This window comes from Burkholderia sp. Bp9142 (assembly GCF_003853415.1).
Classification (GTDB): domain Bacteria; phylum Pseudomonadota; class Gammaproteobacteria; order Burkholderiales; family Burkholderiaceae; genus Burkholderia.
The window spans coordinates 1-57671 of the sequence record NZ_QTPP01000005.1 but is presented as its reverse complement, the minus strand read 5'-3'; the positions used below and the strand labels follow the sequence as shown (position 1 = coordinate 57671).

The 57671-nt window shown below is 65.8% G+C and carries 51 protein-coding genes, 1 tRNA gene and 1 rRNA gene (1 of these 53 running past the window's edge); 15 read left to right on the top strand and 38 right to left on the bottom strand.

The genetic code is table 11. From position 1 onward, the window contains the following. From DIE22_RS07530 to DIE22_RS07495, 7 genes are all read right to left on the bottom strand, one after another. Positions 1-73, bottom strand: partial view of a histone H1-like DNA-binding protein gene (locus DIE22_RS07530; protein WP_124604815.1) — the 5' end (the start) only. Its footprint begins 560 nt before the window's first position; 73 of the gene's 633 nt are visible here — the first part of the coding sequence; the start codon lies at positions 71-73; the stop codon falls past the left edge of the window. 28 nt (positions 74-101) lie between these two features. Continuing rightward, on the bottom strand, positions 102-428 hold the full coding sequence (locus DIE22_RS07525) for a hypothetical protein (protein ID WP_081472821.1): 327 nt from the start codon (positions 426-428) through the stop codon (positions 102-104). A gap of 82 nt (positions 429-510) precedes the next feature. Then, positions 511-1722 (bottom strand): ribonucleotide-diphosphate reductase subunit beta, encoded by a 1212-nt coding sequence (locus tag DIE22_RS07520; protein WP_124500230.1) that lies wholly within the window; start codon positions 1720-1722, stop codon positions 511-513. 363 nt (positions 1723-2085) lie between these two features. Then, positions 2086-5091: a ribonucleoside-diphosphate reductase subunit alpha gene (locus tag DIE22_RS07510; RefSeq protein ID WP_124604814.1), complete on the bottom strand. Its 3006-nt coding sequence runs from the start codon at positions 5089-5091 to the stop codon at positions 2086-2088. 451 nt (positions 5092-5542) lie between these two features. After that, entirely contained in the window at positions 5543-6133 is a 591-nt protein-coding gene (gene ampD, locus DIE22_RS07505) for a 1,6-anhydro-N-acetylmuramyl-L-alanine amidase AmpD (RefSeq protein WP_124500227.1), read from the bottom strand. Next, positions 6130-6447 carry a PP0621 family protein gene (locus tag DIE22_RS07500; RefSeq protein ID WP_124500226.1) on the bottom strand — a complete coding sequence of 106 codons (318 nt, stop codon included), beginning with the start codon at positions 6445-6447 and terminating at the stop codon, positions 6130-6132. Before DIE22_RS07500 ends, ampD begins: the two co-directional genes overlap by 4 nt. A 13-nt stretch (positions 6448-6460) precedes the next feature. After that, positions 6461-7354, bottom strand: coding sequence for an inner membrane protein YpjD (locus DIE22_RS07495; protein ID WP_124500225.1), 894 nt, complete (start codon positions 7352-7354; stop codon positions 6461-6463). 89 nt (positions 7355-7443) lie between these two features. Here DIE22_RS07495 and ffh point away from each other — a divergent pair, with 89 nt between their 5' ends. Together ffh and DIE22_RS07485 are read left to right on the top strand one after the other, a co-directional pair. Then, positions 7444-8811 (top strand): signal recognition particle protein, encoded by a 1368-nt coding sequence (ffh, locus tag DIE22_RS07490; protein WP_039317379.1) that lies wholly within the window; start codon positions 7444-7446, stop codon positions 8809-8811. A 94-nt stretch (positions 8812-8905) separates the two neighbouring features. Continuing rightward, positions 8906-9457 (top strand): hypoxanthine-guanine phosphoribosyltransferase, encoded by a 552-nt coding sequence (locus tag DIE22_RS07485; RefSeq protein WP_059465332.1) that lies wholly within the window; start codon positions 8906-8908, stop codon positions 9455-9457. 79 nt (positions 9458-9536) lie between these two features. Here the strand turns inward: DIE22_RS07485 and DIE22_RS07480 are convergent, their stop codons facing one another. Both DIE22_RS07480 and DIE22_RS07475 read right to left on the bottom strand, forming a co-directional pair. Next, positions 9537-10139: a MarC family protein gene (locus tag DIE22_RS07480; protein ID WP_012363042.1), complete on the bottom strand. Its 603-nt coding sequence runs from the start codon at positions 10137-10139 to the stop codon at positions 9537-9539. 23 nt (positions 10140-10162) lie between these two features. After that, positions 10163-11899, bottom strand: coding sequence for a proline--tRNA ligase (locus tag DIE22_RS07475; RefSeq protein WP_124604813.1), 1737 nt, complete (start codon positions 11897-11899; stop codon positions 10163-10165). Between the two features lie 217 nt (positions 11900-12116). On the opposite strand from DIE22_RS07475, the gene DIE22_RS07465 reads away from it, so the two are divergent. Together DIE22_RS07465 and DIE22_RS07460 are read left to right on the top strand one after the other, a co-directional pair. Further along, on the top strand, positions 12117-12767 hold the full coding sequence (locus tag DIE22_RS07465; RefSeq protein WP_124500222.1) for an RNA pyrophosphohydrolase: 651 nt from the start codon (positions 12117-12119) through the stop codon (positions 12765-12767). A gap of 13 nt (positions 12768-12780) precedes the next feature. Then, on the top strand, positions 12781-13389 hold the full coding sequence (locus DIE22_RS07460; RefSeq protein ID WP_124604811.1) for a CNP1-like family protein: 609 nt from the start codon (positions 12781-12783) through the stop codon (positions 13387-13389). Between the two features lie 90 nt (positions 13390-13479). Here the strand turns inward: DIE22_RS07460 and proB are convergent, their stop codons facing one another. The 4 genes from proB to rplU all read right to left on the bottom strand — a co-directional run bounded on the left by proB (position 13480) and on the right by rplU (position 16588). After that, positions 13480-14598, bottom strand: a complete 1119-nt coding sequence (proB, locus tag DIE22_RS07455; RefSeq protein ID WP_124500220.1) for a glutamate 5-kinase — start codon at positions 14596-14598, stop codon at positions 13480-13482. Between the two features lie 90 nt (positions 14599-14688). Beyond that, a complete protein-coding gene (gene cgtA, locus DIE22_RS07450) occupies positions 14689-15801 on the bottom strand; it encodes an Obg family GTPase CgtA (RefSeq protein ID WP_124500219.1) in 1113 nt (370 codons plus the stop codon). Between the two features lie 187 nt (positions 15802-15988). After that, the gene (gene rpmA, locus DIE22_RS07445; RefSeq protein WP_006476999.1) at positions 15989-16252 is read right to left on the bottom strand and encodes a 50S ribosomal protein L27; all 264 of its coding nucleotides are present in this window, start codon (positions 16250-16252) and stop codon (positions 15989-15991) included. Positions 16253-16276: 24 nt separating this feature from the next. Beyond that, entirely contained in the window at positions 16277-16588 is a 312-nt protein-coding gene (rplU, locus tag DIE22_RS07440; protein ID WP_006025184.1) for a 50S ribosomal protein L21, read from the bottom strand. A 210-nt stretch (positions 16589-16798) separates the two neighbouring features. On the opposite strand from rplU, the gene DIE22_RS07435 reads away from it, so the two are divergent. The 9 genes from DIE22_RS07435 (at position 16799) to DIE22_RS07395 (ending at position 24769) form a co-directional block, all read left to right on the top strand. Further along, positions 16799-17794, top strand: coding sequence for a polyprenyl synthetase family protein (locus tag DIE22_RS07435; protein WP_124500218.1), 996 nt, complete (start codon positions 16799-16801; stop codon positions 17792-17794). A gap of 146 nt (positions 17795-17940) precedes the next feature. After that, positions 17941-18017: transfer RNA gene (locus DIE22_RS07430), tRNA-Pro, on the top strand. A gap of 147 nt (positions 18018-18164) precedes the next feature. Further along, on the top strand, positions 18165-19454 hold the full coding sequence (locus tag DIE22_RS07425) for an HlyC/CorC family transporter (RefSeq protein ID WP_124604810.1): 1290 nt from the start codon (positions 18165-18167) through the stop codon (positions 19452-19454). A gap of 82 nt (positions 19455-19536) precedes the next feature. Beyond that, entirely contained in the window at positions 19537-20814 is a 1278-nt protein-coding gene (locus tag DIE22_RS07420; protein ID WP_124500216.1) for a GspE/PulE family protein, read from the top strand. A gap of 5 nt (positions 20815-20819) precedes the next feature. Next, positions 20820-22025: a type II secretion system F family protein gene (locus DIE22_RS07415; protein ID WP_124500215.1), complete on the top strand. Its 1206-nt coding sequence runs from the start codon at positions 20820-20822 to the stop codon at positions 22023-22025. A gap of 45 nt (positions 22026-22070) precedes the next feature. Beyond that, positions 22071-22982, top strand: coding sequence for an A24 family peptidase (locus DIE22_RS07410; protein WP_124500214.1), 912 nt, complete (start codon positions 22071-22073; stop codon positions 22980-22982). An 84-nt stretch (positions 22983-23066) separates the two neighbouring features. Beyond that, entirely contained in the window at positions 23067-23675 is a 609-nt protein-coding gene (coaE, locus tag DIE22_RS07405) for a dephospho-CoA kinase (protein WP_124604809.1), read from the top strand. 109 nt (positions 23676-23784) lie between these two features. After that, positions 23785-24540, top strand: a complete 756-nt coding sequence (zapD, locus tag DIE22_RS07400) for a cell division protein ZapD (protein ID WP_006754990.1) — start codon at positions 23785-23787, stop codon at positions 24538-24540. Positions 24541-24568: 28 nt separating this feature from the next. Further along, positions 24569-24769 (top strand): DNA gyrase inhibitor YacG, encoded by a 201-nt coding sequence (locus DIE22_RS07395; RefSeq protein ID WP_124500212.1) that lies wholly within the window; start codon positions 24569-24571, stop codon positions 24767-24769. 61 nt (positions 24770-24830) lie between these two features. On the opposite strand, the gene DIE22_RS07390 is transcribed toward DIE22_RS07395, so the two are convergent. The 4 genes from DIE22_RS07390 to secA all read right to left on the bottom strand — a co-directional run bounded on the left by DIE22_RS07390 (position 24831) and on the right by secA (position 30358). Then, positions 24831-25289 carry an NUDIX domain-containing protein gene (locus DIE22_RS07390; protein WP_124604808.1) on the bottom strand — a complete coding sequence of 153 codons (459 nt, stop codon included), beginning with the start codon at positions 25287-25289 and terminating at the stop codon, positions 24831-24833. Then, positions 25286-26155, bottom strand: coding sequence for an ATP-binding protein (locus DIE22_RS07385; protein WP_124500210.1), 870 nt, complete (start codon positions 26153-26155; stop codon positions 25286-25288). The genes DIE22_RS07390 and DIE22_RS07385 overlap by 4 nt, the downstream gene beginning before the upstream one ends. A gap of 19 nt (positions 26156-26174) precedes the next feature. Continuing rightward, positions 26175-27416: a bifunctional glutamate N-acetyltransferase/amino-acid acetyltransferase ArgJ gene (gene argJ, locus DIE22_RS07380; RefSeq protein WP_124500209.1), complete on the bottom strand. Its 1242-nt coding sequence runs from the start codon at positions 27414-27416 to the stop codon at positions 26175-26177. 143 nt (positions 27417-27559) lie between these two features. After that, the gene (gene secA, locus DIE22_RS07375) at positions 27560-30358 is read right to left on the bottom strand and encodes a preprotein translocase subunit SecA (RefSeq protein ID WP_124500208.1); all 2799 of its coding nucleotides are present in this window, start codon (positions 30356-30358) and stop codon (positions 27560-27562) included. Positions 30359-30625: 267 nt separating this feature from the next. Here secA and DIE22_RS07370 point away from each other — a divergent pair, with 267 nt between their 5' ends. Continuing rightward, positions 30626-31105 (top strand): DUF721 domain-containing protein, encoded by a 480-nt coding sequence (locus tag DIE22_RS07370; RefSeq protein WP_124500207.1) that lies wholly within the window; start codon positions 30626-30628, stop codon positions 31103-31105. Between the two features lie 75 nt (positions 31106-31180). Here DIE22_RS07370 and lpxC read toward each other — a convergent pair whose 3' ends face one another. The 18 genes from lpxC to coq7 all read right to left on the bottom strand — a co-directional run bounded on the left by lpxC (position 31181) and on the right by coq7 (position 51477). After that, positions 31181-32098, bottom strand: coding sequence for a UDP-3-O-acyl-N-acetylglucosamine deacetylase (lpxC, locus tag DIE22_RS07365; protein WP_124502021.1), 918 nt, complete (start codon positions 32096-32098; stop codon positions 31181-31183). Between the two features lie 240 nt (positions 32099-32338). Beyond that, positions 32339-32845, bottom strand: coding sequence for a peroxiredoxin (locus tag DIE22_RS07360; RefSeq protein ID WP_059535173.1), 507 nt, complete (start codon positions 32843-32845; stop codon positions 32339-32341). A gap of 200 nt (positions 32846-33045) precedes the next feature. After that, positions 33046-34242, bottom strand: coding sequence for a cell division protein FtsZ (gene ftsZ / locus DIE22_RS07355; protein WP_057926854.1), 1197 nt, complete (start codon positions 34240-34242; stop codon positions 33046-33048). Positions 34243-34353: 111 nt separating this feature from the next. Further along, the gene (gene ftsA, locus DIE22_RS07345; protein ID WP_044844232.1) at positions 34354-35586 is read right to left on the bottom strand and encodes a cell division protein FtsA; all 1233 of its coding nucleotides are present in this window, start codon (positions 35584-35586) and stop codon (positions 34354-34356) included. A gap of 26 nt (positions 35587-35612) precedes the next feature. Beyond that, on the bottom strand, positions 35613-36365 hold the full coding sequence (locus DIE22_RS07340) for a cell division protein FtsQ/DivIB (RefSeq protein WP_124502020.1): 753 nt from the start codon (positions 36363-36365) through the stop codon (positions 35613-35615). Between the two features lie 19 nt (positions 36366-36384). Continuing rightward, positions 36385-37326 carry a D-alanine--D-alanine ligase gene (locus tag DIE22_RS07335; protein ID WP_124502019.1) on the bottom strand — a complete coding sequence of 314 codons (942 nt, stop codon included), beginning with the start codon at positions 37324-37326 and terminating at the stop codon, positions 36385-36387. Position 37327: 1 nt separating this feature from the next. Further along, on the bottom strand, positions 37328-38725 hold the full coding sequence (gene murC / locus DIE22_RS07330; protein WP_124502018.1) for a UDP-N-acetylmuramate--L-alanine ligase: 1398 nt from the start codon (positions 38723-38725) through the stop codon (positions 37328-37330). Beyond that, the gene (gene murG, locus DIE22_RS07325) at positions 38722-39825 is read right to left on the bottom strand and encodes an undecaprenyldiphospho-muramoylpentapeptide beta-N-acetylglucosaminyltransferase (RefSeq protein ID WP_124502017.1); all 1104 of its coding nucleotides are present in this window, start codon (positions 39823-39825) and stop codon (positions 38722-38724) included. Before murG ends, murC begins: the two co-directional genes overlap by 4 nt. A 121-nt stretch (positions 39826-39946) precedes the next feature. After that, positions 39947-41230: a putative lipid II flippase FtsW gene (gene ftsW, locus DIE22_RS07320; protein ID WP_124502016.1), complete on the bottom strand. Its 1284-nt coding sequence runs from the start codon at positions 41228-41230 to the stop codon at positions 39947-39949. Beyond that, a complete protein-coding gene (gene murD, locus DIE22_RS07315; protein ID WP_124502015.1) occupies positions 41227-42735 on the bottom strand; it encodes a UDP-N-acetylmuramoyl-L-alanine--D-glutamate ligase in 1509 nt (502 codons plus the stop codon). The genes ftsW and murD overlap by 4 nt, the downstream gene beginning before the upstream one ends. A 28-nt stretch (positions 42736-42763) precedes the next feature. After that, entirely contained in the window at positions 42764-43933 is a 1170-nt protein-coding gene (gene mraY / locus DIE22_RS07310; RefSeq protein WP_006752439.1) for a phospho-N-acetylmuramoyl-pentapeptide-transferase, read from the bottom strand. Positions 43934-43949: 16 nt separating this feature from the next. After that, positions 43950-45356: a UDP-N-acetylmuramoyl-tripeptide--D-alanyl-D-alanine ligase gene (murF, locus tag DIE22_RS07305; protein WP_124502014.1), complete on the bottom strand. Its 1407-nt coding sequence runs from the start codon at positions 45354-45356 to the stop codon at positions 43950-43952. Then, entirely contained in the window at positions 45353-46891 is a 1539-nt protein-coding gene (locus DIE22_RS07300; RefSeq protein ID WP_124604807.1) for a UDP-N-acetylmuramoyl-L-alanyl-D-glutamate--2,6-diaminopimelate ligase, read from the bottom strand. The genes murF and DIE22_RS07300 overlap by 4 nt, the downstream gene beginning before the upstream one ends. After that, positions 46888-48735 (bottom strand): peptidoglycan D,D-transpeptidase FtsI family protein, encoded by a 1848-nt coding sequence (locus DIE22_RS07295; RefSeq protein WP_124604806.1) that lies wholly within the window; start codon positions 48733-48735, stop codon positions 46888-46890. Before DIE22_RS07295 ends, DIE22_RS07300 begins: the two co-directional genes overlap by 4 nt. Continuing rightward, the gene (gene ftsL / locus DIE22_RS07290; RefSeq protein WP_124604805.1) at positions 48732-49073 is read right to left on the bottom strand and encodes a cell division protein FtsL; all 342 of its coding nucleotides are present in this window, start codon (positions 49071-49073) and stop codon (positions 48732-48734) included. The genes DIE22_RS07295 and ftsL overlap by 4 nt, the downstream gene beginning before the upstream one ends. Beyond that, a complete protein-coding gene (gene rsmH, locus DIE22_RS07285) occupies positions 49070-50011 on the bottom strand; it encodes a 16S rRNA (cytosine(1402)-N(4))-methyltransferase RsmH (protein ID WP_124604804.1) in 942 nt (313 codons plus the stop codon). The genes ftsL and rsmH overlap by 4 nt, the downstream gene beginning before the upstream one ends. A 23-nt stretch (positions 50012-50034) precedes the next feature. Then, positions 50035-50463: a division/cell wall cluster transcriptional repressor MraZ gene (gene mraZ / locus DIE22_RS07280; protein ID WP_006400450.1), complete on the bottom strand. Its 429-nt coding sequence runs from the start codon at positions 50461-50463 to the stop codon at positions 50035-50037. Positions 50464-50850: 387 nt separating this feature from the next. Next, the gene (gene coq7 / locus DIE22_RS07275) at positions 50851-51477 is read right to left on the bottom strand and encodes a 2-polyprenyl-3-methyl-6-methoxy-1,4-benzoquinone monooxygenase (protein ID WP_124604803.1); all 627 of its coding nucleotides are present in this window, start codon (positions 51475-51477) and stop codon (positions 50851-50853) included. A gap of 277 nt (positions 51478-51754) precedes the next feature. Between coq7 and DIE22_RS07270 the strand changes: the two genes are divergently transcribed. Beyond that, positions 51755-52912, top strand: coding sequence for a porin (locus DIE22_RS07270; RefSeq protein WP_124604802.1), 1158 nt, complete (start codon positions 51755-51757; stop codon positions 52910-52912). Between the two features lie 493 nt (positions 52913-53405). On the opposite strand, the gene DIE22_RS07260 is transcribed toward DIE22_RS07270, so the two are convergent. The 3 genes from DIE22_RS07260 to rrf all read right to left on the bottom strand — a co-directional run bounded on the left by DIE22_RS07260 (position 53406) and on the right by rrf (position 57657). Further along, the gene (locus tag DIE22_RS07260; protein ID WP_124502008.1) at positions 53406-55079 is read right to left on the bottom strand and encodes a long-chain fatty acid--CoA ligase; all 1674 of its coding nucleotides are present in this window, start codon (positions 55077-55079) and stop codon (positions 53406-53408) included. Positions 55080-55215: 136 nt separating this feature from the next. Continuing rightward, positions 55216-57291, bottom strand: coding sequence for a molybdopterin-dependent oxidoreductase (locus tag DIE22_RS07255; RefSeq protein WP_124604801.1), 2076 nt, complete (start codon positions 57289-57291; stop codon positions 55216-55218). A 253-nt stretch (positions 57292-57544) separates the two neighbouring features. Next, positions 57545-57657 (bottom strand): 5S ribosomal RNA (gene rrf, locus DIE22_RS07250). Positions 57658-57671 lie beyond the last annotated feature (14 nt).

Here is a 57671-nt window from a genome sequence, read left to right as displayed (position 1 = left end):
CCGCAGCCTTCTTCGCAACGGTCTTCTTGGCAGCAACCTTCTTAGCAGCCGGTTTCTTCTTGGCAGTAGCCATGTTGTTCTCCTTCAGGTTCAGATGAGAGTCAGTTCAAACTACACCCTTCGTCAAAACCCGCTTCCCGCGGACGCTGTTCAGGACGTGCGCTTCGAAGCGGGCTATTCATCGGCGTACGCGGATACCGCGCGCTTACGCTAATGAATACGGTATGGCGCGCGTGACCCCATGGCCTCGCGCGCCAAATCAAGTCGGTAGCCGGCGCACCTCGCGCCGCCACCCCTAATCGCTTGATCAAGCGGACCGCCACACGGCCGTCCGCTTTTTCCGGAGGGAAGTTTGCCCATCCCACTGAAGGGTTCGCAAAGTGCCGATCATGTCGTTGGGCCGTTAAGGCACCGGGCATGCTTTGCATCAGGCGTTCTTGCTCCTAAACCTTGGGCCGGGGCCGAGAGGCCACCGGCTGCTCCATCATGTGACGGGTTCGCTGCTGCGGGTTATTCCCAGGACAGCGCGCCGCCCGTCTGATACTCGATCACTCGCGTCTCGAAGAAGTTGCGTTCCTTCTTCAGGTCGATCATCTCGCTCATCCACGGGAACGGGTTTTCCTCGTTCGGGTACAGCGGGTCGAGGCCGATCTGCTGGCAACGGCGGTTGCTGATGAAGCGCAGATAGCTCTTGAACATCGACGCATTCAGACCCAGCACGCCGCGCGGCATCGTGTCCTCGGCGTAGCGGTATTCGAGTTCGACAGCCTGCTTGAACAGCTCGCGGATCTCGGCGCGGAATTCCGCGGTCCAGAGATGCGGGTTCTCGAGCTTGATCTGGTTGATCAGGTCGATGCCGAAATTGCAGTGCATCGACTCGTCGCGCAGGATGTACTGATATTGCTCTGCAGCACCCGTCATCTTGTTCTGGCGGCCGAGCGCGAGAATCTGCGTGAAGCCGACATAGAAGAACAGGCCTTCCATGATGCAGGCGAACACGATCAGCGACTTCAGCAGCTTCTGATCCGCTTCGAGCGTGCCGGTCTTGAAGGCCGGGTCCGTCAGCGTATGGATGAACGGGATCAGGAATTCGTCCTTCGCGCGGATCGACGTGACCTCGTGGTACGCGTTGAAGATCTCGCCTTCGTCGAGACCGAGCGATTCGACAATGTATTGGTACGCGTGCGTGTGGATCGCCTCTTCGAACGCCTGGCGCAGCAGGAACTGCCGGCACTCGGGCGCCGTGATGTGGCGGTACGTGCCGAGCACGATGTTGTTCGCCGCGAGCGAATCGGCCGTCACGAAGAAGCCGAGGTTGCGCTTGACGATGCGGCGCTCGTCCTCGGTCAGACCGTTCGGGTCCTTCCACAGTGCGATGTCGCGGGACATGTTGATTTCCTGCGGCATCCAGTGGTTCGCGCAGCCCGCCAGATACTTTTCCCACGCCCACTTGTACTTGAACGGCACCAGCTGATTGACGTCAGTCTGGCCGTTGATGATGCGCTTGTCGGCGACATTGACCCGCGCTTCCGAACCGCCGGCGGGAACAGCCGATGCTCGCGGGGGCACCGCAAGATCGCCTTCGAAAATGTCACGGACCTGATGGGCGGCAGACGCTGCAGCCTGCATTCCGACAGCCATCCCTGCGGAGGTGCGCAACGCGTTTTGCTGCGCTCCGCTCGCGGGGGTTACGGCAGTCTTCTCGTCATCCCAGTTGAGCATAAATTCTCACCATCAATTTAGAACGGTTTGTACCATCTTTTCCTGAGCGATAAAAGGGTTCGCTCACGAAAAATCCTTTTTTCGATTCGCGTTGCGACCTCGATACAACACTTTGAGCAACGCATCGTCGTTCATGCAGAGCGCGACGCGTGACGCGCATGGTTCGCGAGGTGCGCTCGACGCATCGAACGCTGATCGAAACGCGACGTCGTCGGGGATGTTTCGATCGCTTGTCACTGCCTGCAACGCAAGTGCCGCGTTACAGATTCCTTATCATTTTTTTAGTTGAGAGCGGCGCACACTTCAACCTCGATCGGTTGTCGTGCGCGCCGCCCGAACCTTCTTCAGGTCATGCGCGCCGCGTTACTGGCAGGCTTCGCACTCGTCGAAGCCCGGATCGCCCGGACGCATCGTGCACACCGGACCGTCTGCCTCGACCGGCGCCAGCGCCGGTGCCGCATTGACCGCGCCCGACGATGCATCGCCGCCTGCCGCACCGAAGCCGCCTGCAGCGCCTTGCGCGCCGCCGCTGCTCGAGCCGCCGCTGCCCGCACCGCTCGTCGGCACTGCGTTCAGCGCACCGTGTGCGACCGTCGACTTCTCGACGTGCGTCGCCGCCATCGTGCGGAGGTAGTAGGTCGTCTTCAGACCGCGCAGCCATGCGAGCTTGTAGACCTCGTCGAGCTTCTTGCCCGACGCGCCGCCCATGTAGATGTTCAGCGACTGCGCCTGGTCGATCCACTTCTGGCGACGCGATGCCGCTTCGACCAGCCACGTCGGGTCGACTTCGAACGCGGTCGCGTAGATCGCGCGCAGATCGGCCGGGATGCGGTCGATGCGCGACAGCATGCCGTCGAAGTACTTCAGGTCGGCGACCATCACTTCGTCCCACAGGCCGCGTTCCTTCAGGTCGCGAACGAGGTACTCGTTGACCACCGTGAATTCGCCCGACAGGTTCGACTTCACGTACAGGTTCTGGAAGGTCGGCTCGATGCACGCCGACACGCCGATGATGTTCGAGATCGTCGCCGTCGGGGCGATCGCGACGCAGTTCGAGTTGCGCATGCCATGCGCGGCGATCCGCGAACGCAGCGTCGTCCAGTCGAGCGACTCCGACGTGTCGACCTCGACGTAGCCGCCGCGCGCTTCCGTCAGCAGCTTCAGCGTGTCCTGCGGGAGGATGCCGCGATCCCACAGCGAGCCGCGGTAGCTCGAGTAGCGGCCGCGTTCCTCGGCCAGCTCGGTCGACGCGTAGTACGCGTAGTAGCAGACCGCTTCCATCGAACGGTCGGCGAACTCGACCGCCGCGTCCGACGCGTACGGCGTGCGCAGCAGGTGCAGGCAGTCCTGGAAGCCCATGATGCCCATGCCGACCGGGCGGTGCTTCAGGTTCGAGTTACGCGCCTTCGGCACCGCGTAGTAGTTGATGTCGATCACGTTGTCGAGCATGCGCATCGCGACGCTGACCGTGCGCTTCAGCTTGTCGTGGTCGAGCGCGTAGCTGCCGTCGGCCTGCTTCACCAGGTGGGCGACGAGGTTCACCGAGCCCAGGTTGCACACCGCGATTTCGGTGTCGCTCGTGTTCAGCGTGATTTCCGTGCACAGGTTCGACGAGTGGACGACACCGACGTGCTGCTGCGGCGAGCGCACGTTGCACGGATCCTTGAACGTGATCCACGGGTGGCCCGTCTCGAACAGCATGCCGAGCATCTTGCGCCAGAGCTGCTGCGCCGGGATCTTCTTGAACAGCTTGATCTCGCCGCGCGCGACCTTGTCTTCGTAAGCCGTGTAAGCCGCCTCGAACTCGGCGCCGAACTTGTCGTGCAGGTCCGGGCAGGTCGACGGCGAGAACAGCGTCCAGTCGGTGCCTTCCATCACGCGCTTCATGAACAGGTCGGGAATCCAGTTCGCCGTGTTCATGTCGTGCGTACGGCGGCGATCGTCACCGGTGTTCTTGCGCAGCTCGAGGAACTCCTCGATGTCGAGGTGCCACGATTCGAGGTATGCGCACACCGCGCCCTTGCGCTTGCCGCCCTGGTTGACCGCGACGGCCGTGTCGTTGACGACCTTCAGGAACGGGACCACGCCTTGCGACTTGCCGTTCGTGCCCTTGATATGCGAGCCGAGCGCACGCACGCGGGTCCAGTCGTTGCCGAGACCGCCGGCGAACTTCGACAGCAGTGCGTTTTCCTTCAGCGCTTCATAGATGCCGTCGAGGTCGTCCGCGACCGTCGTCAGATAGCACGACGACAGCTGCGAGCGGTGGGTGCCCGAGTTGAACAGCGTCGGCGTCGAGCTCATGAAGTCGAAGCTCGACAGCACGTTGTAGAACTCAATCGCACGCGTTTCGCGGTCGATCTCGTTCAGCGACAGGCCCATCGCGACGCGCATGAAGAATGCCTGCGGCATTTCGATGCGCGAACCTTCGACGTGCAGGAAGTAGCGGTCGTACAGCGTCTGCAGGCCGAGGTAGCCGAACTGCAGGTCGCGGTTCGCGTCGAGCGCTTCGCCCAGACGCTTCAGGTCGAACTGCAGCAGCTTGTCGTCGAGCAGGCCGGCGTCGACGCCGCGCTTCAGGAACTGCGGGAAGTATTCCGCGTAGCGGGTCGACATCTCGGCCTGGACCACTTCCTCGCCGAGGATCTCGCGGCGGATCGTGTGCAGCAGGATGCGGGCCGTGACCTGGCTGTACGCCGGATCCTTTTCGATCATCGTGCGCGCAGCGAGGATCGCCGAGTCGTAGACCTGGCTCATCGGCACGCCGTCGTACAGGTTCTTCACCGTTTCCGCGACGATCGGGTCAGGGTTAACCGCAGCGCCGAGGCCGTCGCATGCCGACACGATCAGCGCACGCAGCGCGTTCAGGTCGAGCGGGCGCGCGACGCCGTTGTCGACGACGTTGATGCCGGTGCTCGACTCGCCGCCTGCTGCCGCTGCTTCCTCGCCCGCATGCTGGCGCTCGAGGTGACGCTTCTCGCGATACAGCACGTACGCACGCGCGACGTTGTGCTCGCCGCCGCGCATCAGCGCGAGTTCGACCTGGTCCTGGATGTCTTCGATATGGAACGTACCGCCGTTCGGACGGCTGCGCACGAGCGCGCGCACGACGTTGTGCGTCAGCTGCTCGACGAGTTCACGTACGCGCGCCGATGCCGCGCCCTGCCCGCCGTTGACGGCCAGGAAAGCCTTGGTCACCGCAATCGCGATCTTCGAAGGCTCGAACGACACCACGCTGCCGTTGCGGCGGATCACCTTGTAGTCGGCGAACGTGGCCTGCGGCGCGAGCGCCTGCGCGCCCTGTTCGGTCCCGCCGAGCGGACGGCTCGAGGCGCTCTCGTACTGGGACGTCGCGTTGTCGGTGGTTTGCATGTGCAAAGCTCCTGGTGTTGGATGGTGCGGAGAGAACCGCGGATTAAAACGAACGCTGCGCATTGGGGTGCGCGAGCGGTAAGAGGCGAGCGATGCGTCGGGGAAGCCGGTTCGGTCGATGCGCGACAACCGGTCCGGTCGTGTGCTTCGTCATGAATACCTGCCCCGTCGAAGTTCGCTGCGCTTGATCGCGACGCCCGGACCGCCCGGCCTGGCGCGCCGCCCTGAGAACCCTGTCCGCCGGCGTTGCCCGCCGGCCGGTGCCGCTCGGGTTTCCCCTGCGACACACACTATATCTAGTACAGAACCGCTCAACTGGCACCAAGTATAGTGGACATTCGGACGAGGTCAAAACGGATAATTTGCGATGGAGGTCTTGACATCGCTCGCGTGCAGACACGACAAGGCATTGGTCGGAGAAAAAACTTTCCCCGGTCAAAAAACCCTGCGCTCAGTGCTGACGGAAAGGAAAGTATTCGGCGGAAAAGCCGGCATCGCCTGCGAAGCGTTGCCAATCGAAGCGCGGCCCCGGGTCGGTCTTGCGGCCCGGCGCGACGTCGGAATGCCCGGCCACCGCGTCGATCGGGTAGCGCGCGGCGAGCGTGCGTGCGAGCACGCCAAGCGTCGCGTACTGCGCTGCGTCGAACGGCACGTCGTCCGCGCCTTCGAGCTCGATGCCGATCGAGAAGTCGTTGCAGCTCGGCCGGCCGAAGAACTCGGACGCGCCCGCATGCCATGCGCGCTCGTCGCACGACACGAACTGCACGAGTTCGCCGTCGCGACGGATCAGGAAGTGCGCGGACACGCGCACGCCGCGCAGGTGGCTCTGGTAATAGGGGTGCGCATCGCAATCGAGGCGATTCAGGAACAGCGACTCGATCGCGTCGCCGCCGAACTCGCCGGGCGGCAGGCTGATGTTGTGGACGACGACGAGCGTCGGCACCGCGCCCGCGGGCCGCGCCTCGACATTCGGCGAAGGCGCGTGGCGCGCTTCGCGCACCCAGCCGTGCGCGTCGACCGACAGCAGCGCTGCGTCGCTCATCGCGCGTCGTGGCCGCTCGCGCGTGCGCCGTGGCGCTGCGCGTGCTCGGTGCTGCAGAAGTATTCGCCGCCTGCGGCGACGGCGTCGCCCTTCGGCGCATGCACGCCGCATTCGGCGCAGCGCACCATCGGCTCGGGCAGCGAGCGCGCATCGCCGTTCGGGCGTGCCGAACCGGCGCCGCCGTGACCGGGCGCGCCGTCGTGGCCGCCATCGCGGCCGGTGCGTGCCTGCGCGTGCTCCTGGGCCTGGCGCAGCTTGCGCGTGAGCCACGAACCCGCGAAGAAAAGGAGAATCAGGAGAAGAATCTGTCGCATCGGAAACCTGCGTTCAAACCACGGAGCGGTGCAGCAGCACCTCTAAAACAAACCGGCTGCCGACATACGCGAGCAGCAGCGCGGCAAACGACACGAGCACCCAGCGCGCGGCGCCGCGCCCGCGCCAGCCCGATGTCTTGTGGGCAACCAGCAGGCCGCCGAACATCAGCCACGACAGCACCGCGAACACGGTCTTGTGGTCGAGCCGCAGCGCGCGCGCATCGACCTGCTCGCTGAACAGGATCCCCGACGCGAGCGTCAGCGTGAGCAGCACGAAGCCGGCGCCGATCAGGCGGAACAGCAGCTTCTCGAGCGTGAGCAGCGGCGGTAGCGTTTCGAGCCAGCTCGCGATCCAGCCGGTCGAACCGTCGCGCCCGCCGCTTCGCAGCGACTGCAGGCGCCGTTCGACCATCAGCATCAGGACCGCGTGCAGCGCGGCGATCGCAAAGAGGCCGTACGCGATGTTCGCGATCAGGAAGTGCATCTTGAACAGCGGTGCCGCGGCATAAGGCAGCACCCGCACGCCGCCGAACACGAGCGGCAGCAGCGACGCGCCGCACGCGAGCGGCAGCACCAGCAGGCGCAGGCTGTCGAGCGGGAAGAAGAAGCTCTCGATCCAGTAGATGCCGGCGCCGAGCCAGAACATCGCGGACAGCGCGAACGCAAAGCCGAAGATCATCGCGTCGTGCGGGAAGATCGTCATGTGCAGCAGCACGCCGTGCGCGACGAGCGCCGCGAACAGCAGCGCGCGGCCGGCCCCGCTCATCCCCGACGCGGCGGACGCCGGAACCGGCACGGCCGGCACGCTCGCGACGAGCGGCGCCCCGCCTTGACGGTGCGTGCGCCAGCCTGCGACGGCGAGGCCGCCGTACAGGAATGCGGTGAGGGCATACAGTACAATATCCATGTTCGAAGTTTACACTAGGCCCCCTTCCCGCGACGGCTCCCTTTGTTCGGTTCCGTTGCGCCTTCGGGCCCCACTGTCCATCGCTCCCCATGCTCGACAATCTCACTCAACGGATGGCGCGCGTCGTCAAGACGCTGCGCGGCGAGGCCCGGCTTACCGAGGCGAACACCCAGGAGATGCTCCGCGAGGTGCGTCTCGCGCTGCTGGAGGCCGACGTTGCGCTGCCCGTCGTCCGCGAATTCATCGCCAAGGTCAAGGAAAAGGCGCTCGGCGAGGAAGTGATCAGCAGCCTGTCGCCGGGTCAGGCGCTCGTCGGCGTGGTCCAGAAGGAACTGACCGCCGTGATCGGCGGCGACTACGAAGGCAAGGCCGCCGAGCTGAACCTCGCGGTCACGCCGCCCGCCGTGATCCTGATGGCCGGCCTGCAGGGCGCCGGCAAGACCACGACCGCCGGCAAGCTCGCGAAGCTGCTGCGCGAGAAGTACAAGAAGAAGGTGCTGACGGTGTCGTGCGACGTGTATCGCCCGGCCGCCATCATGCAGCTGAAAACGGTGAGCGAACAGGTCGGCGCCGACTTCTTCCCGTCGACGCCGGACCAGAAGCCCGTCGACATCGCGCTCGCGGCCGTCGACTGGGCGAAGCGCCACTACCATGACGTGCTGATCGTCGACACGGCCGGCCGCCTCGGTATCGACGAGGCGATGATGCAGGAAATCGCCGCGCTGCACGGCACGCTGAAGCCGGCCGAAACGCTGTTCGTCGTCGACGCGATGCTCGGCCAGGACGCGGTCAACACCGCGAAGGCGTTCAACGACACGCTGCCGCTCACCGGTGTCGTGCTGACCAAGCTCGACGGCGATTCGCGCGGCGGTGCCGCGCTGTCGGTGCGCCACATCACGGGCAAGCCGATCAAGTTCGTCGGCGTCGCCGAAAAGCTCGACGGCCTCGAGGTGTTCCACCCGGACCGGATGGCGAACCGGATCCTCGGCATGGGCGACATCCTGGCACTCGTCGAGGAGGCGCAGCGCGGCGTCGACGTGCAGGCCGCGCAGAAGCTCGCCGACAAGGTGAAGAAAGGCGGCGACTTCGACCTGAACGATTTCCGCGCGCAGATCTCGCAGATGAAGAACATGGGCGGCCTGTCGTCGCTGATGGACAAGCTGCCCGCGCAGTTCCAGCAGGCCGCGGCCGGCGCCGACATGGGCCAGGCCGAGAAGTCGATCCGCCGGATGGAAGGGATCATCAGCTCGATGACGCCCGCCGAGCGCGCGAAACCCGAAATCATCAAGGCGACGCGCAAGCGCCGCATTGCAGCCGGCGCGGGCGTGCCGGTGCAGGAAGTCAACCGGATGCTGAACCAGTACGATCAGATGCGTACGATGATGAAGAAGCTGAAGGGCGGCAACATGCAGAAAATGATGCGCGGCCTGAAGGGCATGATGCCCGGCATGCGCTGATTCCGCCCATCGGCCGGCGCGCGGGTTTTTGCCGTAGCGCGCGCCGGCCGTTCTGCTTCATTCTTATTTGTATACCGACTGCCCGCCAGAACCCATGAACCGCGAAGAAGCCCTCCACATTTTCGACCACTCCGAAGAGATCGTCTCGGCCGATGCCGTCAACGCATCGATCGCCCGGATGGCCGACGCGATCCGCGCCGACATCGGCGACGCGTTCCCGCTCGTCCTCTCGGTGATGGGCGGCGCCGCGGTGTTTACCGGGATGCTGCTGCCGCATCTCGATTTCCCGCTGGAATTCGACTACATCCACCTGACCCGCTACCGCAACACGACGCAGGGCAGCCCGGAGATGCACTGGCGCGTCGCACCGCGCGAATCGGTGAAGGACCGGATCGTGCTCGTGCTCGACGACATCCTCGACGAAGGCGAGACGATGGCCGCGATCCGCGACCGCATCCTCGACATGGGCGCGAAGCGCTTCATGTCCGCCGTGCTGTGCGAGAAGACGCTCGCGAAGGCGAAGCCGCTGCACCCCGACTTCTGCGGGTTCTCGGTGCCGGACCGCTACGTGTTCGGCTGCGGGATGGACGCAAAGGGCTACTGGCGCAACCTGCCGACGATCCGTGCGCTGACCGCGAACGTCTGATCGCCCTGCCCACCCTATAGAAAAGCGGCGCGCCGGTTTCCCGGAGCGCCGCTTTTTTTCGTCGGCCACGCCGCCCGTGCTACAGCTGGTGCACGAACGCCCGGATGCCGGCCAGCAGCATCTCGACCGAGATCGCGACGAGCACGAGGCCCATCAGCCGCTCGAACGCCGCGACGGTCCGCTCGCCGAGCCACTGCTGGATCCGTTCGGCCAGCACCAGCGTGATCGCGCAGACGATCATCGTGACCGTCAGCGCGCCGACCCACTCGAACATCTTGCCCGGCGCCTGCGACGTCAGCAGCATCACCGTCGCGAGCGCGGACGGCCCGGCGAGCGCCGGAATCGCGAGCGGCACGATGAACGGTTCGCCGCCCGCGCGCGGATCGCTGCCGAGCGCGCCGTCCGGATGCGGGAAGATCATCCGCAGCGCGATCAGGAACAGCACGATCCCGCCGCCGAGCCGCAGCGACAGGTCGGTGAGGCTCATCATCCGCAGGAAGCGGTCGCCGACCACCATGAAGAACAGCAGGATCACGAACGCGATCCCCACTTCACGCAGGATCAGCTTCACGCGCCGCTCGCGCGGCACGTCCCGCATCGCCGTAATGAACAGCGGGATGTTGCCGAGCGGATCCGTGATCAGCACGAGGAGCACGGTGGCCGACAGGAAGGTGTATTCCACCGTGTCCCCCGGGGTCGCGGCGCTTAGTGCGCGAGGGCGGCGCGGATCTTCTCCGTCACCGCCGCCGCAGCCGCGTCAGCCGGCAGCAGCGTCGCCTCGGCGTCGCGGCGGCCCTGGTACTCGATCTTGCCTTCCTTCAGGCCGCGTTCGCCGATCACCAGCCGATGCGGCACGCCGATCAGTTCCCAGTCGGCGAACATCACGCCCGGGCGCTCGCCGCGATCGTCGAGGATCACGTCGATGCCGGCCGCGGCCAGTTCCGCGTACAGCTTGTCGGCGGCCTCGCGGACCATGTCGCTGCGGTCATAGCCCATCGGGCACAGCACGACCTCGAACGGTGCGATCGACTCGGGCCAGATGATGCCCTTGTCGTCGAAGTTCTGTTCGATCGCCGCGCCGAGAATGCGCGTGACGCCGACGCCGTAGCAGCCCATCAGCATCGGCTGCGGCTTGCCCGACTCGTCGAGGAACGTCGCACCCATCGCTTCCGAATACTTGGTGCCGAGCTGGAACACGTGGCCGACTTCGATGCCGCGGCAGATGTCGATCTCACCCTTGCCGTCCGGCGACGGATCACCCTTCTTCACGTTGCGCACGTCGGCGACTTCCGGCTCCGGCAGGTCGCGGCCCCAGTTCACGCCCGCGATGTGATAGTCGACCTCGTTCGCGCCGACGACGAAGTCGCTCATGTTCGCGACCGTGCGATCGGCGATCACCTTCACCGGCTTCTTCGTGCCGACCGGGCCGAGATAGCCCGGCGGCGTGCCGAACCATTCGACGATTTCCTGCTCGGTCGCGAAGCGGTGGTTCTTCAGCCCCGGCAGCTTCGATACCTTGATCTCGTTCAGGTCATGGTCGCCGCGCAGCATCACGAGCCAGATGGTCGGCTCGGCGCCTTCGTTCTCGGTGGCGAGCACGATCGACTTGATCGTGCGCTGGAGCGGGATCGCCAGCAGCTCGGCGACGGCTTCGCACTTCGCCTTGCCGGGCGTCGCGACCTTCTCCATCGCTTCGGCCGGCGCCGCGCGCGCGGGCGTCAGCGGCAGCGCTTCCGCCGCTTCGATGTTCGCCGCGAAGTCGGACGTCGGGCAGTAGGCGATCGCGTCCTCGCCGGTATCGGCGATCACGTGGAATTCATGCGAGAAGTTGCCGCCGATCGAACCGCTGTCGGCCGCGACCGCCCGGAACTCGAGGCCGAGGCGCGTGAAGATGCGCACGTACGCGTCATACATCTTGCGGTACGACTCGTTCAGGCCGGCTGCGTCCTTGTCGAACGAATAGGCGTCCTTCATGAGGAATTCGCGGCCGCGCATCACGCCGAAGCGCGGACGGATCTCGTCGCGGAACTTCGTCTGGATCTGGTAGAAGTTCACCGGCATCTGCCGGTAGCTCTTGATCTGGTTGCGCGCGATGTCGGTGACGACTTCCTCGTGCGTCGGCCCGATCACGAAGTCGTTGTCCTTGCGGTCCTTGAAGCGCAGCAGCTCCGGGCCGTACTGTTCCCAGCGGCCCGACTCCTGCCACAGCTCGGCCGGCTGCACGGCCGGCATCAGCAGCTCGATGGCGCCTGCCCGGTTCATTTCCTCGCGCACGATCGCCTCGACCTTGCGAATCGAACGCAGGCCGACCGGCAGGTAGTTATAGATGCCGCCGGCGACACGACGGATCATGCCGGCGCGCACCATCAGCTTGTGGCTGACGATCTCTGCGTCGGCCGGTGCCTCTTTGAGGGTGCCGATAAAGAAACGGGAAGCTTTCATGCGGACGGTTCCAAATACGGCGCCCCAGGCGGGGCGCCCGAAAAAGTTTCAAGGTGAAAAAGCTGCGCGCGACGAACGACGATGGCGCAGATGACTTAGCAGACAAATCAGGGACAATTCAGCCGGTGCACCCCGCGCGGATTCGCTCCGTCACGGTGCGCAGCGCCCGTTATCTGTTTATAATCAAAGCAATTTTAAAGGATTCGAAGGTGGTTGTATGCTGGATCGTGAAGGCTTTCGCCCGAACGTCGGCATCATCCTCTTGAACGCGCGCAACGAGGTGTTTTGGGGCAAGCGGCTCCGCGAGCACTCCTGGCAGTTTCCTCAAGGTGGGATCAAGTACGGCGAGACCCCCATGCAGGCGATGTACCGGGAACTGCACGAGGAAACGGGCCTGCACCCGGAACACGTCAAGATAATCGGCCGCACCCGCGACTGGTTGCGTTACGAGGTGCCTGACAAGTTCATCAAACGCGAAGTACGCGGCCATTACCGCGGCCAGAAGCAGATCTGGTTCCTTCTGCGGATGGTCGGACGCGATTGCGACATTTGTTTGCGCGCGACCGATCACCCGGAGTTCGATGCATGGCGCTGGAACGAGTACTGGGTGCCGCTCGATGCGGTGATCGAGTTCAAGCGGGATGTCTATCAGTTGGCGCTGACGGAACTGTCGCGCTTCCTGCGCCGCCCGGCGGCGCAGCGAGCCGAAAAGCCGCGTGGGCCGCGTCCGTCGCGCTATCCGCGCGTCATCGGTGCGCAGGCCCAGCAGACGCTGACGATTGTCGACACATCGGTAGTCTGTTCGGAGATCGAAGTGGAGGCGAGCACGCTCGACGAGATGTCGCCCCGCGTGATCGTCGGCAAATGACGAGTCGGACTGCATGACCGGGCGCGACCTTGGTGTCGCGCCCTTTTTTTACGAGGAATGCATATTGAAAGCGATTGCTCTCGCGCTCGCATCGATCGCCGCGGCGGCGGCCCTGGCCGGCTGCGCGAATTCGAAAGCGCCCTCCAACAAGGATGACAGCGAGTTCGTCTATCTGCTCGACCGCCAGGGCAACTGGAAGGAAAACCCGGTCGACACGCTGCCGCCGCTGCCGCAAGCGGGCGACCTGCTGCCGTTCAACGTGTCGCAGAACACGCCGCTCAAGTTCTCCGTCGATGCGAAGTCGCTCGCGGTCGGCACCGACGGCGTCGTGCGCTATGCGGTCGTCATCACGAGCCCGGCCGGCGCGCGTAACGTGAACTACGAAGGCATCCGCTGCGACACCTACGAATGGCGTCAGTATGCAGGCCTCAATTCGGATCACGACGGCTGGGACCGCACGGTCGAGAACGACTGGCGTCGTATCGAGAACGGCGAGCTGAACGCGTACCACTCGGCGCTGTACCAGGATTACTTCTGCTCGAACAAGATGCCGCAGGGCACGAGCCAGCAGATTCTCGAGAACATCAAGTTCCATCGCACCGCGATGAGCCAGCTGCGCTGACCGTGCGACACGGGCCACCTGCCCGTTGCCATGAAAAAGCCCGCCTCCGATGCGGGCTTTTTCATGGCCGGCCGACGTCTCGCCGGACGGTCACACGAGCACGAGGTTGTCGCGGTGAATCAGCTCCGGCTCCAACATGTAGCCGAGTACCGTCTCGATCTCGCCGCTCGGCTTGCGGTGAATCAGCTTCGTTTCCGCGCTGCTGTAGTTCGTGAGGCCGCGCGCCACTTCACGTCCGTCGGGACCGACGCACGCGATCACCTCGCCGCGCGCGAACGCGCCCTGCACGCCGATCACGCCGATCGGCAGCAGGCTCTTGCCGCCGGCCGTCAGCTTCTCGACCGCGCCCGCATCGATCACCACGTGCCCGCGCACCTGCAGGTGATCGGCCATCCATTGCTTGCGTGCCGCCATCCGTGCGGTGCGCGCGATCAGCTGCGTGCCGATCGCCTCGCCCGCCGCCAGCCGCACCAGCACGCCGGCTTCGCGGCCGCTCGCGATCACGGTGTTCGCGCCGCTGTGCGCCGCGCGCTTCGCGGCCAGGATCTTCGTCAGCATCCCGCCACGGCCGAGGCTCGAGCCGGCTCCGCCCGCCATCGCCTCGAGCTCCGGTGCGCCCGCGCTGGCTTCCGCGACCAGTGTCGCGTTCGGATCCTTGCGCGGATCGGCGGTGAACAGCCCCGACTGGTCGGTCAGGATGATCAGCGCATCGCCTTCGATCAGGTTCGCGACGAGCGCGCCGAGCGTGTCGTTGTCGCCGAACTTGATTTCGTCGGTGACGACCGTGTCGTTCTCGTTGATGATCGGCACGACGCCGAGCCGCAGCAGCGTGAGCAGCGTCGAGCGCGCATTCAGGTAGCGTTCGCGATCCGCGAGGTCGGCGTGCGTGAGCAGGATCTGCGCGGTACGGATGTCATGCTCGGTAAAGCGGCTTTCATAGACTTGCGCGAGCCCCATCTGGCCGACCGCGGCGGCGGCCTGCAACTCGTCGATCTCGCGCGGACGCTTGCTCCAGCCGAGCCGCTGCATCCCTTCGGCGATCGCACCCGAACTGACGAGCACCACTTCCTTGCCCTGCACGCGCAGCGCGGCAATCTGGGCCGCCCAGCGGCCGATTGCAGCATGATCGAGCCCCTTGCCGTCGTTGGTCACGAGGCTCGAGCCCACCTTCACCACCAATCGCTTTGAGTCCGCGATGATCGAACGCATCGTGCGCTGTCTCCTGTATCTGCTGCCTGCCCGGCCGGGCGCGATTGAATTCCGGCACCGGGCCCGACGCCCGGTGCGTTTCGGGCCCGCTCAGACGTCGTCGCCGGACGCCGCGCCGCCATCGGCGGGCGGCGCATCGCGGAATCGCACGTCTGCGGCCAGATCTTCCTCTTCCGCCGCGCGATGTGCGTCCGAATGCTCGGCGAGATAATCGTAGATCGCGTAGCACAGTGCTTCGCAGCCCTGGCCCGTGAGCGCCGAAATCTCGAACACCGGGCCGTCCCAGCCGAAACGGTCGAGGAAATCGGCAACGCGCGCCTCGCGCTCGTGTTCCGGCACCATGTCGAGCTTGTTGAGGACGAGCCAGCGCGGCTTCTCGTAGAGCGCCTCGTCGTACTTGCGCAGTTCGCCGACGATCGCCTTCGCTTCCGCGACCGGATCGACGCTTTCGTCGAACGGGGCCAAATCGACCAGATGCAGCAGCACGCCGGTGCGCTGCAGGTGTCGCAGGAACTGGTGGCCGAGGCCCGCGCCTTCGGCGGCGCCTTCGATCAGCCCCGGGATGTCGGCGATCACGAAACTCTTGCTCGGGCCGACCCGCACGACGCCGAGGTTCGGCGCGAGCGTCGTGAATGGATAATCGGCGATCTTCGGCTTCGCGTTCGACACCGACGAGATGAAGGTCGACTTGCCGGCGTTCGGCATGCCGAGCAGCCCCACGTCGGCGAGCACCTTCAGCTCGAGCCGCAGCATGCGTCGTTCACCGGGCTTGCCGTCGGTCTTCTGGCGCGGCGCGCGGTTCGTGCTCGACTTGAAATGCAGGTTGCCGAGACCGCCGGCGCCGCCGTTCGCGAGCATTACCTGCTGATCGTGCTCGGTCAGATCGGCGATCAGCTCGCCCGTGTCCATGTCGGTCACGACCGTGCCGACCGGCATGCGCAGCGTGACGTCGTCACCGCCCTTGCCATAGCAATCCGAGCCGCGACCGTTCTCGCCGTTGCGCGCCAGATGCTTCTTCGCGTAACGGTAGTCGATCAGCGTGTTGATGTTGCGGTCGGCGATCGCGTAGACGTTGCCGCCCCGGCCGCCGTCGCCGCCGTCCGGCCCGCCGAACGGAACGAACTTCTCACGGCGCATCGACGCGCTGCCATCGCCTCCGTCGCCGGCGATGACTTCGATTCGTGCTTCGTCAATGAACTTCATTCGTCACTCCGACCAGTATTTCCGCTATTGTGCCGCGCGCCGGCGCGCTTGAACAATCTGCCATTCGGCCGATTGCCCGCCGTTGCGCGACAGCCGCCGGCGCGCACATGCGCCCGGCGGCCAAATAAAAAAAGGCCCCGCGAAGACTGCGGGGCCTTTCGGCTACGAAGCCCGTGGGTGCCTGAACTTAGGCAGCCGCCGGGACGACGATGACCAGATGCTTCTTGTCCGCGCCCTTGGTCGCGAACTTGACGTGACCGTCGACCAGCGCGAACAGGGTGTGATCCTTGCCCATGCCGACGTTCTCGCCAGCGTGCATGCGCGTACCGCGCTGACGCACGATGATGCCGCCGGCGTTGATCGCCTGGCCGCCGTACACTTTCACGCCGAGACGTTTCGACTCGGAGTCGCGGCCGTTCCGGGAAGAGCCGCCTGCCTTTTTGTGTGCCATCTGATTGCTCCTTTACCGAGGCGCTTACGCGTTGATCGCGTCGATGCGCAGCTCAGTGTAGTTCTGGCGGTGGCCGCCGTGCTTTTGGTAGTGCTTCCGGCGACGCATCTTGAAGATGGTGACCTTGGCATGACGACCGTGCGATACGACGGTGGCCTTGACGGAAGCCCCACTGACCAGCGGCGTACCGAACTTAATCGATTCGCCTTCGCCCACTGCGAGAACCTGGTCGAGCGTGATTTCAGCGTCAATGTCAGCCGGTATCTGTTCTACTTTGAGTTTTTCGCCAACGGCAACCTTGTACTGCTTGCCGCCGGTTTTTATGACCGCGTACATTGAGAACCTCACTCTGGATCCAATTTTTCCGCACACCACGCGCGGAAAACACGTGACTATACATGGGGTTAGCGCCCAAGTCAAAGCCGATCCACGATTGCCGCGCGCAAGCGCCGGCCGGACGGCCAAAATCACGGTGCGGGCACGTCCGACAGACCGGGATATCTCGGATTCGACTTATAATCCGCCGCATCACCCATTTCGATCATCATGTCGTCGTCCACCGCCTCCCCCACACTCAGCGCCGCCCACCTGCTCGCTCCGATCGCCAGCGACATGGAGCAGGTGAATCGCGTTATCCGGCAAAGCCTCGCGTCCGACGTGCTGCTGATCAACCAGATCGCCGAGTACATCATCGGCGCGGGCGGCAAGCGGCTGCGTCCGGCCCTGCTGTTGCTCGTCGCCGGCGCGCTCGGCGAGACGTCGCACCAGCGGCACGTGCTGGCCGCCGTCGTCGAGTTCATCCACACGGCCACGCTGCTGCATGACGACGTCGTCGACGAATCCGAACTGCGTCGCGGCCGCCAGACGGCCAACGCGCTGTTCGGCAACGCGGCAAGCGTGCTGGTAGGCGACTATCTCTATTCGCGCTCGTTCGAGATGATGGTCGGCGTCGGCAAGATGCGCGTGATGGAAATTCTGTCGGAAGCGACGACGATCATTTCCGAAGGCGAAGTGCTGCAACTTCTGAACATGCACGACGCGGACGTCGACGAGACGCGCTACATGCAGGTGATCCGCTACAAGACGGCGAAACTGTTCGAAGCATCGGCCCGCCTGGGCGCGGTGCTCGCCGGCGCCGATGCGCCGACCGAAGCCGCCGCGGCCGAATACGGCCGCCGGATCGGCACCGCGTTCCAGATCATGGACGACTGGCTCGACTACGCGGGGACGGCCGAAGCGATGGGCAAGAATGCCGGCGACGACCTGCGCGAAGGCAAGCCGACGCTGCCGCTCATCTATCTGATCGAACGCGGCACGCCCGAACAGTCTGCGCTCGCACGCGAGGCAATCGAACAAGGCGGCACCGATCGCTTCGACACGATTTTCGATGCGATCACGCGTTCGGGCGCGCTCGACCATACGCTCGAATGCGCGCGCCAGGAAGCACAGGCCGCTGCTGCCGCGATCACGGCGTTCCCGGATTCGATCTACAAGGAAAGCCTGCTCGCGTTGTGTTCGTACTCGACGTCGCGGCAGTCGTAAACGCGCCGCGAACGAGAAGCGATAGCCTGTCTCGAAAAATTTCTTCGCCAAGGTCTTCCCTTTTCGAAAAAACATCGTTATAGTTATGTTCTTGCTCGACGACGCAGCGGTCTTGAAGAAGACGGCGAAGTCGGAAGAGTCCAAATCGGGGTGTAGCTTAGCCTGGTAGAGCGCTACGTTCGGGACGTAGAGGCCGGAGGTTCGAATCCTCTCACCCCGACCAGATTTGAAAAAACCGTGCACCATGTGCACGGTTTTTTTTTGCCTTTTTTACCTGGTCGCGTGAACCCTCGTGCCACGCACGACACATCCCGGCCGCCGGCCTCTGCTATATTTCCTCCATCCCTGTCCTTCACTGCCCTTCTGACGCGTGGACCAAATTCCCTTATGGGCGCAAATCAGCGCCGTCTTCCTGCTTCTCCTCTGCTCCAGCTTCTTTTCCATTTCCGAGACCGCGATGATGGCGCTCAATCGCCATCGGCTGAAGCACCTCGCCGGCCAGGGCGTGCTCGGCGCGAAAACCACGCAGGGTCTGCTCACGCGCACCGACCTGCTACTCAGCGTGATCCTGATCGGCAACAACCTGTTCAACACGATCATCCCGGTCCTCACGACGTCGCTCGCGCTGCACACGTTCGGCCGTAACAACCTCGCGCTGTCGATCGCGACCGCCATCGTCGCGTTCCTGATCATCGTGTTCGCGGAAATCGCGCCGAAGATCGTCGGCGCGACCTTTCCCGAGCGCATCGCGCTGCCCGCGAGTCTCGTGATCGCGCCGCTGATGCGCGTGTTCAAGCCGGTCGTCTGGTTCGTCAACGCGCTGGCGAACGGCGTGCTCTGGGTGCTGCGCATCAATACGAAGAAGGGCCGCGACCAGCGGATGTCCGCCGATGAGCTGCGCGCGATCGTGCTCGAGTCGAGCAGCTTCATGCCGACCAAGCACCGCAGCATCCTGCTCAACCTGTTCGACCTCGAGAACATCACGGTCGACGACGTGATGGTGCCGCGCCGCCAGATCGAGTCGCTCAACTTCTACGCGCCGCTCGACGACATCCTGCATCAGCTCGAGACCTGCTATCACAACCGCCTGGTCGTCTACGAAGGCGACATCGACAAGGTGCTCGGCGTGCTGCACGTCCGCAAGACGCTCACCGCGCTGCACAACCAGGATTTCGACCGCGAAACGTTGCGCACGCTGCTTGCCGAGCCGTACTACGTGCCGTCGGGCACGCCGGTCGTCCAGCAACTCCAGTACTTCCAGGAAAGCCGGCAGCGCACTGCGCTCGTCGTCAACGAGTACGGCGAACTCGAGGGGCTCGTCACGCCCGAGGACATCATCGAGGAACTGATCGGCGAATTCACGACGTCGATGCCGCGCGGCGAACGCGCGGGCGGCTGGGACGAAAATGGCGAATGCATCGTCGCCGCCAGCACGCCGCTGCGCGAACTGAACCGCTGGCTGCACCTGCAACTGCCGACCGACGGACCGAAGACGCTGAACGGCCTGATCCTCGAGATCCTCGAGGAAATTCCCGAAGGCGACGTGTGCATGAAAATCCGCGACACGATGCTCGAGGTCATGCGCAGCGACGACCAGGCCGTGCGCACCGTCAAGCTCTTCAAGCCGCGCAGCTCGCGCGCACGCGCCGCCACGCGCTAGCCGAACGGCCGACTGTCGGCGCCGCTCGCGATACGCGACCATTTGCCGGTCACGATCAACAGGCGGCAGCGTGCCGGCTCACATGCACTTCCCATCTCCCGGGGCGCCGCTGCGCACGCAGCGGCCGCCTGTCACCACCGACGCATCGCCCGCTGAAACACCCCGCTCGCTCGATGCGACGCAACTCGACGACTCGCCCGCCGTACGGCTGCTGACCGACACGCTGCACGCCGCCCGCGTGCGCGACGCGTCCGACATCCACGTCGAACCGTTCGAAGCGGGCTGGCGCATTCGCCTGCGCATCGACGGCGTCCTGCATGAACACGTGCGGCCGCCCGCTCATCTGCGCGACGCGCTCGTGACGCGGATCAAGGTGCTCGCCCGCATGGACATCGCCGAGCGCCGGCTTCCGCAGGACGGCCGGCTGCGCATCGCGGTCGACGGCGGCCTGCGAGGCGACTACCGGGTCAGCTCGCTGCCCACGCTGTTCGGCGAGAAGCTCGTGCTGCGCCGCCTCGAAACGCTGCCGCCCGATCTCACGCTCGCGCGCCTCGGCTTCGACGCGCGGCAGGCCGCGGCGATGGAGGCCGCAATACGCACGCCTCACGGTCTCGTGCTCGTCACCGGTCCGACCGGCAGCGGCAAGACACTGTCGCTCTACTGCGCGCTGCAGATGCTCGATCGCGACGCGCACAACGTATGCACGGTCGAGGATCCGGCCGAGATTCAGCTCGATGGCATCAACCAGGTCGGCGTGGCGGAGAAAGCCGGGCTCACCTTCGCCACTGCGCTGCGCGCGCTGCTGCGCCAGGACCCGGACGTCATCATGGTCGGCGAGATTCGCGATGCGGAAACGGCCGACGTCGCGATCAAGGCCGCGCAGACCGGGCACCTCGTGCTGTCGACGCTGCACACGAACGACGCGCCGGCAGCCGTCGCGCGACTGCTCGACATCGGCGTCGCGCCGTACAACCTGGCGGCCGCGTTGCGCCTCGTCACCGCGCAACGTCTCGTCCGCCGTCTGTGCGTCACCTGCCGTGTGCGTTCCGACGCGCCGGCGCGCGCGCTGCGCGATGCGGGCTGCGATTCGGCGGCGCTGGCATCCGGATGGCGCCCGTTCGTCGCGCAAGGCTGTGCCGCTTGTCACGGTATCGGTTATCGAGGCCGGGTCGGCCTGCATCAGACGATGCCGGTTTCGCCCGAGATGGCCGAGCGCATCGTCGCGCGCGCAAGCGTCGGCGCGCTCGCGCGATGCGCGGCGGCAGAAGGCGTGCGCAGTTTGCGTGACGCGGCACTCGCGCACGTTCGCGACGGCACGACGAGCGTCGCGGAAGCGCTGGCCGCGACGCCTGACGCGTGATCGCAATGCATGCACCGCCGCACGAGACCCGCTTCGCGTGGCGCGGCCGTCGTCGCGACGGCACACCGTGCCGCGGAAGCATCATCGCATTCGACGCAGCCGCCGCACGTGCAGCGCTCGCGCGCGACGGCGTCGCGGTGCTGTCGCTCGACATCCGCGGCACGGCCCGGCCACCGACAGCCGGCGCACGGGAGATCACGCGTTTCACGCGTCAGCTCGCGAGCCTGCTGCAGGCCGGACTGCCGCTCGCACCGTCGCTCGAGATGCTCGCCCGCACCCGTACGCACGACGGGCTGCCGCGCATCGCCGCGGGTCTCGCGCGCGAGATCGTCGGCGGGCAGCGCTTCGCCGCCGCACTTGCACGCTATCCTTCCCAATTCGGCACGCTGTATCGCCAGCTGATCGAGGTGGGCGAAGCGTCAGGCGCGCTCGGCACCGTGCTGACCCGCGTCGCGGAGCACCGCGAACGCGCCGACGTGCAATGGCGCAAGCTGCGTGCCGCGCTTGCCTACCCGGTCGCCGTCATCGTGTTCGCGCTCGCGATCTCGGCCGCGCTGATGGTATGGGTCGTGCCGACGTTCCGGCAGATCTTCGACGGCTTCGGCGCGGCACTGCCGGCACCCACCCGCGCCCTGCTCGCCCTTTCCTCCGCGACATCGGCCTGGGGCGGCACGTTCGTCGCCGGCGCAGCAGCGGCGGGGCTCGCCGCACGCCACGCGCTGCGGCGCTCGCCATCGCTGCGCTACATGGCCGCGCGGCACGTGCTGAATGCGCCGTTCGTCGGCAGCGCGCTCACGCGGTTCGCGACCGCACGCTGGTGCCGCTCGCTTGCCACGCTGCTCGGTGCCGGCGTACCGCTTGCCGATGCATTCGCCACGCTCGAACGCACGGCCGGCCACCCGGTGTTCGAACAGGCCACGGCGCAGATCGCCACGCGCGTGCTGCGCGGCGCGCGTCTTGCCGATGCGATGCACGCGGCGGGCTGCTTCCCGGACGACGTCGTGCAACCAATCGCCGTCGCCGAGGAAACCGGCGCACTCGACACGATGCTCGCCGACATCGCAGCACTCTGCGAGCGCCAGCTCGACGCACGTCTCGATGCGCTTGCCGCACTCGGCGAGCCGCTGATCGTGATCGTGCTGGGCGCACTCGTCGGCGGCCTCGTGATCGCGATGTATCTGCCCATCCTTCAGTTGGGCAACGTGGTGTAGCATCGCAACCGATTCTGTCGCCTTTCAAGCCCGAACCCGAGCCCCATGACGCCCGCGCCCCTGACCACCGTTTTCGATTCGCCCGACGGCACGTTGCTCGCGCTGGCGATGCTGCCGCCCGCGGTGCAGTATGCATTCGCCGTCGTGCTCGGCCTGTGCGTCGGCAGCTTCGTGAATGTCGTCGTACACCGGATCCCGGTGATGATGCAGCGTGCATGGCAGGCCGAAATCGCCGAAGCGACCGGCAGCGCGAGCGCACCGCCGGACGACGGCTATCCGCAGCACTACGATCTGTGGCGCCCGCGCAGTGCCTGCCCGCACTGCGGTCACGTGCTGCGCGCGTGGGAAAACATCCCGCTCGTCAGCTATCTGATGTTGCGCGGGCGCTGCCGCCAGTGCGGCCATGCGATCGGCGCGCGCTATCCGCTCGTCGAGCTCGCGGGTGCGCTGCTCGCCGCCGGGTCGCTCGCCGCGTTCGGCCCCACCGTCGCCGCACTCGCCGCGTTCGGACTCTGCACCGCGCTGCTGGCGATGAGCGCAATCGATATCCGGACCGGCTACCTGCCCGATTCGATGACGCTGCCGCTGCTGTGGGCGGGGCTTGCACTGAACCTCGGCGGCACGTTCACGTCGCTGCGTTCGGCCGTGGTCGGCGCGATGGCCGGCTACCTGTTCCTGTGGTCGATCTACTGGCTGTTCAAATGGCTGCGCGGCATCGAGGGCATCGGCTTCGGCGACCTGAAGCTGCTCGCCGCGCTCGGCGCATGGATGGGCTGGGCCGCGCTGCCGCAGGTCGTGCTGTTTGCCGCGGTAACGGGCGCGATCGTCGGGCTCGTCGCGACCTGGCGCGGACGCATGCGCTTCGAGGAGCCGATTCCGTTCGGCCCGTTCCTCGCGGCAGGCGGCGTCGCCACGCTGTTTTTCGGTACCCCCTTCTATTCGGCGCTCGGCGGCTGACATGACGCACCGCCCGCGTCCGCTTTGTTCGCTGCGTCGCGGGGAGGCGACTTGCTTCCTCGTGGCGGCCCGGCGGAGGCTCACATGTTTGCAATAGGACTCACCGGCGGCATCGGCAGCGGCAAAACGACCGTCGCCGATATGTTCGCCGCACGCGGTACATCGCTCGTCGATACCGACCTGATCGCGCACCGCATCACCGCACCGGCCGGTCTCGCGATGCCCGCGATCGAGCACGCATTCGGACCGGACTTCGTCGCGGCCGACGGCTCGCTCGATCGCGCGAAGATGCGCGCACTGATTTTCAGCGACGACGACGCACGCCGGCGCCTCGAAGCGATCACGCATCCGCTGATCCGCGCGGAGACCGATCGCGAGGCCCGCGAAGCGCAGGGCCCGTACGTGATCTTCGTCGTACCGCTGCTCGTGGAGTCAGGTAATTGGAAGGCGCGCAGCGATCGCGTACTGGTCGTCGACTGCCCGGTCGAAACGCAGATTGCACGTGTGATGCGGCGCAATGGTTTCACGCGCGAACAGGTCGAAGCGATCATCGCACGACAGGCGACGCGTGAAGCGCGTCTCGCGGCGGCCGACGACGTGATCGTCAACGATGCGACGACACCCGAAGCGCTCGCCGCGCAGGTCGATGCACTGCACCAACGCTATCTCGGATTCGCGGCCGCCGCGCGCTGACCACCGCGCGAGATCGTGATGGTGTACGAAATTGGTGCGTTGCTAGGGTAGAGCGTGAGCATTAGAATGTCCTGCATTGTTTCAATCCCTACCCTAGAGGCGAGCGCGCTTGATTCTTTACGAGTATCCGTTCAACGAGCGAATTCGCACGCTGTTGCGCCTCGAAGACCTGTTCGAGCGCTTCGCGTTCTTTTTGGCTCAGGAGGACCCGCGTGAACATCACGTCGCGCTGACGACGCTGTTCGAAATCGCCGAGGTCACGGGCCGCGCGGACCTGAAATCGGATCTGATGAAGGAGCTCGAACGTCAGCGTCAGACGCTCGCTCCCTTTCGCGGCAATCCGGGCATCGAACAGAATGCGCTCGAAGCCGTGCTCGGCGAAATCGAGCAGACGCTCGCCAATCTTGCGCAGATGCAGGGCAAGACCGGGCAGCATCTGGTCGACAACGAGTGGCTCGCCAGCATCCGCAGCCGCGCGGTGATTCCCGGCGGCACGTGCAAGTTCGACCTGCCGTCGTACTACGCGTGGCAGCAATGGCCCGCCGAGCAGCGGCGCCAGGACATCGCGAAATGGATCATGCCGCTGCTGCCGCTGCGCGACGCGGCGGCAATCGTGCTGCGGCTCGCACGCGAATCGGGTCAGGCGTCGAAGGTGATGGCGATGCAGGGCAGCTACCAGCAGATGCTGTCGGGGCGTAGCTACCAACTGATGCAGGTGCGCGTGCCGCCGGAGCTGCGCGTGATTCCCGAAGCAAGCGCCAACAAATACATGCTGTGGGTACGGTTCACCATGCAGGACGGCGACGTGCGGCCGCGCGCGGTGGACATCGACGTGCCGTTCCATCTGACACTGTGCAATCTGTAACGGCCGTGCGCCGGTTCGACGCTTTCGTATGACTACCGTTGTGAAATGTCCTTCGTGCGGCGCAGAAGTGCGCTGGACACCTGAAAACAAGTTCCGCCCCTTCTGTTCGGCCCGCTGCAAGCAGCTCGACCTCGGCGCATGGGCCGCAGAAAAGTACCGGATCGGCGGATCCTCCGACGAAGGTCCGTCGTCGGAGGAAGACGGCACCGACGGCCGCCACGACAGTTGAGCGGCGCCCGGCACCGCCCGTCCGCCGATATGGCCCGCTTTTCAGGCGGGCCGCCGCGGCGTCATTGCGACGCGGCTTCCTGCTCGAGCAGGTCCAGCACCGGCAGCGCAGCCGGCAACAGCGGCGCGACGTCGACCGGCAGTTGCTGCCACACGAACGCCTGCCCTTCCTTGCTGTGCGGCTCGCCTGTCCAGCCCGTCACCTTGCAGAAATAAAGCCGCACATATGCGTGCGGATAATCGTGCTCGAGCGTATGCCAGCGATGGCTGGCCGTGACGACGATGCCGAGTTCCTCGTGCAGCTCGCGCGCCAGCGCGTCCTCGACGCTCTCGCCGGCTTCCAGCTTGCCCCCCGGGAACTCCCAGTAGCCTTCGTACGGCTTGCCCTGCAGCCGCTGCGCAAGCAGGTAGCGGCAGCGGCCGACCGGGCCGTCCGGCTGCACCATGACACCGACCGCGACTTCCGTCACCTTGCGGCCGTCGGGCGCTTGCATGGCGCCCGCTGCGAAATCCACGCTCATGCCTGCTCCTTGCGACCCGACCAGTCGCGCGCGAACTGCCACGCGACGCGCCCCGAGCGCGAACCGCGCTCGAGCGCCCAGACGAGCGCGTCGCCGCGCGCCGTCTCGATCTCCGCGGCCGCGCAGCCGAAATGGCGCAGCCAGTGCGCGACGATGTCGAGATAGTCGTCCTGCTTGAACGGGTAGAAGCTGACCCACAGGCCGAAGCGCTCCGACAGCGAGATCTTTTCCTCGACGACTTCACCGGGGTGGATCTCACCGTCCGGCAGATGCTTGTACGATTCGTTGTCGCTCATGTACTCGGGCAGCAGGTGGCGGCGGTTCGACGTCGCGTAGATCAGCACGTTGTCGGACTGCGCGGCGATCGAACCGTCGAGCGCGACTTTCAGCGCCTTGTAGCCCGATTCGCCTTCCTCGAACGACAGGTCGTCGCAGAACACGATGAACCGCTCCGGACGCTGCGAGATCAGCTCGACGATGTCGCCGAGATCGTGCAGGTCGTCCTTGTCGACTTCGATCAGGCGCAGCCCGTCCTTCGCGTACGCGTTCAGGCACGCCTTGATCAGCGACGACTTGCCGGTGCCGCGCGCCCCGGTCAGCAGCACGTTGTTCGCCGGCTTGCACTGCACGAACTGTCGCGTGTTCTGCTCGATCAGCCCTTTCTGCCGATCGATGTTGTGCAGGTCGCCGAGCGTGATCGTCGACGCGGCCGGCACCGGCTGCAGATAGCCGCGCCCCTGGCGCTTGCGCCAGCGAAACGCGGTGGCGGCATTCCAGTCGACTGCCGCCGGTGCGGGCGGCAGCATCCCCTCGAGGCGGCCGAGCAGCGCTTCGGCACGTGTCAGAAACTGTTCAAGCTTGTCCATGTCGTCCGAGCGCTCCCGATCAGGAGCGGTAATCCGCGTTGATGCTCACGTAATCGTGCGACAGGTCGCACGTCCAGACGGTAGCCTGCGCGTCGCCGCGGCCGAGCAGCACGCGGATCGTGATTTCGCTCTGCTTCATCACGCGCTGGCCGTCCTCTTCCTGGTAGGCCGGGTTGCGGCCACCGGCCTTCGCGACGAGCACGTCATCGAGATAGAGATCGATCTTGCCGACGTCCAGATCCGTGACGCCCGCATAGCCGATCGCCGCGAGAATCCGGCCGAGGTTGGGGTCGGATGCGTAGAAGGCCGTTTTCACCAGCGGCGAATGACCGATCGCGTATGCGATCTGGCGGCACTCGGCGACGCTCTTGCCGCCGTCGACCTGCACCGTCATGAATTTCGTCGCGCCTTCGCCGTCGCGCACGATCAGCTGCGACAGCACCTGGGCGACCTGCGTGACCGCGTCGCGCAGCGCCGCATAGGCCGGCGAGTCGGTCGACGTGATCGCGGGCAGCGTGCTCTTGCCCGACGCGATCAGGATGAACGAGTCGTTGGTCGACGTGTCGCCGTCGATCGTGATGCAGTTGAACGAGCGGTCGGCCACTTCCTTCACGAGCGTGTCGAGCACCGGCTGCGCGACGTTCGCATCGAACGCGAGGAAGCCGAGCATCGTCGCCATGTTCGGCTTGATCATGCCCGCGCCCTTGCTGATGCCCGTCAGCGTGACCGTGTGGCCGTCGATCGTCACCTGGCGCGACGTGGCCTTCGGCAGCGTGTCGGTCGTCATGATCGCCTGCGCGGCGTCGTGCCAGTTCGCGGCCTTGCGGTTCGCGAGCGCGGCCGGCAGCCCTGCCTTCAGGCGGTCGATCGGCAGCGGCTCGAGAATCACCCCGGTCGAGAACGGCAGCACCTGTGCGGCCTCGATGCCCGCGAGGCGTGCGAGTTCCGCGCAGGTTTCGCGGGTGTTCGCGAGGCCCGGCTCGCCGGTGCCCGCATTCGCATTGCCCGTATTGACGACGAGCGCGCGGATGCCCGCGCCGCCCGTGCGCACCTTGGCCAGGTGCTCGCGGCACACGATCACGGGTGCGGCGCAGAAGCGGTTCTCGGTGAATACGCCGGCGACCGTCGCCCCTTCGTCGACGGAGATGACCAGCACGTCCTTGCGATTCGGCTTGCGGATGTTCGCTTCCGCCCAGCCGAGCGTGACGCCGGCGACGGGATGCAGTTGGGCGGGATCGATCGACGGAAAATTGACAGCCATGGGGCACACCTGCCGGATGGAAAATGCCGGCACGCGCCGGCATTGATTGGAAGAACCGACGGCCGCACGAGCCGGCCGCCGCAACTCACTTCACTGACTCGAAGCTGCGAACGAAGCGGCACGCGAATGCGCGCCGCCGCCGATCATGACAGCTTCCCGTGACATTGCTTGTACTTCTTGCCGCTGCCGCACGGGCACGGGTCGTTGCGGCCGACCTTCGGCATCTCGCCCCCGGGGCCGCTATGGGTCATCGCGCTGCCGACCATGTCGGCCGTCGCCGTCGCCGCGGTAGCGGCCGCGACGTTCGCGACCGGTGCGCCGGATTCCGCGTAGTCGGCATGCTGGTACTCGACGTTCTCGAGATGGCCGCCGCGCTCCTCGATCTGCTCGGCCGCCTCCTCGAGCTGCTCGGGCGACTGGATCTGCACGTTCATCACGATGCGCGTGACTTCCTGCTTGATCGCCTCGAGCATCGCGGCGAACAGTTCGAACGCTTCGCGCTTGTATTCCTGCTTCGGGTTCTTCTGCGCATAGCCGCGCAGGTGGATGCCCTGGCGCAGGTGGTCGAGCGCCGCAAGGTGCTCGCGCCACAGGCGGTCGACCGTCTGCAGCATCACCGAACGCTCGAATGCGCTGAACGATTCGCGGCCGACCATCGCGACCTTCGCCTCGTACTGCTCGTCGGCGGCGGTCGTCACGGCCTCGAGAATCTCATCGGCCGCGATCGACGACGACTCGTTCACCATTTCCTGGATCGCGAGGTCGAGCTGCCAGTCGTTGCGCAGCGCTTCCTCGAGCTCGGGCACGTCCCACTGTTCCTCGATGCTGCCTTCCGGCACGAACTGGCGGACGACTTCGGTAATCACGCCGTGACGCATCGCCGCGATCGTCTCGGTGATGTCGTGCGCTTCGAGCAGTTCGTTGCGCTGCTGGTAGATCACCTTGCGCTGGTCGTTCGACACGTCGTCGTATTCGAGCAGCTGCTTGCGGATGTCGAAGTTGCGCGCTTCGACCTTGCGCTGCGCGGATTCGATCGAACGCGTGACGATGCCGGCCTCGATCGCCTCGCCTTCCGGCATCTTCAGACGATCCATGATCGAACGCACGCGGTCACCCGCGAAGATGCGCAGCAGCGGATCGTCGAGCGACAGGTAGAAGCGCGACGAACCCGGGTCGCCCTGGCGGCCCGCACGACCGCGCAGCTGGTTGTCGATCCGGCGCGATTCGTGACGCTCGGTGCCGATGATGTGCAGGCCGCCCGCGGTCTTCACCTGTTCGTGCAGCGTTTCCCACCCGTCGTGCAGCTGCTTGATGCGGCGCGCCTTTTCGTCGGCCGGGATCGCTTCGTCGACTTCGATGAACGCGGCTTGCTTCTCGGCGTTGCCGCCGAGCACGATGTCGGTACCGCGACCGGCCATGTTGGTCGCGATCGTGATGCGGTTCGGACGGCCGGCTTCCGCGACGATCGCGGCTTCACGCTCGTGCTGCTTCGCGTTCAGCACCTCGTGCGGCAGCCCGGCCTGCTTCAGCAGGTGCGACAGCAGCTCCGAGTTCTCGATCGACGTCGTGCCGACCAGCACCGGCTGGCCGCGCTCGTAGCACTCGCGAATGTCGCGGATCACCGCGTCGTAGCGCTCCTTGGCCGTCTTGTAGATCTGGTCCTGCTTGTCGATCCGCTTCGGCGGACGGTTGGTCGGGATCACGACCGTCTCGAGGCCGTAGATCTCGTTGAATTCGTACGCTTCGGTGTCCGCCGTGCCCGTCATGCCCGCGAGCTTCCCGTACATCCGGAAGTAGTTCTGGAACGTGATCGAGGCGAGCGTCTGGTTCTCGCTCTGGATCTTCACGTGTTCCTTCGCCTCGACCGCCTGGTGCAGGCCGTCGGACCAGCGGCGGCCCGCCATCAGGCGGCCCGTGAATTCGTCGACGATCACCACTTCGCCGTTCTGCACGACGTAGTGCTGGTCCTTGTGGAACAGCGTGTGTGCGCGCAGCGCCGCGTACACGTGGTGCATCAGCGTGATGTTCTGCGGCGCGTACAGGCTCTCGCCCTCGCCGATCAGGCCCCACTCGCCGAGCAGCCGCTCGGCCTTCTCGTGGCCCGACTCTGTCAGGAACACCTGGCGCGATTTTTCGTCGAGCGTGTAGTCGCCCGGCTTCTCGACGCCCGTGCCGTCGGCCTTCTCCTCGCCGATCTGGCGCTCGAGCAGCGGCGGCAGCGCGTTCATCCGCACGTACAGTTCGGTGTGGTCTTCCGCCTGGCCCGAGATGATCAGCGGCGTACGCGCCTCGTCGATCAGGATCGAGTCCACTTCGTCGACGACCGCGAAGTTCAGCGCCCGCTGCACGCGCGCCTCGGTCTCGTAGACCATGTTGTCGCGCAGGTAGTCGAAGCCGAACTCGTTGTTCGTGCCGTAGGTGATGTCCGACGCGTAGGCCTGCTGCTTCTGGTCGTGCTCCATGCCGGACAGGTTGATGCCGACCGACAGCCCGAGGAAGTTGTAGAGGCGCGCCATCCATTCGGCGTCGCGCTGCGCGAGGTAGTCGTTGACCGTCACGACGTGCACGCCGCGGCCTGCCAGCGCATTCAGGTACACCGGCAGCGTCGCGACGAGCGTCTTGCCCTCGCCGGTGCGCATTTCCGCGATCTTGCCGTAGTGGAGCACCATGCCGCCGATCATCTGCACATCGAAGTGGCGCATCTTCAGCACGCGGCGGCTCGCCTCCCGGCAGACCGCGAACGCCTCGGGCAGCAGCTTGTCGAGCGACTCGCCGCCCGCGATCCGCTGGCGGAACTCATCCGTCTTGCCGCGCAACTGGTCGTCCGTCAGCTGCTCGATCTGCGTTTCGAGCGCATTGATCGTCGCGACGGTCTTTTGATATTGCTTGACGAGCCGCTGATTGCGGCTGCCAAAAATTTTCTGGAGAAAACCGGTTGTCATCGGATCGGATCCTGCGTCGCAGCACCGGCGCCCGGCGCGTGTTGCGCGCCCCGACGCCCGAGCCTCGGCGGCTTAGCGAATTAGTGGAATCAAACGAGGAATTTTAGCACGCGGGAAAGCATGCGCCCGTGTCCCGGCTGGACTCGCGCCGCGTGCCGAACCCGCGCGGGCAACCGGGCACACGGCCCGAAAGCCGCCCGTGCGCGGGCCGGCGCGGGTACAATCGGCGTCAACGTCCGCGCCCGTGCGCGCCCGAAGAATGCCTCGATGAACCGATTTTCCAAGCGTTTCGGCCCGCTCCCCGCGTATCGCCCGCAACCCGTGTCCGAAGTGCTCAACCGCACCGACGCGTTCGCGGCGCTGCGCGCCGGCGTCGAACAGGTCGCGTCGCTGCAGCGCGACCTCGCCGCGCTGCTGCCCGACTATCTTGCGAATCATGTCGAACCGGGCTCCATCAAGGACGGCACCCTGACCCTCTTTGCCGCGCACAACGCGCTCGCTGCCCGGCTCCGGCAGGTCGAGCCGCGCCTGCTCGCCGATCTCCAGAAACGCGGCTGGCCGGTTTCGGCGCTGCGCGTGCGCGTGCGGCCGAAGGACGCGCCGGAGCCGCCGCACGTGAAGCAGGCGCGCATGACGACCGTCGGCGCCGCCGCGTTGCGCGAACTCGCTGATCACCTCGAGCCGTCGCCACTGCAGGCCGCGCTCGCGCGAATGGCCGCGCGGCACGGCGCGAAGTCGTCGCGCTGAGCGCACCGCCGGCCGCAGCCGCCAACAAAAAAGCGACCCGAAGGTCGCTTTTTTATCGCTCGTGCCGGACGCCGATCAGGCGAAGGCCGTCTGCGTGTCGAACGCGAAGCCGCTCGGCGCCGCTTGCGGATCATCGAACGTGACGATCTCGTACGCGTCTTCATGCGCAAGCAGTTCGCGCAGCAGCGCGTTGTTCAGCCCGTGACCCGACTTGTACGCCGTGTACGACGCGAGCAGCGGATGGCCGACCACGTACAGGTCGCCGATCGCGTCGAGCATCTTGTGCTTCACGAACTCGTCGTCGTAGCGCAGCCCGTCATTGTTCAGGATCCGGTACTCGTCGAGCACGATCGCGTTGTCCATGCTGCCGCCGCGTGCAAGGCCCAGCTCGCGCATCATTTCGACTTCATGGGCAAAACCGAACGTGCGCGCACGCGCGATCTCGCGCACGTACGACGTGTTCGCGAAGTCGACCTCGAGCTCCTGGCCGGTCTTGTCGACCGCCGGATGACGGAAGTCGATCGTGAACTTCAGCTTGAAGCCGAAATACGGGTCGAGACGCGCGAACTTGTCGCCCTCGCGGATTTCGACCGGCTTCTTCACCTTGATGAAGCGCTTCGGCGCGTTCTGCTCCTCGATGCCCGCGGACTGGATCAGGAACACGAAGGACGCGGCGCTGCCGTCCATGATCGGGATTTCCTCGGCCGTCACGTCGACATAGAGGTTGTCGATGCCGAGGCCGGCGCACGCCGACATCAGGTGCTCGACGGTCGACACGCGCGCGCCATCCTTTTGCAGCACCGACGCGAGCCGCGTGTCGCCGATCGACATCGCGGATGCCGGAATGTCGACGGGCGTGGGCAGGTCGACGCGCGAGAAAACGATCCCCGTGCCCGGCGCGGCCGGGCGGAGCGTCAGTTCGACCTTGCGGCCCGAGTGGAGACCGATGCCCACGGTCTTCACGATCGATTTGATGGTGCGCTGCTTCAGCATGGTGTTCTTCATCTTGATTGAGAATATCAATCAGGAGTTATATTCGATAGATGGGAGTATAGCGTAATTCCCTATTCAACGCTGTTTGAAACTGCGTATCAATCTGTTTCGACTGTTTACCCGTGTCGATACGGGACGGGCCGATGCCCGGAACGGAGGCGTTTCCGGTCATCGGCCCGTGTTACAACTGCCCTGAGGCCGGTGCGCAGCGTTGCCGGCAGGCAACGGTGCACCGCACGATCAGGACGTCAACGTCGCGAGCACACTCGCCGCATCACTCACTTCGAACTTGCCCGGCGCTTCGACGGCCAGCGTCTTGACCACACCGTCGTCGACCACCATCGCGTAGCGCAGGGAACGGATTCCCATGCCACGCGCGGACAAATCCTGCGTCAGCCCCAGCGCATGAGTGAAAGCAGCGCTGCCGTCCGCCATCATGCGCACCTTGCCCGCGGTGTGCAGATCACGTCCCCATGCGCCCATCACGAATGCGTCGTTGACGGACACGCACCAGAGCTCGTCGATGCCCGCCGAGCGCAGTTGCTCGGCGTGCTCGACATAGCCCGGCACATGCTGCGCCGAGCAGGTCGGCGTGAAAGCACCCGGCAATCCGAAGATCACCACCCGCTTTCCCGCAACCTGGTCGCGCACGCTGCAGGCATTCGGCCCCAGCGTGCAGCCTTCGCGCGCGTCGTCGATGAACTCGAACAGTTGCGCGTCGGGCAGCGCGTCGCCCACTTGAATCATGGCTGGTCCCTCATAGCGATACGGTTTTTCAGCGTGTTGCGGACAGCACGTCCCATCCCGCTCCGCTCATGCGAAGAGGGCACGTTTCCCGGCCCGGCGTCGCATTCGACGCGGCCTGTCGTGGTCCGTGGCATCCGTCACGCCGGCGTTACCGCGGCAATCTCAACGATTGCGCCGCGGCTTCGCCTGTGTGTGCGTCGTCAGTCAGCCTGCTTGCGCAGGAAAGCCGGGATGTCGTACGTGTCGACACCCTTCTCCTGCAGCGCCTGCACGTGCGATGCCGCGGTTTCGCGCGAGTTGCGCCACACCGCCGGCGTATCGAGCGCGCCGTAGTCCGCCGTGCTGACGTGTTGCGGCTGCGCATAGCCGTGCGAGACCGCGCTGACCGGCTGGTTGTCGGTACCCGTGCGCAGCAGCGTCATCGGCGCCGATTGCTGCTTCTTCGCCGCACGGCCCAGACCCGTCGCCACGACCGTCACGCGCAGTGCATCGCCCATCGCGTCGTCGTACACCGCACCGAAGATCACCGTCGCATCTTCCGCCGCGTAGCTCTTGATCGTGTTCATCACTTCGCGCGTTTCCGACAGGCGCAGCGAACGGCTCGACGTGATGTTGACCAGCACGCCGCGCGCGCCCGACAGATCGACGCCTTCGAGCAGCGGGCTCGCCACGGCCTGTTCCGCCGCGAGGCGTGCGCGATCGACGCCGGCGACCGTCGCCGTGCCCATCATCGCCTTGCCCTGCTCGCCCATCACCGTCTTCACGTCTTCGAAGTCGACGTTCACGAGGCCATCGACATTGATGATTTCGGCGATGCCCGCGACCGCGTTGTTCAACACGTCGTCCGCGCACTGGAAGCACTTGTCCATCTCGGCGTCATCGCCCATCACGTCGAACAGCTTGTCGTTCAGGACGACGATCAGCGAGTCGACGTGATCCTCCAGTTGCTGCGAGCCTGCTTCCGCGACGCGCATGCGCTTGCCGCCTTCGAACTCGAACGGCTTGCTGACGACGCCAACCGTCAGGATGCCCATCTCCTTCGCGATCTGCGCGACCACCGGCGCCGCGCCCGTGCCCGTGCCGCCGCCCATGCCGGCCGTGATGAACACCATGTGCGCGCCGCGCAGTGCATCGGCGATGCGCTCGCGCGCCTCTTCCGCCGCCGCCTTGCCCATTTCCGGCTTCGCACCGGCGCCCAGCCCCGTGTTGCCCAGCTGGATCACCGACGATGCGCGCGAACGCGACAGCGCCTGTGCATCCGTGTTCATCACGATGAAGTCGACGCCCTGCACGCCGCGGTTGATCATGTGCTGGACGGCATTGCCGCCAGCGCCGCCAACGCCGACCACCTTGATGATGGTGCCGTTGGTTTCGGTTTCCAGCATTTCGAATTCCATTGTTGCCTCCGTCAAGAAAATAAACCTACTCGGCCGTTATTCGGCAGGAGATCGGGCAACCCCCTGTCGCGCGCCAGCCGCCGGCACCAGCGCGAATTTTGATTCGGTGTGTCAGAAGTTGCTCAGGAACCATTCCTTCATCCGCGAGAAGATCTGCCCCGCGTTGCCGGACTGCACGGCGACCTTGCGGCCGCGCATGCGCTGGGCACTGCCTTCGACGAGCAGGCCCATCGCCGTCGAGTAGCGCGGATTGCGCACCACGTCGGCAAGGCCGCCTGCGTATTCCGGCGCGCCGATGCGCACCGGTTTCAGGAAAATGTCTTCGCCGAGCTCGACCATGCCCGGCATCATCGAAGCGCCGCCGGTAATGACCACGCCGGAGCTCAGCAGTTCTTCGTAACCCGACTCGCGCACGACCTGCTGCACGAGCGAGAACAGTTCCTCGACGCGCGGCTCGATCACCGCCGCGAGCGCCTGGCGCGACAGCGTGCGCGGACCGCGTTCGCCGAGGCCCGGCACTTCGACCATCTCGTCCGGATCAGCGAGCGCCTGCTTCGCGATCCCGTAGCCGACCTTGATGTCTTCCGCGTCCGGGGTCGGCGTGCGCAGCGCCATCGCGATGTCGCTCGTGATCTGGTCGCCGGCGATCGGAATCACCGCGGTATGGCGGATCGCGCCTTCGGCGAAGATCGCGATGTCGGTCGTGCCGCCGCCGACGTCGACCAGTACCACGCCGAGATCCTTCTCGTCTTCGGTCAGCACGGCCAGCGACGACGCGAGCGGCTGCAGGATCAGGTCGTTCACTTCCAGCCCGCAGCGGCGCACGCACTTGACGATGTTCTGCGCGGCACTGACCGCACCCGTCACGATGTGCACCTTCACCTCGAGGCGGATGCCGCTCATCCCGATCGGCTCGCGCACGTCTTCCTGGCCGTCGATGATGAATTCCTGCGTGAGGATGTGCAGCACCTGCTGGTCGGTCGGGATGTTGATCGCCTTCGCGGTCTCGATCACGCGCGCGACGTCGGTCTGCGTGACTTCCTTGTCCTTGATCGCGACCATCCCGCTCGAGTTGAAGCTGCGGATGTGGCTGCCGGCAATCCCCGTGAACACGTTGGTGATCTTGCAGTCGGCCATCAGCTCGGCTTCCTCGAGCGCGCGCTGGATCGACTGCACGGTGGCCTCGATATTGACCACCACGCCCTTCTTCAGACCCTTCGATTCGCTCTGGCCGAGGCCGATCACCTCGTAATGGCCTTCGCCCTTCAGCTCGGCGACGATGGCCACCACCTTCGACGTGCCGATGTCGAGGGAAACCAGCAGATCCTTGTAGTCTTTGCTCATAAAGTGCTCTTGCGTGTGATCTCTCGTTACTTCTTGCGCTTGTCGGTATCGGTCAGGAACCGCATGCCTGCCGCACGAATCGCGAATCCGTTCGGATAACGCAGGTCCGCGTACTCGATGTCGTTGCCCCAACGCTCCGTGACGGCCGGCCACGCGGCGACGAGGCGCTGGCTCCGGTCATGCAGGGTCTCGCTGGTGCGCTCCTTGCCCAGTTCGACCTGCATGCCGTTCGACAGCTTCACCGTCCACGCGTAGCGCGCCGACAGCGTCACTTCTTCCGGCGCCGCCTTCAGCGGCGCAAACCAGTTCGTGAAGTCGCGATATCGCGTGACGACGTCCTTCGCACTGCCCTCCGGGCCGTCGAACGCCGGCAGTTCCTGATCGAGTTCGCCCTGGTTCGCGGTGAACAGCTCGCCATCGACGCTCACGAGCTGCGCGCTGCCCCAGGTCCCGAGCGGTTTGTACTCCTCGAGCGTGACAGCCAGCGCATTCGGCCATACCCGGCGCACGCTCGCGTGACGCACCCACGGCATCTGCTCGAACGCGGCACGCGCCGTGTCGAGATCGACCGTGAAGAAATTGCCCTTCAGCCGGCCGACCACGCCCGCACGCACCGTCGGCGTGTTGATGTGCTCGGTGTCGCCGTCGATCCGGATCTCGCGCAGCGCGAACGTCGGACGCTGGATCAGCCAGTAGCAGCCGGCCGCCGCCAACACGAGCAGCAACAGCGCGTACAGCGCGCTGGCGGCAAGGTTGAGTTGGCGAACGTTGTTCCACATACGTCGTTCCGTTCCTGCGTCAGTCGTTGAGCGTAAGCGACAGCACCTTCACGACCAGCTCCGAATAGCCGATGCCGATCGAGCGCGCGGCCTTCGGCGGCAGCGAGTGGTCGGTCATCCCGGGGGCCGTGTTCACTTCCAGGAAATACGCGTTGCCGGCGGCGTCGAGCATGAAGTCGGCCCGGCCCCAGTCGGTGCAGCCGAGCACGTCGAACGCGCGGCGCGCGATGCGCTTCAGTTCCGCTTCCTGCTCGGCGGGCAGGCCGCACGGAATCAGGTACTGCGTGTCGTCGGCGACGTACTTCGCGTGGTAGTCGTAGAACTCGCCCGCCGGCACGATCTTGATCAGCGGCAGGTCGAGATCGCCGGCGATGCACGCGGTGTATTCGCCGCCGCCTTCGATGCTCTTCTCGACGATCACGATCTTGTCGTGCGTGGCGGCTTCCGACAGTGCGGCGGGCAATGCGTCGGCCGTCTTCACCTTCAGCACCGCGACGCTCGAGCCTTCGCTCGCCGGCTTCACGAACAGCGGCAGGCCGAGCTTCGCGACGATGTCCGCCGCGCGCGCCGCGTAGTCGTCACCGCGCATCACCGTCTCGAACGGCGGCGTCGGCACGCCCGTCTGCTGCCACACGAGCTTCGTGCGGAACTTGTCGAGGCCGAGCGCCGAGCCGAGCACGCCGCTGCCCGTATAGCGAATCCCGTAGAAATCGAGCGCGCCCTGGATCTGGCCGTTCTCGCCATAGCCGCCGTGCAGCGCGTTGAACGCGCGTACGAAGCCTTCATCCTTCAGCGCCGACAGCGGCCGCTCGGCCGGGTCGAACGGATGCGCGTCGATACCCGCGTCGCGCAGGCCCTGCAGCACGAGGCGGCCCGAGGTGAGCGACACCTCGCGCTCGGCGGATTCGCCGCCGAACAACACCGCCACCTTGCCGAAACGTTTCGGATCGATCCCGCTCATGTCATCCCTTCTGTTGCGTGTTCTGCACGACCTTCGCCGGCACGCCGCCGATCGAACCCGCGCCCATCGTGATCACTACGTCGCCGTTCCGCGCGACCTTCGCCAGTGCATCCGGCACGTCGTCGACCGCCGCGACGAATACCGGGTCAACCTTCCCCACCGCGCGCAGCGCACGCGACAGCGCGTCGCCGTTGGCCGTCGCGATCGCCGCTTCGCCGGCGGCATAGACTTCCGTCAGCACCAGCGCGTCGACGGTCGACAGCACGTTGACGAAGTCGTCGAAGCAGTCGCGCGTGCGCGTGTAGCGGTGCGGCTGGAAAGCCAGCACGAGGCGGCGGCCCGGGAACGCGCCGCGCGCGGCCGCGATCGTCGCGGCCATCTCGACCGGGTGGTGGCCGTAGTCGTCGATCAGCGTGTACTGGCCGCCGTCCGCGCTCGGCACCTCGCCGTAGCGCTGGAAGCGCCGGCCGACGCCGTTGAATTCCGCCAGCGCCAGCTGGATCGCGTCGTCCGTCACGCCGAGATCGGTCGCGATCGCGATCGCCGCGAGCGCGTTTTGCACGTTGTGCAGGCCCGGCAGGTTCAGCACCACCGCGAGCGGCGCACGGCCTTCCCGGATCACCGTGAAGTGCATGCGCCCGTCGCGCGCGTCGATGTCCTCCGCGCGCACCTGCGCGTCCGGCGACAGCCCGTAGCGCACGACCGGCTTCGAGATGAACGGGATGATTTGCCGCACGTTCGGATCGTCGACGCACACGACCGCGCTGCCGTAGAACGGCAGGCGCTGCGTGAATTCGATGAACGCCTGCTTGAGCCGCGCGAAATCGTGGCCGTAGGTGTCCATGTGGTCGGCGTCGATGTTCGTGATGACTTCGATCACCGGATACAGATTCAGGAACGACGCGTCCGACTCGTCGGCCTCGGCGACGATGAAGTCGCCCGTGCCCAGCCGCGCGTTCGCGCCGGCGCTGATCAGCCGGCCGCCGATCACGAAGGTCGGATCGAGACCGCCCGCCGCGAGCACGCTCGCGACGAGGCTCGTCGTCGTGGTCTTGCCGTGCGTGCCGGCAATCGCGATCCCCTGCTTCAGGCGCATCAGCTCCGCGAGCATCACCGCGCGCTGCACGATCGGCACGCCCTGGTGACGCGCGGCCAGCACTTCGGGGTTGTCCGAGCGCACGGCCGTCGACACGACGACCGCGTTCGCGCCCTCGATGTTCGCCGCGTCATGGCCGATCGCGATCCGCGCGCCGAGCGCCTCCAGACGATCGGTCACCGCGTTGCGCGACAGGTCCGAGCCACTGACCTCGTATCCGAGGTTGACGAGCACTTCGGCGATGCCGCTCATGCCCGCGCCGCCGATCCCGACGAAATGAATGTGTTTGACGATATGTTTCATTGCAGTTGTTCCAGGTTCGCGCCGGCCACCTTCGCGCAGACGCGCGCGACTTCGTCGGTGGCCTCGGGCTTTGCCAGCGAGCGCGAACGTTCCGCCATGTCCGCGAGCGAGGCCCGCGACTGGCCGCGCAGCCAGTCGGCGAGCAGTTCCGCCGACAGGTCGCGTTGTTGCACCAGCACCGCCGCGCCCGCATCGGCAAGGAACGCGGCGTTGGTCGTCTGGTGATCGTCGACCGCGTACGGGAACGGCACGAACAGCGCCGCCACGCCCACCGCCGCGATCTCCGACACCGTCATCGCGCCGGAGCGGCAGATCACGAGATCCGCCGCCGCGTATGCGCTCGCCATGTCGTCGATGAACGGCATGAGCCGTACGTCGCCGCCGCCGGCGAAACCGGCCGCTTCGTAGTTCGCCTTCAGCGCCTCGATGTGCTTCGCGCCGGCCTGGTGCACGACGCGCGGGCGCTCGCCCGGCGCCAGCAGCGCCAGCGCGCGCGGCACGACTTCGTTCAGGGCGGCGGCGCCCAGGCTGCCGCCGACCACCAGTACGTTCAGCGGACCGCTGCGCGACGCATAGCGTGCTTTGGGCGTTTCCGTGCGCGCAAGTTCCGCGCGAATCGGGTTGCCGGTCCATTCCGCGTGCGGCAATGCGCCGGGGAACGCGACGAGCACGCGCTTCGCGAATTTCGCGAGCACCTTGTTCGCGAGACCGGCGATCGAATTCTGTTCGTGCAGCACGAGCGGACGGCCCGACAGCGCGGTCATCACGCCCGCCGGGAACGTGATGTAGCCGCCCATCCCGAGCACGACGTCCGGCCGCACGCGGCGCAGCGCGCCGAGGCTCTGCCAGCACGCGCGCAGCAGGTTGAACGGCAGCGTCAGCTTGGCCTTCAGGCCCTTGCCGCGCAGTCCGCCGAAGCGCACGTATTCCATCGGAATGCCATGCTTCGGCACGAGCGTCGCTTCCATCCCGGCCGGATTGCCGAGCCATACGACGCGCCAGCCCGCCGCTTCCATCCGGTGCGCGACCGCGAGCCCCGGGAACACGTGGCCCCCGGTGCCGCCTGCCATCACCATCAGCGTGCGTCGCGACGCGGTCATACCTTCCCTCCCCGCATCGACAAGAATGAACGAACGTTTTGGCTACGGCCGCTACGCTTAACTTCGCACGCTTCGCGCACGAAGTTAGCCTTCGCCGAAATCGCGTACTGACGCGGGGAGGTCATACCTTCCCTCCCCGCATCAGTACGCGATTTTCATAGTCGACCCGCAGCAGCACCGCGAGCGCGACGCAATTCAGCAGAATGCCCGAACCGCCGTAGCTCACGAGCGGCAGCGTCAGGCCCTTGGTCGGCAGCAGGCCGAGGTTCACGCCCATGTTGATGAACGTCTGCGCGCCGAACCAGATGCCGATGCCCTTCGCCATCAGGCCCGCGAACGTGCGGTCGAGCGCGAGTGCCTGACGGCCGATCTCGAACGCGCGGCGAACGATCCAGTAGAACAGCAGGATCACGACCAGCACGCCGACGAAGCCGAGTTCCTCGCCGATCACCGCGAGGATGAAGTCGGTATGCGCTTCGGGCAGGTAGTTCAGCTTCTCGACACTGCCGCCGAGGCCGACGCCGAACCACTCGCCGCGGCCGAACGCGATCAGCGAGTGCGTGAGCTGGTACGCCTTGCCCTGCGCGTAGCGTTCGTCCCACGGATCGAGATACGCGAAGATCCGCTCGCGACGCCACGGCGACAGCCACACGAGCATCGTGAAGGTGCCGACCGCCGTCGCGACCAGGCCGCCGAACAGCTTGCCGTTCACGCCGCCGAGGAACAGCACGCCCATCGCGATCGCGGCGACCACCATGAACGCGCCCATGTCCGGCTCGAGCAGCAGCAGCGCACCGACCAGACCGACCGCGAACGCCATCGGCAGGAAGCCTTTCGCGAAGCTCTGCATGTACTCCTGCTTGCGCACCGTGTAGTTCGCCGCGTAGATCGTCACCGCGAGCTTCATGATTTCCGACGGCTGCATGTTCGTGATGCCGAGCGGAATCCAGCGGCGCGCGCCGTTCACGCCCTTGCCGACGTGCGGGATCAGCACGATCACGAGACCGACCAGCGCGATCAGGAAGAGATGCGGCGCGTATTTGTCCCAGGTCGACACGGGCACGCGGAACGCGATCACGGCCGCGACGAATGCGACGAAGAGCGACACGCAGTGACGCATCAGGAACGCGTAATCGTGATACGACGCGTATTTCGGCGAATCAGGCATCGCGATCGACGCCGAATACACCATCACGACACCGAGCCCGAGCAGCGCGATCGCGACCCACAGCAGCGAGTAGTCGAAGTCGAGCATTCGCGAGCGGCTCGGCCGCACGCCGTTGACGACGCTCGCCAGGCCGCCGGTCGCGGCGCGCGTGGCCGACGCGACACGGCCGCCCGCGGCATTGCCTCCGGTGTCGCGCCGGTCGTTGAAACGGGAGACGAGGCGATCGGACCAGCTCATGGCGTCGCTCCTTTGCCGATGGCGATTTCATCCACCGCCGCGCGGAACACATCCGCGCGATGGGCGTAGTTCCGGAACATGTCGAGGCTCGCGCAGGCAGGCGACAGCAGCACCGCATCGCCCGGCTCGGCGAGATCGGCGGCCGCATGCACCGCATCTTCGAGCGTCGCGTGACCGGCGAGCGGCACGCCGGTTTCGGCGAGCGTGTCGCGAATCGCCGGCGCGTCGCGGCCGATCAGCATCACCGCGCGGCACCAGCGGGCGACCGGCGCGACGAGCGGCGCGAAATCCTGACCCTTGCCGTCGCCGCCGGCGATCAGCACGATCTTCTGCGCGAGCCCGTCGAGCGCGGCAACCGTCGCGCCGACGTTCGTTCCCTTGCTGTCGTCGACGTAGTCCACGTCGTCGATCGTCGCGATCACTTCGACACGATGCGCTTCACCGCGGTATTCGCGCAGCGCGTGCAGCAGCGGCGCGGCCGGCAGGTCGATCGCACGCGCGAGCGCGAACGCGGCCAGCGCGTTCGCCGCGTTGTGCAGCCCGCGGATACGCAGCGCGTCGGCCGGCATCAGGCGCTTCTGCGCGATGTCGGGCGTATGCGCACCGTCGCGCTTGCGCCGGCGGCTCGTCGTCTCGTCCGGCGCGTCGCGGTCGACCGCCTCGACCAGCCAGGCGATGCCGTTGTCGCGCGACAGGCCGTAGTCACCGTCCTGCGTCGGCTCGTTCAGGCCGAACGTGATCGTGCGCGCCGCATCCGCGGCGCCTGCCGCCGGCGCGAACTTCATGACGGCCGCATCGTCCCGGTTGAGCACGCGTGTCGTCGTCGCGCCGAAGATCCGGCCCTTCGCCGCCGCATACGCGTCGAAGCTGCCGTGCCAGTCGAGGTGATCCTGCGTGATGTTGAGAATCGCCGCCGCATCGGGCGCGAACGTGCGCGCCGTCTCGAGCTGGAAGCTCGACAGTTCGAGCACCCAGACGTCGGGCAGCGCCGTATCGTCGATCGCGCCCGCGAGCCGGTCGAGCATTGCCGGGCTGATGTTGCCGGCAACGGCGACCTTCTTGCCCGAACGCTGGCACAGCAGGCCCGTGAGGCTCGTCGTCGTGGTCTTGCCGTTGGTGCCGGTGATCGCGAGCACCTTCGGCTGGTAGCCGCTCGCGCCGAGCGCGCGCAGCGCCTGCGCGAAGAATTCCAGTTCGCCCCACACCGCGATCGCGCGCTCGTTCGCGGCCGCGATCAGTGCCGCGAGTGCCGGTTCGAGCGGCGACAGGCCGGGGCTCAGCCCGACGATCTCGACGCCGCCGTCAAGCAGCGCGGGCGTGAACGGCCCGCCGACGAACTCCGCGTCGATGCCTTCGGCCTGCAGCGCGGCAAGGTTCGGCGGCGCCTCGCGGGTATCGGCAATACGCAGCCGGCACCCGTGCCTCGCGCACCACCGCGCGATCGCGAGGCCCGATTCCCCGAGCCCCAGTACGAGCACCATCGGCCGCTGCCGATCTCCAAACATCTCGCCAGACATCCTTGTTACCTTTCCTTTACCGCAACTTGAGGGTGGACAGACCGAACAGGCACAGCATCAGCGTGATGATCCAGAAACGCACCACCACCTGCGTTTCCTTCCAGCCGGACAATTCGAAATGGTGATGCAGCGGCGCCATCTTCAGCAGGCGCCGCCCTTCGCCGTAACGCTTCTTCGTGTACTTGAACCACGACACCTGCAGCATCACCGACAGCGTTTCCGCGACGAAGATGCCGCCCATGATGAACAGCACGATCTCCTGGCGCACGATCACCGCGACCGTGCCGAGCGCGCCGCCGAGCGCCAGCGCGCCGACGTCGCCCATGAACACCTGGGCGGGGTGCGTGTTGTACCAGAGGAACGCCAGCCCTGCCCCGCCCATCGCGGAACAGAAGATCAGCAGTTCACCGGCACCCGGGATGTGCGGGAACAGCAGGTATTTCGAATAGACCGAACTGCCCATCACGTACGCGAACACGCCGAGCGAGCCGCCGACCAGCACGACCGGCATGATCACGAGGCCGTCGAGGCCGTCGGTCAGGTTGACCGCGTTGCTCGCGCCGACGATCACGAAGTAGGTCAGCACGATGAAGCCCCACACGCCCAGCGGATAGCTGATCGACTTGAGGAACGGCAGCATGAGGTCGGCACGCGCGGGCAGCCCCATCGACAGGCCGCTGCGCACCCACGCCATGAACAGGTCGAACACGCGCACGTTGTTCGCCTCGGACACGCTGAACGCGAGATAGACGGCGGCGAACAGGCCGATCACCGACTGCCAGAAATACTTTTCGCGCGACGACATCCCGCGCGGGTCCTTGTAGACGACCTTGCGGTAGTCATCGACCCAGCCGATCACGCCGAAGCCGAACGTGACGAGCATCACGATCCAGATGAAACGGTTCGTCAGGTCGCCCCACAGCAGCGTCGCGACCGCGATGCCGATCAGAATCAGCACGCCGCCCATCGTCGGCGTGCCGGATTTGACGAGGTGGCTCTGCGGACCGTCCTTGCGCACGGCCTGCCCGACCTTCATTTGCGTCAGCTTGCGGATCACCCACGGTCCGCACACGAGCCCGATCCCGAGCGCGGTGATGGTGGCCATCACCGCACGGAACGTGAGGTACGTGAACAAGCGCAAAAAGCTTGCGTCTCCTTGCAGCCATTGCGCCAGCGCCAGCAGCATGCTTCCTTCCTTCTACTCAGTGGGCAGCGGGCACCGTGCCCGCCGCGGATTGGTTCGTCAGCGCGTCGACCACGCGCTCCATCTTCATGTACCGCGAGCCCTTCACGAGCACCGTCGCCTGCGCGCCGTAGCCTGCCGCGAGCAGCGCAGCCACCAGCGCGCCGACGTCGCCGAAATGGCGGGCCGTGTCGCCGTACGCCGTGCACGCATCACGCGACGCATCGCCGAGCGCGAACAGCGCATCGATGCCGCGCTCGCGCGCATACGCGCCGATCTCGCGGTGGAATGCCGGGCCTTCGTCGCCGACCTCGCCCATGTCGCCGATCACCAGCACGCGCGGTGCCGGTTGCGCGGCCAGCACGTCGATCGCCGCGCGCATCGAGTCGGGGTTCGCGTTGTAGGTGTCGTCGACGACCGTCGCGCCCGCGAGGCTGCCGACGTCCGCCTGCCGGACCTGCAGACGCCCCTTGACCGGCTCGAACGACTCGAGGCCCCGCTTGATCGCGGCCAGCTCGATGCCGGCCGCGAGCGCCGCCGCCGTTGCCGCCAATGCGTTGCGTGCGTTGTGTTCGCCGAGCGCGCGCAGCCGCACCGTCACCGCGCCGGACGGCGTGTCGATCGCGAGCTCGCCGCCGAGCAGGCGGCCCGTGACCTGCGCTTCGATCTGCCGTTCGGCGTCGTGCAGCGCGAAATCGAGAATCCGGTTGCCGGTCGCCGCGACGCGCCAGATGCCGGCGTACGCATCGTCGGCCGGAAACACCGCGACGCCGTCAGGCGTCAGCGCGTGGATCACGGCCGCGTGTTCGAGCGCAACGGCTTCCACCGTCGCCATGAACTCCTGGTGCTCGCGCTGCGCGTTGTTGACCAGCGCGACGGTCGGCGCCGCGAGACGCGCGAGGATTTCGGTCTCGCCCGGGTGATTCATTCCGAGCTCGATCACCGCGACGCGATGCGCCCCTGACAGGCGCAGCAGCGTCAGCGGCACGCCGATGTCGTTGTTCAGGTTGCCGGCCGTCGCCAGCCGCGCGTCGGCGCCGACTGCCGCGGCAAGGATCGACGCGATCATTTCCTTGACGGTCGTCTTGCCGTTGCTGCCCGTCACCGCGACGAGCGGCACCGCGAAGCGCTTGCGCCAGCCGTGCGCGAGCGCGCCGAGCGCGGCACGCGTTTCGCCGCCCTCGACAACCGGCATCGCGAGGCCCGCCGGCACGTGCGCGACAAGCGCCGCGGCTGCGCCGCGCGCGGCCACGTCGCCGAGGAAGTCGTGTGCGTCGAAGCGGTCGCCCTTCAGCGCGACGAACAGGTCGCCCGGGCCGACCGTGCGGCTGTCCGTCGACACGCGCTCGAACGTCGTGCCCGGATCGCCGTGGACAGTGGCGCCGGGAATCAGGCGGGCGGCTTCGCCGAGACTGAGCATCGTCATTCGCCGCCTCCCTTGCCGTGCGTCGCGCGTGCCGCGAGCGCGAGCCGTGCGTGATCCTGATCGGAGAACGTGCGCTTCTTGCCCATGATTTCCTGCGTTGCCTCGTGCCCCTTGCCGGCCAGCACGACGACATCCTCGCGGGCGGCGCCGCGCACGGCCTGCAGGATCGCGCTTGCGCGATCCTCGATGCGGCGTGCGCGATCGGGCGCGGTCATGCCCGCGATGACTTGATCGATGATGCGCTGCGGATCTTCACTGCGCGGGTTGTCGCTCGTGACGACGACTTCGTCGGCAAGCCGCTCGGCGATCGCACCCATCAGCGGGCGCTTCGTCGCATCGCGATCGCCGCCGCAACCGAACATGCAGACGAGCCGGCCGCCGCGCTGCGCCGCGATCGGCCGCAGCGCGTCGAGCGTCTTTTCGAGCGCATCGGGCGTGTGCGCGTAGTCGATCACGACCAGCGGTTCGTCGTTTTGCAGCCGGCCGCCAAGGCGCTGCATGCGGCCGTTGACGGACTCGAGCCGCGCGATCTCCGCGACCGCCGCGTCGAACGGCACGTCGGCCGCGAGCAGCGAGCCGAGCACCGCGAGCAGGTTGCTGACGTTGAATGCGCCGAGCGTGCCGACCTCGACGTCCGCGTCGCCCCACGACGAGCGCAGGCGGAATGCCGTGCCCGCAGCGGTGGCGCGCACGTCGAGCGCGACCAGCTCGCGATCGGCGTCGGGCGACTGCGCATCGCCGATTCCGTATGCGATCGTACGCACGCGGCCTGCCAGCTTCTCGAGCAGGCGGCGGCCGGTCGCGTCGTCGCGATTGACGACTGCCGCGCGCAGGCCGCGCCATGCGAACAGCTTCGTCTTCGCGGCTTCGTACGCGTCGAACGTGCCGTGATAGTCGAGGTGATCCTGCGTGAGGTTCGTGAACACGGCGATGTCGAATGCCGTGCCGTTCACGCGGCCCTGATGCAGCGCGTGCGACGACACTTCCATCGCGACGGCCTTCGCGCCCGCATCGCGCAGCTGCGCGAGGCTGCGCTGCAGCTGCGGTGCGTCCGGCGTCGTGAAGCCGGTCGGCACCAGCTGCCCGGGCATGCCGCTGCCGAGCGTGCCGATCAGTGCGCACGGCTGATGCAGTGCCGTCAGCGCGGCGGCGATCCATTGCGTGCACGACGTCTTGCCGTTCGTGCCGGTCACGCCGATTGCGAGCAGGCTGTCGCTCGGGTCGCCGTACCAGCCGCTCGCGATCTCGCCGGCCAACTGGTCGAGCGCCGGCACCGCGAGTGCGACGGGCACGGCCGGCGCGGCCGCGAGGCCGTCCGGCTGATACAGCACGGCGGCCGCGCCGCGGGCGACGGCATCGGAAATGAAGGTGCGATTGTCTGCCCCGTCGACCGCATAGCCGAGGAACACGTCGCCGGCCCGCAGGCTGCGCGTGTCGGCATGCAGTTGCGCCGTGGGGGCCACATGCTGGCGCAGCCACGCAAGCGCGGCTGCGATCTGCTGATGCGCCGGATGGGAACTGCGAGCGGCGCTCATCGAACAACTCCTGGTGAATTACGTGTCGTGCTGGATACGATCATATGCTTCGCCCCGCTGCCCGCGGCGAGCTTTTGCGGACCCGGCTTGGCGGGCGCGCCCGGCGCATCGTCGGACACGACGAGCTGCTTGATCGGCATGTTCGGCGGCACGTTCAGTGCTCGCATCGTATCGCCCGCGATCGCCGAGAATACGGGGCCCGACACCTGGCCGCCGAAGTGGCTGCCGGCGGTCGGTTCGTCGACCGACACCGCGACGACGATGCGCGGGTTCGGCATCGGCGCCATCCCGACGAACGACGCGCGGTACTTGCGCGTGTAGCCGTGACCTTCATGCTTGTACGCGGTACCGCTCTTGCCGCCGACGCGATAGCCCGGCACCGCCGCATCCGGCGACGTACCGCCCGGCGCGACCACGGTCTCGAGCATCGTGCGCACTTCGCGCGCGGTGGTCGGCGCGAACACCTGCGTGCCCGTGATCTGCTGATTGGGGTCGGTCTTGAAAATGGTGACCGGCATCATCTCGCCGTCGTGCGCGATCGCGGTATACGCGCGCGCCAGCTGGAACAGCGACACCGACAGTCCATAGCCGTACGACATCGTCGCCTGCTCGATGCGGCGCCAGTTCTTCCACGGACGCAGGCGGCCGGCCGCGGCGCCCGGGAAGCCGACCTTCGGCGCCTGGCCGAGGCCGATGCTCGTATACATATTCCACATTTCCTCGGGCCGCATCGTCATCGCGATCTTCGTCGCGCCGATGTTGCTCGACTTCTGGATCACGCCGCCGACCGTCAGCGTGCCGAAGCCCGCATCGTCCGTGATCGGCGCGCCGTCGAGCACGAAGTGGCCGTTGCCCGTCTCGACGAGCGTGTTCGGCGTCACGCGATGCAGGTCGAGCGCGAGCGACACCGTGAACGGCTTCATGATCGAGCCCGGCTCGAACACGTCGGTGAGGATCCGGTTGCGCAGCTGCTCGCCCGTCAGCCGCGTACGGTCGTTCGGGTTGTAGGTCGGATAGTTGACCAGCGCGAGCACCTCGCCGGTGCGCACGTCGACGACCATCGCCGCGCCGGCCTTCGCCTTGAACTTCTCGACGGCGGCCTTCAGGTTCGCATACGCGATGTACTGGATCTTGCTGTCGATCGACAGGTCGACGTCCGTCCCGTTGTGCGGCGGGATCTGCTCGGCAACGTCCTCGACGATGTGCCCGATCCGGTCCTTGATCACGCGGCGCACGCCGGATGTACCGGACAGCATTTTCTGGTCGCCAAGCTCGACGCCTTCCTGCCCTTCGTCCTCGACGTTCGTGAAACCGATCAGGTGCGCGGTGATCTCGCCTTCCGGATAGAAGCGCTTGTATTCGTTGCGCTGATAGACGCCGGGAATGTCGAGCGCGACGACCTTGTCCGCGACGTCGATCGGCACCTGGCGCTTCACGTAGACGAAACCCTTGTCTTCCGACAGCTTCACGCGCAGTTCCTTCGGCGTCATGCCGAGGAGCTTGCCGAGCTGGTTGACCTTGGCGGCGTCGAGATCGTCCGGCACGGCGTCCGGAATCGCCCAGATCGCGCGCACGGGCAGGCTCGTCGCGAGCACCAGCCCGTTACGGTCGAGGATCTTGCCGCGCGTGGCCGGCAGCTCGATCGTGCGCTGGTAGCGGCTTTCGCCCTGCTTCTGATAGAACGCGTTGCCGGGCCCCTGGATCCAGAACGCCCGCGCGGCGAGCGCGACGAACGCCATGAACAGCATGAACACGACGAGTTTCGAGCGCCACATCGGCAGATGCACGCCGAGCACGGGGCTCGAGCCGAATTTCACGTCCTTGCGCTTCTGCGACGGCTTCATCGCGCGCCTCCCTTGCCCTTGCCGACCGTATCGGCCGAAGCGGGAATGGGCGCGTCGATCGCCTTCACGGCGCCTGGAGGCAGCGTCAGGTATTGGGTGCGGCCCGTCGTGATCGGCTGCATCTTCAGCGAGTCGTTCGCGAGCTGCTCGATACGCGACGTTTTCGACAGCGCGCTCTGCTGATACTGAAGCTGCGCATAGTCCTGCTGGAGCTGACGCTCCTGCGACTGCGCGCGCTGCAGCTGAATGAAGATCTGGCGCTGCTGGTTCGTCGAGTTGACGACCGACAGCGCGCAGCCCATCACGATGATCAGCAGGAAGATATTGAAGCGGCTCATGGCGTGACGCGCTCCGCGATGCGCATCACGGCCGACCGGGCGCGCGGATTCGCGAGGACTTCCGCTTCGCTCGGGAACTGACGGCGGATTATCTTGAGCGGCGGGCTCGGGAGGTCGACGGCACGGATCGGCAGGCGACGATCGACCGCAGGCGCACTGGCGTGCGCCTGCATGAATCGCTTGACGATCCGGTCCTCGAGTGAATGAAAGCTGATGACCACCAGCCGCCCCCCTTGCTCCAGCAACGACAATGCCGCGTCTAGTACGACTTGCAGGTCCGCAAGCTCTTGATTGACGTGAATCCGTATAGCCTGAAAGGTGCGGGTTGCCGGATCCTTGCCCTTCTCACGGGTTTTGACGACGTGACCCACGATTTGGGCAAGCTCGCCCGTGGTGTCGAGAGGCCCAAGACGGTCGGACTCTGCCCGGCGAGCAACAAGCGCCTTTGCAATCTGAAAAGCAAACCGTTCTTCCCCATAATCCCGTATCACCTCCGTCAATTCCTGCACCGAAGCCCGCGCGAGCCACTCGGCCGCCGACTCGCCGCGCGTCGGATCCATTCGCATGTCCAGCGGGCCATCCGCGCGAAAGCTGAAGCCGCGCGCCGGATCGTCCACCTGCGGCGAGGACACGCCCAGGTCCAGCAACACCCCCGACACCTTCTCGACGCCGCGCGCCGCAAGCGCGTCGCGCATCGATGCAAAGCTGTCATGCACGATCGAGAAGCGCGCATCCTCGATGCGCTGCGCCGTCTCGATCGCCCTCGGATCCTTGTCGAACGCGATCAGCCGGCCGGCCGGCGCCAGCCGCGCGAGTACCGCGCGGCTATGACCGCCCCGGCCGAACGTGCCGTCGACATAAATGCCGTCCGGCCGCGTCACGAGCGACTCGACGGCTTCGTCCAACAACACGGTCCGATGCTGCAATTCGTTTCCCATCGCGGGCGTCTCCGTCACCGCAATCAGAACGTAAAGTTCTTCAGCGCGTCGGGCATGCCCTGCGCCATCGCTGCCTGCTCCTTCGCGATGTAGGTCTGCGAATCCCACAGCTCGAAGTGACTACCCATTCCCAACAACATGACTTCCTTTTCCAGTCCGGCCGCCATCCGCAGCTCGGGCGATACGAGAATCCGGCCCGCGCTGTCGAGATCGACATCCATCGCATTGCCGAGAAAAATCCGCCGCCACCAATGGGCGTCCATCGGCAGCGCGGCAATCTTGGCGCGAAATACTTCCCATTCGGGGCGCGGAAACAGCAACAGGCAGCCGTCCGGGTGCTTGGTCACAGTCACCCGTCCTTCTGCCTGTCCTTGCAGCGCTTCGCGATAGCGAGCCGGCACCGACATCCGCCCTTTCGCATCGAGCGTCAGCGCCGACGCCCCTTGGAACACTTTCCGCTCTCCCGTTCAGGGCACCGAAGCACCCGCTCAATGCTCAAGAATTTAGCCGGAATAGCCCGCTAAATCACACAAAAATACACTTTCTCACACTGTCTCCCACTTTAGAGGAAGGGTTTGGCACGGTCAAGGGAGCGGCCCGGTTTTTTGACGAATTTTGTTAGTTAGAACAAGGACTTACGCGCACATGCTCATGCGCCCCCTCATTCCAAAAATCGTTATAAATGAATGAGCTAGTGCAACTTGTGAAGGTGATACATGAGAAAGGCGGGCCAGACTGGCGTGCGGACGGGGCTTTCGGGGGCGGGAAAACGCGGAAAAAACGGGCGGTATCGGGCACGGCGAACCGGGGCGGCGTCGTGCGCCGCCCCGGTTCGAATGTCAGAGATAGTATGCAGTGCTCGTCATGACTTTCGACGCGGCGCGCATCAGCATTCGCACCGGCAGCGGCAGTTCGATCCCGCCGGCGTCGGTCGCGGCCTTGCCGTGCTTCACCTCGTCGAGCCGCATCTGCTCGACGATCGCGCGCGACGCCGTGTCGGTCGCCGGCAGTTCGGACAGATGCCCGTCGAGGTGGCTCTCGACCTGACGCTCCGTCTCCGCCATGAAGCCGAGGCTGACCTTGTCGCCCAGCGTACCGGCCGCGACGCCGATCGCGAGCGCGCCAGCGTACCACAGCGGGTTGAGCAGGCTCGGGCGCGAATCGAGTTCCTTCAGCCGATGCGCGGTCCACGCGAGATGATCCTCCTCCTCGCGCGCCGCTTCCTCGAACATCGCCTTCGACGACGACGAGCGAGCGGTCAGCTTCTGCGCCTGATAAAGCGCCTGCGCGCAGACCTCGCCGACGTGGTTCACGCGCATCAGTCCCGCGGCGTGCGTGCGCTCCGCGGGCGTCAGTTCGCCGGCTGGCGGCTCCGCCGGCACGGGCACCGGGCGGCTCATCCGGCTAATGCCGGTCAGCGATCGCAAGCCGCGATCGAATTCGCTGATCAGTTCATCCAACACCATCCTGTTCTCCTGGCTGCGTGTGCCGCCGCGAGCGGCAAAGGCACGAGTTCCGCTGCGTAACCGACTTGATTATTCAGCGGAAATTGCGGTTAACCCGTGATTTTAACCATTGTTGCATAAAGGAAACATGGCGACCTTGAGCCACGGCATTTCGCTTTGTCGGAAAAAACGGCTTTGCTACATTACGTCCGACTTCTTGCGAAGTTGATGGGGCCCGTCAACACACCATAACTATCCGCCCCGCCAAAAAAATTCAGTGATTCTTGGAGATCCGTTAATGAAAAAGTCGCTTCTCGCGCTCGTCGCGCTGGGCGCGTTTGCTGGCGCAGCCCATGCGCAAAGCAGCGTGACGCTTTACGGCATCATCGACGAAGGCTTCATCTTCAACAACAACGCCAAGGGCGGCCATCTGTACGGTCTGGCAAGCGGCGTGATGCAAGGCAGCCGCTTCGGTCTGCGCGGCACCGAAGACCTGGGCGGCGGCCTGAAGGCGATCTTCGTGCTCGAGAACGGTTTTGACGTCAACTCCGGCAAGCTCGGCCAGGGCGGCCTGATGTTCGGCCGCCAGGCTTACGTCGGCCTGTCGAGCCAGTACGGTACGGTCACGCTGGGCCGTCAGTACGACTCCGTCGTCGACTTCGTCGGCCCGCTCGAGGCAGGCGACCAGTGGGGCGGCTACATTGCCGCTCACCCGGGTGACCTCGACAACTTCAACAACGCGTACCGTGTGAACAATGCGGTCAAGTATACGAGCCCGACCTACGGCGGCTTCTCGTTCGGCGGTATGTACAGCTTCGGCGGCCAGGCCGGCCAGTTCTCGAAGAACCAGGTCTGGTCGCTCGGCGCCGGTTACAACAACGGCCCGCTGGTATTGGGTGTCGGCTACTTGAACGCACGCACGCCGGCGAACTTCGGCGGCATGTTCAACACCGGCGCGTCGGCTGCCGCGACGGCCGTGTCGTCGCCGGTCTACGGCGCGTATGCGAACAGCGCGAACACGTACCAGGTCATCGGCGCGGGCGGTGCGTACACGTTCGGCGCGGCAACGATCGGGGCGACGTACTCGAACACGAAGTTCAAGGGCTTCTCGGTTGGTCCGTTCGTGAACCAGACCGCGACGTTCAACAACGGCGAAATCAACTTCAAGTATCAGCTGACCCCGGCGCTGATCGTCGGCGCCGCGTACGACTACACGCAAGGCAGCAAGATCGACGGCAACTCGGCAGCCAAGTACCACCAGGGCTCGCTGGGCGTCGATTACTTCCTGTCGAAGCGCACGGACGTCTACGTGATCGGCGTGTATCAGCATGCATCGGGCAACGCGCTCAACTCGGCTGGCAACGTCGTTCAGGCACATGCTTCGATCAACGGTCTCGACCCGTCGACCACCAGCAACCAGGTTGCGGCGCGCGTCGGCATCCGTCACAAGTTCTAATCAGCTTGTCTGACAAGCCGCAGCATATTGAAGGCGCCTTCGGGCGCCTTTTTCTTGTGCGGCTGCGATGCGGTGAGCGGTGAGCGGTGAGCGGTGAGCGGTGAGCGGTGAGCGGTGAGCGGTGAGCGGTGAGCGGTGAGCGGTGAGCGGTGAGCAGTGAGCAGTGAGCAGTGAGCAGTGAGCAGTGAGCAGTGAGCAGTGAGCAGTGAGCAGTGAGCAGGACGATCGCCGCGCGTCCCGTTCACTGCAACGAACCGTTCGGGTGCTCCATCGACGCGCACGCCGCCTGCCGCCCGCGGCATGTACCGAGGTGACGCGCCGTTCGAATCGAAGCGGCCGCGAGCAGCCCGGGCGAGTCGTTCCGCCAGCCACTACGCGCCCGGTCGAACGCGCATCATTCCGACGATAGCCGAATGGTGCGCCTCAGCCCCGATGCCGGCACCACAAACCCAAAAGCCCGGCACCGGCCGGGCTCGTTCGTTCGACTTTGGTGTTACGCGCGTCCGTCGCGCAATTCGCGTCGCAGGATCTTGCCGACGTTCGTCTTCGGCAGCTCCGTGCGGAACTCGACGAGTTTCGGCCGCTTGTAGCCGGTGAGCCGCTCCTTGCAGTACGCGAGGATATCCTTGTCGGTGAGCGCCGGATCCTTCTTCACGACGAACAGCTTCACGGCTTCGCCCGAGTGCTCGTCCGGCACGCCGACGGCCGCCACCTCGAACACGCCCGGGTGCGACGCCACCACGTCCTCGACCTCGTTCGGATACACGTTGAAGCCGGACACCAGGATCATGTCCTTCTTCCGGTCGACGATCTTCACGTAACCGCGCGCGTCCATCACGCCGACGTCGCCGGTCTTGAAGAAACCGTCCGGGCACATGACCTTCGCGGTTTCGTCCGGACGGTTCCAGTAGCCGGCCATGACCTGCGGCCCGCGGATGCAGATCTCGCCCGGCTCGCCGAGCGCGACGTCGTTGCCGGCGTCGTCGCGGATGGCCACCTCGGTCGACGGCAGCGGCACGCCGATCGTCCCGCTATACTCGGTCGCCGTCACGGGATTGCAGGTGGCAACCGGCGACGTTTCGGACAAGCCATACCCCTCGACGATCGCCGTATGGGTCTTCTCATACCAGCGCTTCGCGACGCCTTCCTGGATCGCCATGCCGCCGCCGTTGGCGATCGCGAGCTTCGAAAGATCCAGCTGGTTGAATTCGGGATGGTTCAGCAGTGCGTTGTACAGCGTGTTGACGGCCGGGATCGTCGAGATCTGGTAACCCTTCAGTTCCTTGATCATCCCGCCGATGTCGCGCGGATTCGGGATCAGGACGCCCATGCCGCCCGTGCGCATCGTCAGGAAACCGCAGACCGTCAGCGCGAACACGTGATAGAGCGGCAGCGCGACAACCGTCACGAACTGCTTCACCTCGGGGTATTTTTCGTGTGCGGGATGGTGCCACGCGCCGGCTTGCAGCACGTTCGACACGATGTTCCGGTGCAGCAGCGTCGCGCCCTTCGCAACACCCGTCGTACCGCCCGTGTACTGGAGGAACGCGACGTCGTCGGGGCCGAGCTTCTGCGGCTTGAAGGTCTGCCGCGCGCCGTCCGACAGCGCGGCCTTGAAGCGCGTGAACGACGGAAGCTGCCAGGCCGGCACCATCTTCTTCACGTTGCGCACGACGTAATTGACGAGCCAGCCCTTGATGCCCAGCAGGTCGCCCATCGACGCGACCACGACATGCTTGACCACGGTATTGGCGATGACGGCCTGCAGCGTCGACGCGAAGTTCTCGAGGATGACGATCGCTTCCGCCCCGCTGTCCTTCAGCTGATGCTCGAGTTCGCGCGGCGTATACAGCGGGTTGACGTTGACGACGGTGTAGCCCGCGCGGAGCACCGCGACGATCGCCACCGGGTACTGCAGCACGTTCGGCATCATGAGTGCGACGCGCGCGCCGCGTTTCAGACCGCGTGACTGCAGCCACGCGCCGAACTGGCGCGACAGCGCATCGAGCTCGCCATACGTGATGCTCTTGCCCATGCAGACGAACGCCTTGCGGTCGCGATACTGCTTGAAGCTTTCGTCGAGTAGATCCGGGACGGAAGGATACGGGGACGCGTCAATTTCGGCTGGAACGCCGGGTGGGTACGATTTCAGCCAAATTTTGTCCATACTGCGCGTCTCCTCACATATTTTCGAATGGTCGTGCTAAAACGCATCGTAGCGGCTCGCCCGCCCCGAGACAACAGGGTTAGATGCCCACTTCGAACTTTCGAATGAATTCGTCCGATCATATCTCGAAGTTCGGTCAAATCCGTTCAACTTCCACGAGACAATCGTAAAACGTCGCCGAGTTGCCGAGATCGGTCAGCGCCTGGCTCGTCACTTCGTTCGCGTTCCGTCCGTCCGCCGACAGTTTCTTCCACCAGATCGACAGCCCGACGACGAGGCCCGCCCGCGCGCGATCAGTCACTCTCGCGACCGCCTGCATCGATCCGCGGTCGTTGAAGATGCGGACGACGTCGCCCTCCCCGATGCCGCGCGCATCGGCGTCGGCCGGGTGCATGTCGAGGTGCGGCTGGCCTTCCGTGCTGCGCAGGCTGTCCACGTTGACGAACGTGCTGTTCAGGAAGTGCCGGGCGGGCGGCGAAATCATCGCGAGCGGATAGCGGGCGGCGAGCTCGGGCGCGGCCTCCGCCGATTCGAACGGCGGCAGGTAATCGGGCACCGGGTCCATGCCCATCTGCTCGAGTCGCGCGCTGTAGAACTCGCATTTGCCGGATGGCGTTCGGAAGCCGCCATTTGCGAAAGGCGCGTCCGCCACCTTGAGCTTCAGCCAGCCGGCACGCTTCAGCGTATCCCAGTCGCTGTCGAGCGCGGGGTCGTCCCAACGGAGCGCGGCCTGCGCGACCTCTTCGTCGCTGTGATAAAGCGCGGGCTCGTCGAGCCCCATGCTGCGCGCGATGCCACGGAAGATTTCGGTGTTCGGCCTCGCATCGTCGACCGGCGGAATCGCCGGCAGATTCGCCATCACGTAGGTATGGCCGTACGACTTGTGGACGTCGAGATGCTCGAGCTGGGTCGTGGCCGGCAACACGATGTCGGCGAAATCGACGGTATCCGTCTTGAAGTGCTCGAGAACGACCGTGAACAGATCTTCGCGTGCGAACCCCGCGGCTACTTTCGACGAATCGGGGGCGACCGCGACCGGATTCGAGTTGTAGACGATCACCGCTTCGACTTTCGGCCCGAAGGTCGCGTCGCCGGGATGCAGCAACGCATCGCCGATTGCGTTCATATTGATGATGCGCGGCAGCTTGTGCGGCCAGCCGGGCATCAGATCGGGCCGCAGCAGCGCCGCCTGATTGACCGGTGCGGATTCCGACGACGACAGCAGCAGCCCGCCGGCCCGGTCGCGCCACGCACCCGTCAGCGCAGGCAGGCTCGCGATCGCGCGCACGGCATTGCCGCCGCCGCGTACGCGCTGCATGCCGTAATTGAGGCGGATCGATGCCTTGCGGGTCGCGCCGTAACGACGCGCGAGGTCGATCAACTCCGACGCGTCGATGTCGCAGATCTGTGCGACACGCTCCGGCGGATAGGACAGGGCTCGCGTCTTGAGTGCATCGAAGCCGAGCGTATGAGTCGCGATGTAGTCGTGATCGAGCAGATCTTCGGTCATCAGCACATGCATCATCCCGAGTGCGAACGCACCATCAGTGCCCGGTTTCAATGCGATGTGCTGATGGCATTTCTCCGCCGTCAGTGAGCGGTAGGGATCGATTGCGACCAGGCGGGCACCGCGACGCTTGGCTTCCTGCGCGCGGGTCCAGAAATGCAGGCTCGATGCGATCGGATTGGCGCCCCAGATCAGGATCAGCTCGCTTTCCTCGAAATGCTCGAGATGCATGCCGACGTTTCCGCCGTATGTATAGCGCAGCCCTGCCGCACCGGCCGCGGCGCAAATTGCGCGCTCGAGTCGTGACGCGCCGAGTTTGTGGAAGAACCGCTGCGCAATGCCTTCGCCCTGCACGAGCCCCATCGTTCCCGCATAGCTGTATGGCACGATCGCCTCCGGCGCGCGTGCGGCGATTTCACCGAGGCGACCACCGATCTCGTCGAACGCTTCGCTCCAGCTGATCGGCACAAAATGCCCTTCCCCCTTCGCGCCGACGCGCTTGAGCGGAACGGTAAGACGGTCGGGATGATGAACGCGGTCGGCATATCGGCTGACTTTCGTACACAACACGCCTTGCGTGGGCGGATGGTCGGGATCGCCCGCCACCTTGATCGCCCGACCGTTTTCGACGGTCACGCGCATTGCGCACGTGTCCGGACAATCGTGCGGGCAGACGGCCCGAGCTATCTGAGTGGCGGCGCTCATCGTTCTGGATGCAGCAGGGATGGAGATTCGCAAATTTTACGTGGATGAGCCGAATGGCAGTTGCGTGGGATCGAGCTACTCGGTCCTGTCACGACACGGGTGTGCGGCGTGCGCATGAGGACCCTGCCGGACATGCATCGCAGATCGGTTGAGTCCGCGACGGCCAAGCCCCCCGCCCCGCGGCCATCGCGCGTTTCCGGCGCCGCAAATGCAAAAACCCCCGCCTTTCGGGCGGGGGTTTCTGGCTTAGGGAGCCTGACGATTACCTACTTTCACACGGGAATCCGCACTATCATCGGCGTAGAGTCGTTTCACGGTCCTGTTCGGGATGGGAAGGGGTGGGACCGACTCGCTATGGTCATCAGGCAAAGAGGGTTGTC

Coding starts and splice junctions, on each gene's coding strand:
- lpxC (WP_124502021.1), bottom strand. CDS start 32,098: ATGCTGAAGCAGCGCACCATCAAATCGATCGTGAAGACCGTGGGCATC.
- DIE22_RS07465 (WP_124500222.1), top strand. CDS start 12,117: ATGCTGGATCGTGAAGGCTTTCGCCCGAACGTCGGCATCATCCTCTTG.
- coq7 (WP_124604803.1), bottom strand. CDS start 51,477: ATGGTGTTGGATGAACTGATCAGCGAATTCGATCGCGGCTTGCGATCG.
- proB (WP_124500220.1), bottom strand. CDS start 14,598: ATGCGTTCGATCATCGCGGACTCAAAGCGATTGGTGGTGAAGGTGGGC.
- DIE22_RS07525 (WP_081472821.1), bottom strand. CDS start 428: ATGCAAAGCATGCCCGGTGCCTTAACGGCCCAACGACATGATCGGCAC.
- DIE22_RS07495 (WP_124500225.1), bottom strand. CDS start 7,354: ATGGATATTGTACTGTATGCCCTCACCGCATTCCTGTACGGCGGCCTC.
- DIE22_RS07395 (WP_124500212.1), top strand. CDS start 24,569: ATGACTACCGTTGTGAAATGTCCTTCGTGCGGCGCAGAAGTGCGCTGG.
- DIE22_RS07270 (WP_124604802.1), top strand. CDS start 51,755: ATGAAAAAGTCGCTTCTCGCGCTCGTCGCGCTGGGCGCGTTTGCTGGC.
- DIE22_RS07340 (WP_124502020.1), bottom strand. CDS start 36,365: ATGTGGAACAACGTTCGCCAACTCAACCTTGCCGCCAGCGCGCTGTAC.
- DIE22_RS07360 (WP_059535173.1), bottom strand. CDS start 32,845: ATGATTCAAGTGGGCGACGCGCTGCCCGACGCGCAACTGTTCGAGTTC.
- DIE22_RS07410 (WP_124500214.1), top strand. CDS start 22,071: ATGACGCCCGCGCCCCTGACCACCGTTTTCGATTCGCCCGACGGCACG.
- DIE22_RS07510 (WP_124604814.1), bottom strand. CDS start 5,091: ATGCAAACCACCGACAACGCGACGTCCCAGTACGAGAGCGCCTCGAGC.
- murG (WP_124502017.1), bottom strand. CDS start 39,825: ATGACCGCGTCGCGACGCACGCTGATGGTGATGGCAGGCGGCACCGGG.
- DIE22_RS07485 (WP_059465332.1), top strand. CDS start 8,906: ATGAACCGCGAAGAAGCCCTCCACATTTTCGACCACTCCGAAGAGATC.
- secA (WP_124500208.1), bottom strand. CDS start 30,358: ATGACAACCGGTTTTCTCCAGAAAATTTTTGGCAGCCGCAATCAGCGG.
- DIE22_RS07415 (WP_124500215.1), top strand. CDS start 20,820: ATGCATGCACCGCCGCACGAGACCCGCTTCGCGTGGCGCGGCCGTCGT.
- DIE22_RS07390 (WP_124604808.1), bottom strand. CDS start 25,289: ATGAGCGTGGATTTCGCAGCGGGCGCCATGCAAGCGCCCGACGGCCGC.
- rpmA (WP_006476999.1), bottom strand. CDS start 16,252: ATGGCACACAAAAAGGCAGGCGGCTCTTCCCGGAACGGCCGCGACTCC.
- ftsA (WP_044844232.1), bottom strand. CDS start 35,586: ATGAGCAAAGACTACAAGGATCTGCTGGTTTCCCTCGACATCGGCACG.
- rplU (WP_006025184.1), bottom strand. CDS start 16,588: ATGTACGCGGTCATAAAAACCGGCGGCAAGCAGTACAAGGTTGCCGTT.
- mraY (WP_006752439.1), bottom strand. CDS start 43,933: ATGCTGCTGGCGCTGGCGCAATGGCTGCAAGGAGACGCAAGCTTTTTG.
- ftsW (WP_124502016.1), bottom strand. CDS start 41,230: ATGAGCTGGTCCGATCGCCTCGTCTCCCGTTTCAACGACCGGCGCGAC.
- coaE (WP_124604809.1), top strand. CDS start 23,067: ATGTTTGCAATAGGACTCACCGGCGGCATCGGCAGCGGCAAAACGACC.
- cgtA (WP_124500219.1), bottom strand. CDS start 15,801: ATGAAGTTCATTGACGAAGCACGAATCGAAGTCATCGCCGGCGACGGA.
- DIE22_RS07370 (WP_124500207.1), top strand. CDS start 30,626: ATGAACCGATTTTCCAAGCGTTTCGGCCCGCTCCCCGCGTATCGCCCG.
- ftsZ (WP_057926854.1), bottom strand. CDS start 34,242: ATGGAATTCGAAATGCTGGAAACCGAAACCAACGGCACCATCATCAAG.
- ftsL (WP_124604805.1), bottom strand. CDS start 49,073: ATGAGCCGCTTCAATATCTTCCTGCTGATCATCGTGATGGGCTGCGCG.
- DIE22_RS07385 (WP_124500210.1), bottom strand. CDS start 26,155: ATGGACAAGCTTGAACAGTTTCTGACACGTGCCGAAGCGCTGCTCGGC.
- DIE22_RS07420 (WP_124500216.1), top strand. CDS start 19,537: ATGCACTTCCCATCTCCCGGGGCGCCGCTGCGCACGCAGCGGCCGCCT.
- DIE22_RS07500 (WP_124500226.1), bottom strand. CDS start 6,447: ATGCGACAGATTCTTCTCCTGATTCTCCTTTTCTTCGCGGGTTCGTGG.
- murC (WP_124502018.1), bottom strand. CDS start 38,725: ATGAAACATATCGTCAAACACATTCATTTCGTCGGGATCGGCGGCGCG.
- DIE22_RS07295 (WP_124604806.1), bottom strand. CDS start 48,735: ATGAAGCCGTCGCAGAAGCGCAAGGACGTGAAATTCGGCTCGAGCCCC.
- DIE22_RS07435 (WP_124500218.1), top strand. CDS start 16,799: ATGTCGTCGTCCACCGCCTCCCCCACACTCAGCGCCGCCCACCTGCTC.
- DIE22_RS07520 (WP_124500230.1), bottom strand. CDS start 1,722: ATGCTCAACTGGGATGACGAGAAGACTGCCGTAACCCCCGCGAGCGGA.
- DIE22_RS07300 (WP_124604807.1), bottom strand. CDS start 46,891: ATGAGCGCCGCTCGCAGTTCCCATCCGGCGCATCAGCAGATCGCAGCC.
- DIE22_RS07460 (WP_124604811.1), top strand. CDS start 12,781: ATGACCGGGCGCGACCTTGGTGTCGCGCCCTTTTTTTACGAGGAATGC.
- DIE22_RS07335 (WP_124502019.1), bottom strand. CDS start 37,326: ATGAGCGGGATCGATCCGAAACGTTTCGGCAAGGTGGCGGTGTTGTTC.
- rsmH (WP_124604804.1), bottom strand. CDS start 50,011: ATGGGAAACGAATTGCAGCATCGGACCGTGTTGTTGGACGAAGCCGTC.
- DIE22_RS07475 (WP_124604813.1), bottom strand. CDS start 11,899: ATGAAAGCTTCCCGTTTCTTTATCGGCACCCTCAAAGAGGCACCGGCC.
- argJ (WP_124500209.1), bottom strand. CDS start 27,416: ATGGCTGTCAATTTTCCGTCGATCGATCCCGCCCAACTGCATCCCGTC.
- murF (WP_124502014.1), bottom strand. CDS start 45,356: ATGACGATGCTCAGTCTCGGCGAAGCCGCCCGCCTGATTCCCGGCGCC.
- murD (WP_124502015.1), bottom strand. CDS start 42,735: ATGTTTGGAGATCGGCAGCGGCCGATGGTGCTCGTACTGGGGCTCGGG.
- ampD (WP_124500227.1), bottom strand. CDS start 6,133: ATGAGCGACGCAGCGCTGCTGTCGGTCGACGCGCACGGCTGGGTGCGC.
- DIE22_RS07255 (WP_124604801.1), bottom strand. CDS start 57,291: ATGAGCGCCGCCACTCAGATAGCTCGGGCCGTCTGCCCGCACGATTGT.
- DIE22_RS07260 (WP_124502008.1), bottom strand. CDS start 55,079: ATGGACAAAATTTGGCTGAAATCGTACCCACCCGGCGTTCCAGCCGAA.
- ffh (WP_039317379.1), top strand. CDS start 7,444: ATGCTCGACAATCTCACTCAACGGATGGCGCGCGTCGTCAAGACGCTG.